Consider the following 57,671-nt stretch of genomic DNA (forward strand, 5'->3'; position numbering starts at 1 on the left):
AACCAGCCCTAGCGCCGCCAGCAGTAAAAGGACCCGAGCTAAATAACGTGACACGTGGGATGGAAACGGAAGGGTTACTAGGTGCCGACCAAGCCAGAACCGGTTGCGAAGGTAGTTTTCACCCCTGAATATTGCGGATTGCCAGCAATAGCGCCGTACTTGCGCGCCCGCTGCCCGCCGCCACTCGGGCAGCAACAGTTGTACTACCTCACTTTTCGTCTTAACATATGCGCATTGTGCTGCAACGCGTCAGGCACGCTAAAGTAACCGTGGAGGGCCGCATAACCGGGCAAATTGGGCCGGGGCTGCTGGTGCTGGCTGGGTTCGCCCCCGATGATGATGCTCGCGCCCTTGACTGGATGGCCCGCAAGCTGGTACAACTGCGAATTTTCTCCGACGAGGAAGGCAAAATGAACCGCTCCGTGCAAGATATTGGCGGTGAGGTGCTGGTAGTAAGCCAGTTTACGCTGCTGGCCGATGCCCGCAAAGGCAACCGCCCCAGTTACATTGGTGCCGCGCCGCCACCCGTGGCTATTCCGCTGTACGAACAGTTTGTGGGCGTTGTGGCTGCATTACTGGGCCGCCCCGTGGCAACCGGCGAGTTTGGGGCCGATATGCAGGTAGAGCTCCTAAACGACGGTCCCGTCACGATTGTGCTCGACTCGCCGGAGTAAGCCGCCGCACCCTGTTTTGGTAGTATCCATTTTCCTGCTTTCTACTAGCCCATGACAATCGAAGAAGCCCAGCAAACCGTCGACCAGTGGATTCAGACCACCGGCGTGCGCTATTTTAATGAACTCACCAACATGGCCATGCTTACGGAAGAGGTAGGCGAGGTGGCCCGCATCATTGCCCGCCAGTATGGGGAGCAGTCGTTTAAGGAGTCAGACAAAGACAAAGTGCTGGCCGACGAACTGGCTGATGTGCTGTTTGTGGTGATTTGCCTGGCTAACCAAACCGGCGTAAACCTCACCGATGCCCTACAGCGCAACCTCGAAAAGAAAACCCAGCGCGACGCTACCAGGCATCAGCAAAACGAAAAGCTGCGCTAACTGTGTGCCACGCACTACGCAAAACCGCGCCGGCAGCTGTAACTACCGGCGCGGTTTTGCAGTTTAAATGATACGCAGGCCTAGCCCTGAAAATCGAACGGATGTGCTATTTGCTGCATATCCAGGCCATGTTTTTGCGCGGTTTCCATTAGCAATTGATGTTGCCAGGGCTTCAGGGTTTGATCGGTGCCCTGTTCAATGATATCGGCAATAAGCCGGTTGCTAAGCACTAGGTTAGCCATAATAGGGCTATGATCTTCGGCCAAGTGCGTTTTCAAGGTCATCAGCAGGGCTTCGCGAGCATCGGCCTGGGCGGCTTTGGCCCCGGTCAGGCGGCGGCGAAACGGAAAACGGCGCTGCTCACTAGGCAGCGGCTGCTCCGGCTCCCGGTCGTCGTTCCCGATGCTAATGAGCCGCTCGGCAAATGGGCTGCGCTTCAGTTCTGGGTGCAGGCCCGGCGCATTGCGCAAGTGCCCGGTGCTTTGCAGGGGCAGGCGGGTAAGCTCGGCTAGCCGGTCGTTGCTGGCCACCATATACGAGGGGCGGTCGATGTGGCGGGCCACCTCATCGCGCAGCAGGAACAGGTCGCGGAAAACAGGCATTTCCTGGGGCTGAATGCGGTATTTGCCGGCCAGCCGCAGGTATGGACGCTCGTCGCGGGTGTAGCGAACCTCTTCCAGGGCCTTGTTTTCCTGCTCGGCCCACGCTGTGCGGCCCAGAGCCTCTAGCTTGGCCGTCAGGCGGTCAGCTAGCTCAAACAAGTACAGCACATCATTGGCCGCGTAGTGCTTCTGCGCATCGGTAAGAGGACGCTTCAGCCAGTTCGACTTCTGCTCACCCTTATCTACTTCTAAGCCAAGCTCTTGCTGGATCAAACGGCCGAGCGAGATGTTATTGTCAGCTTCCGCTAAAAGTGTATATTGTACACTGGTGTCGTTGATGGTACGCACGTGCACGCCGTAGAGCTCATCCAGCAGCAGAATATCGGATTTGCAGCTGTGAAATACCTTCTCTACAGCGGGGTCGCGCAGTACGGCCCACAATGGCTCCAGTTCCTGTGCTGGGTTGGTAAGCGGCAGCGGATCAATGAGGTAGACGGTTTGTCCGTCGAAAATCTGAATCAGCGCCAGGTTCCGACCGTAGCGGTGGCGCATGTCGTCGAATTCCAGGTCTACGGCCAGCCGGGTGCAGTGGTGCAAAGCCTGCGCCGCCTGCAGTACAGCGGGGCCGTCAGTGATATAAAGAATATCAGCCATTAAGTAACAGTTGTTCGAGAAAGAAGGGGTAGCGTCTCGTTCAGGGCAGGACACTGCAGTGCGGGTAAAGGTAGGCAGTACGGGGGTGCTAAACCACACGTCAGAGTATCCCCTTATAAAAAGCAGCGGAAGTACAAGTTTTATGTTGTTTATTACCACCGCTGTTTCGGGTATCCGTCTACCGGCATAGCACAGGCTGCGCAAATACAACAAAAGACAGTGCAACGCTTTTGATTTGGTTTGACGGATAACGGTTTAGCTTTTTTTCACTCTAATCGGCCTCAAGGAGGGTCAGGTTGTATGAAGCATAATTACTTAGTTCCTCTGGCATGTGGGATGCTCTTCGCAGCATCAGCCACTGCCCAAACGCGCGCTGTAAGCGGCCGCGTTACCGATGCCAGCGGCTCCGGCTTACCCGGAGTTACGGTGCTGGAGCAAGGCACCTCCAACGGCACCAGCACCTCCGCCGACGGTAGCTTCACGCTAACTGTGCAGCCAGGTGCGACACTGGTCATGAGCTCAATTGGGTTTGGAACTCAAAACGTGGTAGTAGGCGACCGTACTACACTGGCCGTAACCCTGAAAAGCAGCGCTACAGAGCTGGGCGAAGCGGTAGTAGTAGGTTACGGTACGCAGGCCAAAGCCGACGTAACGGGCTCTATCACGCAGCTCACCGGAAAAGACGTGGCCAATACTCCAGTGCCTAGCTTCGAGCAGGCTATTCAGGGTAAAGCGGCCGGGGTATTCGTTGAAAATACCAGTGGTAAGCTGGGCCAGGGCATTAAAGTCCGGGTGCGGGGTGCTACCTCCGTAAGCGGTGGCAACCAGCCGCTGTATGTGGTAGATGGCGTGCCCGTTATTTCGGAAAGCCAGTCAGGCATTAGCGCCGAAACCAACCCAATTGCCGATATCAACCCCAACGATATTGAGTCTATCAGCATCCTGAAAGATGCGTCGGCGTCGGCCATTTATGGTTCGCGGGCTTCCAACGGGGTAGTGCTCATTACTACCAAGCGCGGCCGCGAAGGAGCTACCCGATTTAACCTGAGCTACCAGACCGGTACCAGCAGCCCTACCCGCAAGCGCGACTTCCTCGATGCTACGCAATACGTAGCCCTAGCCCGTGAGGCCGCTGCAAACGTTGGCCTTGAGGCGTTCACTGAAACTCGCTTGCAGCGCTATGCAGCCGGTTCTACCAATGTAAACGCTTACAGCACCGACTGGCAGGAAGAAGTATTCCAGGATGCGCCTTTCCACCAGGTTGATTTAAGCGCCAGCGGAGGCTCCGATAAAACCAAGTTTTTTGTTTCGGGCGGCTACAGCGACCAGAAAGGTATTCTGGTAGGTAACCAGTTCAAGCGCATTACTACTAGGGCCAACCTCGACCACAAGGCCTCTGACTTTGTAAATCTGGGCTTGAACTTCTCGCTGAGCCGCACGGAAAACCAGCGCCTAGCCGCCGACAATGCCTTCTCCAATCCGATGCAGATTGTGGCCTTGTCGCCGATTACGCCGCTGATTGACCCTAGGACCAACCTTATCAGCGGGGCCCTCGATAACAACACCGGCTTGCCCAACACCAACTATCCGGTGTACTACAACCCGTTGCTCAATACCATTGGGGCATCGTACCTGGCTACCGTGTACCGAAACCTCGGTAATATTTACGGGCAGCTAAACTTCACCAAGAACCTGTCCTTCCGCTCAGAACTGGGGGTTGACTTGCTGAATCAGGAGGAGGACTCCTACTACGGCCGCCTGACGGCACGCAACACGTCGTTTGCCGACAACGGCAACGGCCAGAACCGCACGGTTACGAATGGGCGCTTTATCAGCAACAACTTTGCTACGTATCGCCCCGTGTTCGGGGAGCTGCATTCCCTGGATCTGGTGGGCGGCTTTTCGTTTGAGAAGCGGCGTGTGAAGTCGAACAGCGTTACCGGTCAGCAGTTTCCCAGCGACGCCTACCGCCAGATTACAAGTGCCGCCCTTATCAGCGAGGGCTCCTCTACGCAAACGGAAAGCTCGCTGGTATCTTGGTTCGGGCGGGCTAACTACGCGTTCAGCAACCGCTACCTCGTGAACGTAAGCTTCCGCGCCGACGGCTCGTCGCGTTTCGGGGCTAACAACCAGTTTGGCTTTTTCCCGGCTGCGTCCGTGGGCTGGATTATCACGGAGGAAGATTTCCTGAAGGATAACGCCTTCATCAGCCAACTGAAGCCACGGGTAAGCTATGGCGTTACCGGCAACCAGTCGTTCCCCGACTTTCCGTGGCAGGCCTTGTACTCCGATGCTGGCTATGGCGGCGTACCGGGGCAGGCGCCCATCCAGATTGCCAACCCAGACCTAAAGTGGGAGTCAACCAGCCAACTTGATGTGGGCTTGGACTTTGGATTCTTCGATAATCGCCTGACCGGTGAGATAGATGTTTACCAAAAGAAAACCTCTGACTTAGCACTGAATGTGAACGTGCCCGGCATTACTGGCTTTGCCCAGCAGTTCCGTAACGTAGGTGATCTGGAGAACAAAGGCTTGGAAGTGGTGCTGAACACGCGCAACCTCGAAACCACCAACTTCACCTGGACCACTAGCTTTAACGCCGCCGCAAACCGTAACAAAATCACTAACCTGCAAGGCCAAATTATTGAGGGCGGCTACCTTAACCGCGCCCAGGAAGGCCAGCCGCTGGGCGTATTTTTTGGGGTAGAGTATGCCGGTGTTGATCCTCAGAACGGCGACGCGCTGTACTACCTCAACACCACCAACTCCGATGGCTCGTTGAACCGCGGAACAACCAATGACTACAATGCGGCGCAGCGAACCATCATTGGCAACCCCAACCCCGACTGGATTGGGGGGGTAACTAACACGTTCTCATTCAAAAATCTGATCGATCTCTCCTTCACGTTCCAGGGTGTATTCGGCAATCAGGTGTATGATGGCGGCGGTAAGTTTATGTCGGTTGGTTTCAACAACGGCTTTGATAACCAAACATCTGACCAATTGCGCCGCTGGCAGAAGCCCGGCGACATTACTGATGTACCCCAGGCGCGCCTGTTTGGCGGGAATGGTATCGGTGAGTCGTCTCGTTTCCTGTATGACGCTTCCTATGTTCGGTTACGCACCGTTACAATGGGCCTGAATCTGCCCAAAGGCCTAGCCTCCCGGGCCAAGCTTAACTCCGCCCGCATCTTCTTCTCAGGAGTTAACCTGCTCACCTTCACAGACTACAAGGGCTGGGACCCTGAGGTAAACACCGACTATCTGGCCGGTAATATTTCGCAGGGTAATGACTTCTACTCAGCGCCACAGGCTCGTACGTACACCTTTGGCCTCAATCTGGGTTTCTAAACTCTTGCAGACTCAACGTCATATGAAATATCTAATTCGTACTCTGACGGCCGCTGCCTTGCTAGGCATAGCGCCGCTCACTAGCTGCAATGATCAGCTGGATATTGATCCTCGCAACACCGTATTAACTGGTAATGCTCTCCAGACCTCTGCCGATGTTGAGGCCGCTATGGTAGGTGTGTATGATGCTCTCGGCAGCCAAACCCTCTATGGCGGGCAGTTGCAGTTTATGGGGGAGATGCTGGCTGATGATGGCGATATAGCTTTTGTAGGTACTTACAATGAACCAAACGAAGCCTATAGAAAAGCTATTCTGAGGAATAACGCGTTTGTATCGCAATCCTGGCTGGCTGGCTACCGCACCATCAATACCGCTAACAGCGTGTTGGCTGCCATTGAGAAGGTAAGCGAAGCCAAGCGCGGCCGCATCCAGGGCGAAGCGCTGTTTGTGCGTGGCCTGGTTTATTTTGATTTGGTGCGCTACTACGCCAAGGCTTGGAATGACGGCAACCCCCAAACAAATCCTGGGGTGCCGCTGGTGCTCACGCCTACTTCCACTCTCGACGCCAGCGCCCAGATAGCCCGTAACTCAGTGGCAGAAGTGTATGCGCAGGTGCTGAAGGATCTGGAGCAGGCGCGTACTTTACTACCTAACAGCAACGGTGTGTTTGCTTCCAAAAATGCTGCTTCGGCCATTCTGTCAAGGGTGTACTTGCAGCAAGGACGCTACGCTGATGCGGCCACAGCGGCCACGGAAGTTATTGCTTCCGGCCGGTATCGTCTGGATGAGTCGGTGGAAGCCGTGTTCACCAATACCAGCGCTTCGCCGGAAATCATCTTTGCCTTGCAGGTATCAAACCAGGATGGTAGCAATGATCTGAATACGTATTTCTCAGAGCAAAGCCGCGCCGACGTGGAGGTACAGGACCAGCACCTCGACCGCTACGATGCCAACGATACGCGCCTGGACCTATTCGGGAGTTCCGGTGGCACCAACTACCTGCTCAAGTATGACGATCCGTATGCTAACGTCGTTCTGATTCGACTGGCAGAAATGTACCTGACCCGCGCTGAGGCAAGATTCCGAACGGGCGATGCGCCGGGCGCACTTGCCGACCTCAACCTGATCAGAACCCGTTCGGGCTTGGCTCCTCTAACGGCGGCTCAGCTCACGCTGCCAGCTATTCTAGCAGAGCGTCGGCTGGAACTCGCCTTTGAAGGCTTCCGCCTACATGATGCGAAGCGCAACCAGGAGGCCGTAATTAATACAGCTCCTAACGTGGACGTAAATCTGGCCTGGAACTCTCCGCGCCTGATATTCCCGATTCCGCAGCGCGAAATTGACGTGAACCCTAAACTGGTTCAAAACGAAGGCTACTAACTTCAAGTGCGAAGAATACCTAGTAAAACAGAAGAGCCCCTGCGCACTGCGCAGGGGCTCTTCTGTTTTACTAGGTATTGAAAGCGGTTAAACCTTCGGGGAAGGCTAGTCTTCGTCGTCTTCCTCGGTTAGGTGGCTGAAGTCGAGGTTAGGGGCGAGCTTGAGGGCTTCCCGGATGACGTCATCCATCAGGGGCTGCGAGTCAGCATCGAGGGCGCGCTCGAAGAGGTTGAGGAGCAGCTCGCCTTCCTCGTTCACGTAGAGGTTAGTATAGAGCTTCTCGAAGACGTTGGCTTCCTTGGTAATGGTGGCATCAATGGCACTTACAGAGGGCGCACGCAGGGCTCGGTGCAGCACATCCAGCACCCGGCGGCTTTCTTCTAAGTCGCCGAGGTCAGAAAGCAGCTTCATAAGGGCCAGCGCCACCCCCAGGCGCACGCGCTCAAAGCGGTAGGCTATGTCCTGCGGGGCCGCTTGCTCAAACGTACGATACGCCGCCAGCGTGGTGGGGTGGAGGTATTGAGCCGCATCGGCTTCATTGGCAAACGCTACCTGAAGCAGCCGCTGGTAGGGAGAAACAAGCATAGAAGGCAGAAAAAATAGGTCGGCTTAAACCGGAGCCTACAAAATATAGTTGGGCTTGTATGTAACCCGATGCTGCAAAGGTACGATTGTGTATTTTGACGGGGACGCAAGTCCCCTGCCGCATTGGCTACGTATACTGGCTCTCTCTCACTTCCAACTTCCCTACACACCCATGACGCACAAAGAAAAATGGTTGGCATTTGCTCCCGCCGGACTGGTAGTAGTTGGGCTGGGCACTTGCTTGGTTCAATGGGCCTCCGATAAAAAGCGCAATGGACACTCAACCTCCGAATGGGTATCAGCCGGTACGGCAGCACTGGTAGTGCTCAATGCGGGCTTAAGCCTGTTTGGGCGCGGCGTGGCAGAAAGTGTATTGTATCAGCTTAAGGAAAAACCCGACGAAATGGACTACGACAACATTGGCCGGCTGTAAGTAAGAAGAGAGGCTGAACTGCACGGTTCAGCCTCTCTTTTTGCCTAGAGAACCTTCACGGTAAGCTGCGAAGGATGCTGAGGAGAGTGATATAGCCGGTGCGTGGCCGCCTGGAAATCCTTTTCGTCGGCCTCAAAAATGTTGGGTACGAACGTTTGCGGGTTGCGGTCCACGAGCGGAAACCAGCTACTTTGCACCTGCACCATGAGGCGGTGCCCTTTCCGGAACGTGTGGCACAGGTCCTGTACCGTGAATGGTACGGCCGTTACCTGATCTGGCACAAAGGCCTCGGGCTTCGAGAAGCTGTTGCGGAAGCGGCCGCGCATTACCTCTGAGCGCACCATTTGCTGGTAACCGCCCAACTTCACCGCCGGGTTGGTGCGCGGATTGTTGGGCGTATCGTCAGGATACACGTCAATGATTTTCACTACCCAGTCGGCATCGGTGCCGGTAGTAGCCACTTGCAACAGGGCCTGAATGGGACCGGCCAGCGTCAGGTCTTCGGTGAGTACCTCCGTCTGGTAGGTCAGTACATCGGGGCGGCGGCTGGCAAAGCGCTGGTCGTCGGTCATATACTCGCGGGTCATGCCGGTGGCGGTGGCTTCGGTAAACGGTACGGGGTGTGCTGGGTCGCTGAGGTACTGATCATAGGCCGGCCCATCCGTGGGCTTCTCAAACCCGATTTTGCCGTTGGTCTGGAAGTAGAGCGTGCGGTCCTGGGCTTGCTTGGGCGGCCAGGCATCGAAAGTACGCCAGCGGTTGGTGCCACTTTCAAACACCGTTGCCTCGGGCGTTGCGGCGGGCTTACCTTCCTTCAGATACGATCGGAAAAACGGCGCTTCAATTTCCTTTTGATAGTAGAGCGAAGGCGATTCGCCGTAGGCCACGTTGCCTACCATTTCGCCGGTTCCGCGGGCCCAACCGCCGTGCACCCAGGGGCCCATCACGAGGCCGTTGCGCATGCCGGGGTTTTGTTTTTCGATGCTGGCATAGGTATTCAGGGCGCCAAACAGGTTCTCGGCATCGTTGAAGCCCCCAACGGTGAGCACGGCGGTGCCTTTGTTTAATTTTCTGAGGTGCGGACGCAGGTTGCGGGCCTGCCAGAACTCGTCGTAGTTGGGGTGGCGGGCCATTTCGTTCCAGAAGGCCACCTTGCCTTGGTAATATTTGGCATCAGCATTTTTCAGGGGTCCCATCTTCAGGAAGAAGTCGTAGCCATCGGGTGTGCCGTGCTTGAAGCTAGGGTTGCCCGTGGGCGTGGGCTGGGGCCGCGCCAGACCAAAGGAGGCCAGGAAGTTGAACGCGTGAGGCAGGAAGAACGCCCCGTTATGATGAAAATCGTCCCAGAACCAGTCGGCAATTGGCGCCTGTGGCGAAGAAGCCTTCAGCGCCGGATGACGACTCAGCAACCCCGTAGTTGTGTAATAGCCGGGGTAGCTGATGCCCCACTGGCCTACGCGGCCGTTGTTTTTGGGTCCTTTTTTCAGGAGCCACTCAATGGTATCGTAGGTGTCAGTGCCTTCGTCGATGTCGTTCTTGCCTTGGTGGGTGTCCTTTTCCGGGCGCACATCCACAAACTCACCCTCCGACATATAGCGCCCGCGCACATCCTGGTACGCAAAAATGTAGCCCTCATGCATCATGAGGCTACTAGGCCCCAGGTTGAGCTTATGCTTGCCTGGGCCGTACGGGCCCACCGAGTAGGGAGTTCGGTTCAGCAGAATGGGGTAGCGGGTTTTGTCGGCATCCTTGGGCGCATACACAATGGTGTAGAGCTTTACGCCGTCGCGCATCGGAATCTGGTATTCCGTTTTGGTGTAGTGCTGCTGAATGTAGGCTGTATCGGCCAGCACAATAGCGAGCTGGGCTTTCTCCGCTTCAGAAGCCAACGGATAAGAAGTCGGAGTTTGGGCCTGCGCCGCCGTGAGGCTAGTCAGCAGCAGTGCCGCCAGGGCAGCAACGTAGGGAAAGGGTTTGGGCATAGGAGAGGGGTAGGGGAAGGATGCTTCTAATGTAGCTTATATTCAGTAACCTATATGCCCGCAGTGCTACTAGGCCCGGAAGTGGCGCAAAGTGCTCAGCAGAGGCTCCGGATGTAGAGTAGCAGAAGGTTTTGCTGTTTTATAGCGGTCCAATGGTTCTTTCTGCTTTCTTTGGTCTTCACTTGTTCTCTGCGGGCCAACGCCTGCGCAACCTGCCTTTCCGTGCTATACTCTCGTCTCCGGGCTGTCTTCCTACTGCTGTTGCTAGTGTGGGCGCCCCGTGTTTTTGCCCAGGCCCCGGCCACCACGGCGGCCGGTCCGTTGCTTACGCCCCGCCAGTTTTTAGGCTATGAGCTGGGCACCCGCTTCACGCCCCATGCCGAGTTGCTTCGCTACGTGGAGCACGTAGTGCAGCACAGCCCCGGCCGCATGCAGCTCCAGCGCTACGGCAAAACCTACGAAAACCGCCCCCTGGAACTGGTGTACGTGGCCTCAGCGGATAACTTCACCCGCCTGGATGGCATTCGCCGCAACAACCTACGCCTAGCCGGGCTGGAAACAGGAGCCGTGCAACGCCAGCAGCCCGCCGTGGTATGGCTGAGCTATAATGTGCACGGTAACGAGGCCGTGTCGTCGGAGGCCGTGATGCAGGTGCTCTATGATTTGGCTAACCCCCAGAACGAGCAAATGCAGACGTGGCTCCAGAACCTAGTGGTAATTGTGGACCCCTGCGTGAACCCCGATGGGCGCGACCGGTATGCCCAGTGGTACAACCGCGTGGCCAGCCAGCAGTCCAACGCCTCGCCTCTAAGCTGGGAGCACCACGAGCCCTGGCCCGGTGGCCGCTACAACCACTACTATTTCGATCTGAACCGCGACTGGGCTTGGCAAACGCAGAAAGAAAGCCGCCAGCGCATTGAGGTGTACAACCAGTGGCTACCGCAGGTACACGCCGATTTTCATGAAATGGGGCCCAATAATCCTTACTACTTCTCGCCGGCGGCCAAACCCTTCCACGCCGACCTCACGGAGTGGCAGCGCAAATTCCAGAACATCATTGGCGACTACAACCGTAAGGTGTTCGACAAAAACAACTGGCTCTACTTCACCCGCGAAACCTACGACCTGTTTGCTCCTTTTTACGGCGACACGTGGCCTTCTTTCAACGGGGCCATTGGCATGACTTACGAGCAAGGTGGCGGCGGACCAGCGGGCATCAGCTACGTGAAAACCGACGGCGATACGCTCACGCTCACGCAGCGCATTGAGCACCATCATGCCACCAGCTTGGCTACAATTCAGGCTGCCGCCGACCGCCACGATGAGCTAATTCGAGAGTTCCAGAAGTTCTATACCGATGCCCGCACCAAGCCCCGCGGCGAGTACAAATCGTACGTGCTGGCTGGCTCCTCCGATCCCGGTCAGATGCTGGCACTTACCGAGTACCTCGACCGCCAACAGATCAGCTACGGGTATGCCACTAAGCGCAGCAAGCTGAAGGGCTATAACTACGCGTCGGGCAAAACCGAGAATGTACAGGTAGAGCCGCGCGACGTGGTAATCAGTATGTTTCAGCCGAAATCTACCCTAGTAAAAGTGCTGTTCGAGCCCCAGTCTCAGCTAGAAGACTCGCTCACCTATGACCTTACGGCCTGGTCGTTGCCGTACGCCTTCGGGCTGCAGGGCTATGCCTTACGCAACCAGCTGGCCGTGACTACGGCCGCGCCGCCCGTCGCTACGGTAGTAGGTAAGAATAACCAACCGGTAACCAACCAGACACAGGTAGCCGCCGACCGGCCCTATGCTTACCTGGCGCGCTGGAATAGCCTGCAGGATATACGTTTTCTGAGCCGACTGCTCCAGCAGGGCGTGAAGCTGCGGGTGGCAGCCGAGCCCTTCGAAACGGAAGGCCAGAAGTATGAACGTGGTACGCTCATCATTCCGCGTACCGGCAACGAGCGTCTGGGCGCCCGCTTCGATCAGCTGGTGCAGGCCCAGGCCGATTCGTCGGGGGTGCGGGTGCGTGCCGTGCAGTCGGGCCTCTCTACTACCGGCGGCGACTTGGGCTCCAGCTCCGTTCGGCCTCTGAAACAGGTGAATGTGGCCATTTTGGCCGGCCCCGGGGTCGATGCCACCGCATTTGGCGAGGTCTGGCACTTCTTCGAGCAACAAGTAGGTTACCCCGTTTCCATTCTTGGTACTGACTACTTTAATACGGTGCCGCTCAGCAAGTTCGATGTACTGATTCTGCCCGATGGGAATTACGACAATGTGCTTTCGGAGCGCGGACTGGAAAACGTGAAAACGTGGGTGCGCGGTGGTGGCCGGCTGATTGCGCTGGAAGGAGCCTCGCGGTTCCTGGCCGGTAAAAAGGACTTCCTGCTCAAAACTAAACCTTCCGACTCGACGGCCACCTCCAAAAAGGCCAACCCCTACGCCGCCCTGCGCCGCTACGCCGATGCCGAGCGCGAACAGATTGGCGAACGGGTGCAGGGCAGCGTGTACCGCGTGCAGCTCGACAATACGCATCCACTAGCCTTCGGCTATGGCTCAACCTACTTTGCTTTGCTCCGCGATACGCCAAACTACCAGTTTCTACCCCAGGGCGGCTGGAATGTAGGCGTTCTGAAGAAAAACAGCTACGCTTCCGGTTTCACGGGGCGCAAGGCGCAGCGGGCGCTTACCGATAGTTTCGTACTCGGAACGCAGAGCCTGGGCCGGGGGCAGGTGGTATACCTCGGCGATAATCCGCTGTTCAGGGCGTTCTGGCAGGGCGGAAAGCTACTGTTTGGCAATGCCGTGTTCATGGTTGGGCAATAGACTGACCCTAGGACATAAAAAAAGCCCCGCTGACTTAGTCAGCGGGGCTTTTTTTATGAAGAGCAATAGATTAATCTACTACGTCCTCGGTCTTGTTTTTTACGGCTTTAGCACCCTTTTTCACGGCGTGGCCGGTCTTTCTGGCGCCTTTCTTCACTACCGTGCCGGTTTTGCGAGCACCACGGCCTACTGCGCTGCCCGTTTTCTTGCCAGCATCTTTTACGTCTTCTTTGGTGTTGTAAGCCTTCTGGCCAGCTTCCGTACGGCCGGTGCGGGCTTCTACTTTCGTGGTACCATTGTCGCGGGTAGTAATGGTGGTTTTAGCACCAGTAGTAGAGTCCCGGACGGTAGTTTTTTCGCCCTGGGCGAAAGCAGCCGTCGACAGAGCAACAGCTGCGGTAAGCATCAATATCTTTTTCATGTGGAGAGTCAGATTTAGTAAAGAATCTGAGCCTTATACGGAGTAGCGAAATTAGGGATAACAATGCAGGGGAAAATTGCCAACGCCCAAACCGTAAACCACTGATCAGAGGCTAGTAAACTTCCTCGAAAAAGTGTCTGTGTGAAGATAGAGAAGCCCTTCAAGCGGGTTGCTGCTCGGCACTAGGGTAGCAGCAACGATGAATCGCCGTAGCTCAGGAAGCGGTAGTTATTGGCCAGCGCATGGTCATACACGCGGCGCCAGTCGGGCCCAATAAGCGCGGCTACCAGCAGCAGCAAGGTGCTTTCAGGCTGATGAAAATTGGTAATCAGCCCGCTGATTAGCCGGAAGCGGTAGCCTGGCGCAATCAGCAGTTGCGTGGTCGCGTGTAATGAATCGGCTCCGCTAGCTTCCAGGTGCTGCAAAAGTGCCGTCAGGGCTGCTGCTGCCGGCACATCAGGCTGCTCTTCGTAGGGTTGCCACTGGGTTACGTGCCACTGGGGGCTAGTGGCGGGCTGCTGCACCAGCCGGGCGCCCAGCCAATACAGACTTTCCAGAGTACGCAGGCTGGTAGTGCCAACCGGAATGATGGGCTGGGGCAGATGCGCCAGCAAAGTGCGCAGCGTGGCTGCCGTAATGCTGATTGGCTCGCCGTGCATAGGGTGGCCATCCATGCGCTCGGCCTTTACGGGCTGAAAAGTGCCCGCACCCACGTGCAGTGTTACCCGCGCCGATGGAATCTGGCGGGCACTAAGCTCTGATAGCACGGCATCAGAAAAGTGCAGACCGGCAGTGGGCGCTGCTACAGCGCCTTCGTGAGCCGCATACACCGTTTGGTACCGGATGGCATCCACATCAGTATCGGCGCGGTTGAGGTAGGGCGGCAGTGGCAGATGCCCGGCGCCGCGCAGTACTTCGGCAAACGGTAGGGTACTAGGTTCCCAACTGAACTGAACCAGCGCGTAGCCTTCGCCTTGCTCTACCCGCTCCGCTGATAATGTGGCAGGCTGTCCTAGGGCTTCAAACTCCAGCGTAACCGGGCCTTCTTTCCAGCGCCGGCCATTGCCCACCAAACACTTCCATACGCAACTGCCCGTTTGCTGCATGGCCGGTTCAATGGCGCGGTGTGGCGCCACAGGTTCCAGACAAAACAACTCTACCATTCCCCCCGTAGGCCGCCGCGCAAACAGGCGTGCACGCACCACTTTGGTATCGTTAAAGACCAGTAGGCTACTAGGGGGCAGCAGGCCGGGCAACTCCTGAAAGTGCCGGTCCGTTAGCTCGCCGCTGCGGTACACCAGCAGCTTGGAGCTGTCCCGGTCGGGAAGGGGCTCCGGGGCGATGCGCTCGGCCGGCAGTTGATACGTGAAATCGTGAATGGAAAGCTGGCGCGGATCAGGGGTAAAAGCAGACATAGCCGCAAAGGTAGCGCGCCAAGCAACGTTGTGCCGACTAAAATACGCCAGCTACTAGCGCTGAAAAAACAGCAGATGCTGTTGGGGCAGCGTCTCCACTGAGTCGGTGAGGCGCAACCCCACGGCGGCCATTTCGCGGCGGGCTTGTGCAATGCTCATCTTATGAATACGCTTAATGGGCACCTTGGGGTCTTCGGCCCGATATTCTACTAGGGCAACCCGGCCCGTAGGGGTAAGCGAGTTGCGAATTTCCCGCATCATTTCCCGCGGGTGATCAAACTCATGATACGCATCTACCAGCAACACCAGGTCAACGCCATTGGCTGGCAGGTTGGGGCTTTGGGTGGTACCGCGCACGGGCACCACATTATTGGCCTTCAGCTTCTCTTTGGTTTCGCGGAGGGCCGTGAGCATTTCAGTTTGAATATCAACGGCCAGTACCCGGCCCTGCGGCACCAAGGGGCTGATGCGGAATGTAAAGAACCCCGTGCCCGCGCCAATATCGGCCACTACATCCGTTGGTTTCAGCTTCAGTTCGCGCAGCAAAATATCGGTGCCTTCTTCCTGCTGCCGGTCAGAGCGCTCCAGCCAGCTTGAGCCCTCATGGCCCATTACGTGTGCTATCTGGCGGCCCAGGTAGTACTTGCTGATGCCATTTGGGTCCTGCGGCGCCCGCTTCTCATAGCCGCTGGTATCGGGCTGCGCGGAGCGGCGGGTTTCGGCCAGCTGAACAGTGGTGCTTTCGGTGAGAGGCTGCGTGCAGGCCAAAGGCCAGAGCAGGAAACTGGCCGCACTAAGCCGCCGCAAGTATTTTGGGAGAAGGGACATGTGCACAGGTACAAATAAACAGCGAACCACTAACATCCATAGTGGCTTAACCGTTCAGCTGAACTATTCGGGCTTTAAAAATGCCGCCGACATAGTCATGAAAGTCAGCGCGCTACGTGCTTGATTTAACCTAAGGAAAATAGAATAAATTATGTTTTCTATTTCTGTTTTATAATTTGGCCCGTATAAACCCCGATTTCAAACTATTCACCCTAATTCCTTTCGCTCATGAAGCACCTATCCGGACTCTTGAACAAGCTGACGGCCGTAGCCGCTGTAGCCGTAGCCCTGACCAGCTGCAACCGCGCCGAGTATGCTATGTTGCCCAAAACTTCATCGGCCTACCATGGTACCCAGCGGGGTGTTATTGTGAAGCCAGCGCCAGCTACGGCTGTCGTTACCCCCGAGGTAGCAGCTCCTGCCGTTGCAGAGGTTGAAGCGCCCGTTGTGGCTACGCTAACTGCACCAGTTGCCGCTGAGAAGCCTGTAGTAGCCTCAGCTCCGGCAGCCGCGCCCAAAGTGGCCGCTCCGGTAGAAGCAGCGCGCCCCGAGGCTAAGAAAGCATTCAGCGGCGTGAAGCTGAACGCAGTGCAGAAAGCTGCGCTTGCCAAAATTGATAAGAAAGCCGACAAGATTGCCGCCAAGCTGACCAAAAAGGACACGGCTTCGGCTAACGCCATCAGCAGCAACTTGAAGCTTGGTATTATTCTGGTGCTTATCGGCGCCCTGATTACCATTCTGCCCGGCGGCATTTTTGACCTCCTCGGTAGCATCGTGGCTATCATTGGTATCGTGTTCATCATTCTGGCCCTACTGGACATGGCGTAAGCCATCCATCAACTCAGTTTATAAAAAGCCCCGGCTACTCTGGTAGTCGGGGCTTTTTTGTTCGGCATATATTGCTGTGCTTAGCGTCCGTTATATCTAATCAAGTTTACAGATTGCCCATAATGTTCAAGTCAGGATTACAATTGTGGATTGGGATAGTACTAGGGCTAACGGGGTGCCAAACCACCCGTGTATCTGCTACTTTACCCGCAGTACGGGAATATGACGAGGTTGTAAGCCGCACTTCCACCTCCAGTTTTGAGGCAACTCAAGCTCGACCACTTGCTACGCTGGTGGCAGCAAATCTTCCGGACCTGGCTTCGACTAGCCCCGATAGAATACTTCGGAGTGGAGAACCGCAAGTGCTTGACGTGGCAAAGTGGCACCCTAGGTCATCGGATGAGCTAAAGGCGCCCGGAGGGAGTGCGTCCTCGCACGTGTCAGCCGTACCTGATACCCTCAAAATGCCCCCAACATTGCCGCAGACAGTGCAGGAGATAAGTCCGAAGCCCGACCGTAATACGACCATTGTAAACCTATTTGGAGCGATTATTACGGCTCTCGGGCTAGGAGCGATTATTACGAATGCTTCTATGACCGCAACCGGATGGGGTGGACTTACGCTGTTGGGAGGTGTTTGGCTTGGTATTATATTGAGTATTGTCGGGATAGCTCTACTGTTCTTTCAGGGCAAGAATGGGCGGTGGCGGCGCTTACGTGAGGCGCGAAAACGAACGTAATCGTAGAGTATTCACGATTGTTGGGCCGGCTTGAGGCAACCTGAGAGCCTAGTAACTTTCAAGCAGACATCGAGTTTTACTGTGCCTGCTGCGGAAAATAAATTCGTACTCCTTACATCGGGTCTACATCGGCGGCGATGCGCACCTGCTTAAACTCTTTCTGGTCGCGGACGATGTCGATGGCAGCTTGAATATCGGCTTTGGCAGCGCGCAGCACGGTGTGTTCGCGGCTGAGCTTGATGGTAATTTCCTGCAGATAGAAATTCCGAATACGGAAGATATACGGCGCCTCGGGGCCAAGTACTGCCTCGCGCCCTAGGCGGTCAACCAGCTCCTGTGTGAGCAAAATGGCAGCCCGCTCACCAGCGGTAACATCCATGTGCTTTACCGTAAGCCGGATGATACGCATGAAGGGCGGGTAGCCATGCTCGCGCCGTTGCAGGATTTCGTACTCATAAAACTCCAGGTAGTCGTTGCGGATAACCTTGTCAAAGATTACCTGTTCCGGGTCGCCGGTCTGGATGATAACGCGGCCTTTTTTGCCTTTCCGGCCCGCGCGCCCGCTCACCTGCACAAACATCTGGAACGCCCGCTCATGCGCCCGGAAATCGGGGTAGTGAATGATACTGTCGGCGTTGATGATGCCTACCAGGCTCACATTGGCAAAGTCGAGGCCCTTGGTTACCATTTGGGTACCTACCAACACGTTAGTCGTCTGCTTCTCGAAGTCGGAAATGATCTGCTGATACGAGTTTTTAGCCCGGGTTGTGTCGAGGTCCATGCGCTGCACGTTGGCCTGGGGCAGCATCACCTTCAAGTCGTCTTCCAGCTTTTCGGTGCCGAAACCCACCGTCTTAACGTTGCGCGAGCCGCAGGCGGGGCATTGCACGGGCATCCGCTCGTGGTAGCCGCAGTAATGGCAGCGCAGCTCGTGGGCATGCTTGTGGTAGCTTAGGCTCACGGCGCAGCTCTTGCACTTGGGTATCCAGCCGCAGTCGAGGCAATTAATGAACGGAGCGTAGCCACGACGATTCTGAAACAGGATAACCTGCTCCTTCATGGCTAGCTTCGTCTCCATTTCCGTCATCAACTCCGGCGTGAAATGGTTGTGCATGGTTTTCTGCTCCCGGCTTTTGCGGGTATCCACCAGCACAATTTCCGGCAGGCCAGCTTCGCCAAAGCGCTTGGTCAGAGATACTAAGCCATAACGGCCGGCGCGGGCCTGGTAATATGTCTCAACGGCCGGCGTAGCTGAGCCCAGCAGCGTTTTAGAGCCCTGGAAGTTGGCCATCATTAGGGCTACCTCGCGGGCATTGTAGCGCGGCGCCGGGTCGTACTGCTTGTAGCTCGACTCGTGCTCTTCGTCGACGATAGTGAGGGCTAGGTTGTCGAAGGGCAGGAAGATGGACGAGCGCACGCCAATCACTACCTGAAAACGACCCGAGAGCACACCGTTCCAGACTTCTACCCGCTCGTTATCGGAAAACTTGGAATGGTACACGCCCAGGCGCGAGCCGAATACCCGCATCAGGCGCGTTACAATTTGGGCCGTAAGGGCAATTTCGGGTAGCAGGTACAGCACCTGTCCGCCACCGTCCAGGGCCTGCTTAATCAGCTCAATATAGATTTCGGTTTTGCCAGCGCCCGTCACGCCGTGCAGCAGCACAATGTCTTTCTCCTGAAACTGCCGCATGATGTCGTCGCGGGCTTCCTGCTGGGCTTCACTCAGTGTGAAGTGCATCTTGGCCTCGGCGTCGTCTTCATCCAGCGGAAAGCGCGACACAATGGTATCGAATTGCTCGAGCACGCCGTTTTTAATGAGCGTGTTCACGGCGGAAGGGGAAAGGTGCGGTGCGCTGGTAAGGGCGGCTTTCTCCAGGCCCTTGTGGTTGGCATGCTCACTCTGGTACACCGGCACCCGCTGCAGGTAGCGCATAAGCACATCCAGCTGCTTGGAGCGCGAAGCCAGTTGCGTAAATAGCTGCTCCAGCGCTGCTTCGGCTACGTAATGGTGGGCTAGGCGCACCTTCTTCACCACTTTGGGCGAGTACTTATCCTGCAGGTGCTCAAAAAGGAACACCACGTCCTTCTGCATCAAAGACTTGATGTACTTATGGAACGACGCAATGCCAAGCAGTTCGCCTACCTCCGTAAAGGTCATGGACTTGCCTTCCTCACCAGTGCTCAGCGCATCTACTACCTTCTGTTCCTGCTCAGATAGGGGGTAGGGATTGGTTTCAGGCTCGAAGGCGGGATGCAACTGCACGCGGCTTTCGGAGCTGAGTTTGAGCGCTGAGGGTAAGGCCGCATTGATGACTTCGCCGAGGGTGCAGAGGTAGTAATCGGCCATCCAGCGAAACAGCTTCAGCTGGGGCTGTGTCACGACGGGGGCGTCGTCGATAAACTCGAGGATGTATTTGGCCTGATATAGCGCCGGGGGCGTTTCGTGCACGGCCGCCACAATGCAGCTCAGCGTTTTCTTGGCCCCGAACTGCACAATCACGCGGCCGCCTACCACTACCTGGTCGTTCAGCTCGAACGGAACGCGGTAGGTGTATAGCTTAGGCAGCGGAAGCGGCAGAATCACATCGGCAAACAGCGTAACGCGGTCGGCAGCGGGTTCTGGCTGGGGCTGAACAAAATCAAACGTGAGGCTCAAAGGAAATCAGACTGGAAGCGGACAGTAAAGATAGCACCGCGGCGCCCGGAACCCGCACTATAACTGGCGCAACGCCTCGGCTACCGAGTGCACCGGCTGCTGGCAGGCACGGTTAAAGCAGACATAGAGGGTCGTCTGTTTGTTCCGGGCTTCGCGGCCTTGCAGTAAGGGTAATGTGCTGGTTTCCGTAGTTCCGGCTAGCACAACACTAGGCAAGTAGTGGCGGCTCAGCTGTTTGCGAAATTCTTCGGCTTCCGGACCCACAATGGCAATTTCAGCGGTGGGCCGCAACTGAGTGGCGTACAGCCGAGCCCAGTTGCTGAGGCTTTGCGGCTCGTTTGCCACTAGGTCCTGAACTTGCTGAAGCATAGCGGCGGCTAGGTCCGTGTACTGCTGGTTTCCGAGGTGCAGGCCTAGGCGGTGCAGGTTGTGCGCCATCACGGAGTTGGAGGCGGGAATAACGTTGTCGAACAGCTCCTTCTTGCGGGCTATAAGTGGCGCGCTTTGTTTATCAGTGAAGAAAAACAGCTGCTCACTAGGGTCGAAGAAGTGCCCAACCGCATACGCCGTCAGCCGGTCGGCTTCTTGTAGCCACTCTTCGGCGAAGGTGGCCTCATAGAGGCTGATGTATGCCTGAATCACTAGGGCATAATCTTCGAGAAAGCCGGCAATGGTAGCCCGACCGTTTTTGTAGTTGCGACATAGTCCTTCCGCAGAAGTTAGCTTATCGCGCAGAAAATGGGCGTTCTGTAGCGCCAGCGCCAGGAATTCGGGTTCGACGAAGGCACGGTACGCATCGAGAAGCCCTTGTAAGGTTAAGCCATTCCAACCGGTCAGGATCTTATCGTCGAGACCAGGGTGAGGGCGGGCTTCGCGGGCCGCCAAGAGTTGCTGTTGCCAGTTGCCCACCAGTTCCTCTACCAAAGCCGGCGCTAGGTTGTGTTCCTGCGCAAACTCCTCATCAAACATCCGGCGGTGCAAGATATTCACGCCGTGCTCCCAGTTGCCAATTGCCGTGCAGTTGTAGTACGCCGACGCTAGGGCTTCTTCCTGCCCCAAGACCTCGCGCAGCTCCGCCATCGTCCAGACGTAAAACCTGCCCTCCACGCCTTCGCTATCGGCGTCCAACGACGAATAGAAGCCGCCTTCCGGACTCAGCAGCTCGCGCTGTAGAAACGCAACGGTGTCATACACTACCCGCCGATACAGCTCCACCCCCGTTACCTGGTAGGCTTCGGCGTAGAGGCTCAGGAGCTGGCCATTATCATATAGCATTTTCTCGAAGTGCGGTACTAACCACTTTGCATCCACGGAGTACCTAGCAAAGCCGCCACCTATTTGATCATAAAGGCCGCCCCAGGCCATTTCCCGTAGCGTCAGGTGTAGTTGCTCCAGCATGTTGGGGCTGCCTGTAAGGGCGTGCGTGTGCAGCAAAAAGCGCCAAACACTAGGCATCGGAAACTTGGGAGCCGTACTCAGGCCACCCTGCTGCCGGTCAAACTTCGCGGCCAGGTTATACACGAGCAGCTTGAATTGCTGATCAGAGAGGGTCTCGGCAGTGCTCAATGGGCGGTATCTTTCCAGTTCACTAGCCTGCAACACCTGCCTAAACTGCTCCGCAGAGGCATTCAGCTCCGCCCGGTGCTCACCCGCATAGCCTTGCCCAATGCTGGTCAGCAGCTGCAGCCAGTTGCGCGGTGGGAAATACGTGCCGCCGTAGAACGGCTTGGCCTCCGAAGTGAGAAACACATTCAGGGGCCAGCCACCCTGCAGCCCCATGGCATGCAACGCCTCCATATACACCTGGTCCACATCGGGCCGCTCCTCTCGGTCTACCTTGATGCAGATAAAGTGCTGGTTCATGACGGCCGCCACCTGCGGATTCTCGAACGATTCGCGCTCCATCACATGGCACCAATGGCACGCTGCATAGCCGATACTCACCAGAATAGGCTTTTGCTCGTCGCGTGCCTGTTGCAGCGCCTCCTCGCCCCACGGGTACCACTCAACGGGGTTGTGGGCGTGCTGAAGCAGATACGGACTTGACTCCTGTGCTAAACGGTTGGTATGCGTCGGCATGGCAGATAAAGTTAGGATAGCGAATCAGGTAACTATCGGAATTTAGGTTCAGAGCAGGAGTAAGGCTAGGCCACTGTAGAACAGAAAACCCGGCCGAAGAGCCGGGTTTTCTTAATTACGTTGTTTCCGGGGCGGGTGTGTCAGCCCCTGGTTTACGCCGTGGCGGGCGGGGCTTGCGCTTGGGCGCTGCACTCGGTGCGGCGGCTTCTGCTGGCACAGGGGCTTCCGTTATAGCCGGAGCGGGTGCCAAGGCTTCAGTGGCCGCTTTCGGGCGGCGTGGTGGCCGTTTGCGAGCTGGTTTAGCCGTAACCGAAGGTGCTTCAGCGGCTGGTGCAGGTGCTGCTTCAGGCGTAACCGGTGGCTTGGCGGCCGGGCGCTTGCGGCTGCGTGCCGGTGCTTTTGCCGGTTTTGGTGCTGCTTCGGGGGTAGCGGTTACAGCTTCGGGAGTAGCTAGTACGGGGGCCGCGGGTGAGGGTGTGGGCTCGGGTACAGCTTCATGCGGCGTTGTTGTATCTGGTGCTTCAATTGGAGTAGCCCGCGGCGCCCGTGGCTTTGCTGGCGGACGCTTTCGGCTGCGGGTATTAGGGCTACTAGGCTCCGGGGCAGCGGCAACTGGCGCTGTTTCCAATGATGGGGCTTCTGCCTCGGAAGGGGTAGATACCACAACCACATCTGGCGTTATGCTGGCAGCAGGAGCAAGGGGTTGCTCATCTGCTTGGTCCTCAGTAGGAGCAGAAGCATATAAGGCAGGTCGTTCGGTACGTCCGCCAGAATGGGCAGGGCGTGGGGACCGCCGGTTGTTCCGCTCCCGCCGTGGCTGGTTACTAGCGGGTACCTCGGGAGCAGGCGCTGCCTCCTCCGCAGCAGGCGTAGGCCCTTGCTCGTCAGTAGTTGGCTGTATAGATGGTGCAACCTCAGCAGGAGAGCGTCGGCCGCGCCGCAACTCATCTTCCGTGATGTAAATAACCTCGTCAGCCGAAGTAGTTTCTTCAGCCTCATCCTGGATGTTGTCCGGCTGAGTGCTTAGGTCAGAAACAAATGCGGGCATGCTGGCCGTAACGGGCTGGTTTTGGGCCGCATCGACACCTAGCTCGGCCGCCAGACGGGCGTGCTTGCGCTTGGTCCGTTTGGCCCCACCGCGGGAACGGCGCTTTTTCTTCCGAACAGGTTCTTCCCCTTCAACAGTGACGTCATCAGAGTCAGTCACTGCGTCCGTTTCTACTTCCTCTTCGTCGGCTGCACCAGCTGTGTAGGCGTGCTCATACGCTAATTCCGATGAAACCTCATCTGCATCTTCGTTCTCCTGCTCCTCGTCATCCGTCTCCAGCAGTATACCGGCGCCGGCGCCATCCAGAGAGGCTTCCTGGCGGCTGCTTACGCTTGCTTCTACCACGCTGGATACACCAACATCAATGCGCTCCTCGTCATCGTCGTACTCTTCCTCTTCCGGCACCACCGGAGCAGGAGGGAGGGGCAAGCCGGCTAATTCACGCTCCAGATGCAGCGTTTCCATCCTAACATCTGCTAGGCCGCTAACTTTATGCAACCGCTCCAGTGTGCTTTCCAAGAACTGCCGATGTTCAGGAGATGCTGCATACAGCGGCCGATGCCCCAGCGCCTGCCGGATGCCTTCCCACTCTTTCTTAAAGCGCCCAAAAGCGGTATCAAAGAAAGTACGGGTAAACCGCTCCCAAATATAGTTTTCTGCCACTTCCGACGGATGCAGCATATCCGAAGCATAGAACCGATAGTCGCGCAGATCATCTACCAGCAGTTCGTAGGCTGGGAAATACGACACATCAGGCAGTAATTCGCTTAGGTAATGACAAGCAACCCGCAGCATTGCTTTGCTGGCTGAGTTCAGCACCAGCGTTTCCTTTACATGGCGCACAGGGCTAACCGTCAGAACAAAGCGTAAGCGCGGATTGATGCGGCGCAGATACGCGTGTGTTTCTGCTACAGCCGCAATAATCTCGTCCGCCGTGAGCAGTTCCTTCTCAAACTTCTCAGCAGGTACTTTGTGGCAGTTATTTACGATTTCGTCGGTTTCCCGCAGTCGGTACGCGTAAGCTGTACCCAGCGTCAGAACTACTAGGTCAGCAGTAGCCAGAAACACTCCGGTTTCGCGCGTTAGGGCCTGAATGTGCTGGAGCAATTCTACCGGCGAGCTGGCGCCCACCTCGGCATGCAAGTCATAGCTTTGCCAGCGGCCCCGAGCCTCTACTAGGTGCTGCTGCCAGTCCATATCTTCACCCGCCGCGGCACGAAGCAGCTTGCAGGCTGAAATAGGATTAAATACGGTGCCAAACGGATTAGCCATCGTCGCGACTTTAAAGTCACCGAGACGAGAGCCGATAGAGTCCGAAAAGCAGGAGCCTATCGTCAGCACCCGCGCTGAAAGCGGCAGCTGTTGCGGATGGGGCGTGAGCGGGAGTTCAGTTCGAAACATTTCTTATAATACGGCCTTTTTGGGGCCAACGGATAGGCAACCTACTCAACATCCCTCGTTCGGCCAAAATCCTGACCTAGGCGCTGCTTAAGCAAGGCGAGGGAGAGCCAGCGCAGAAAGGGTAGTGCTAACGGAAACTGAAGGACTTCGGGCGCCCGTAAAAGCCCGCTAGCAGGTAGTAAGAAGTAAAAAAGCGCCCGGTTGCATGGGCAACCGGGCGCTCTATACTAGGCATGCAGCCCAACCAGTAGCTTATTCAGCCACTACATTGAAGCGTACTTTGTGCTTCACCTCGCGGTGCAGATCAACCGTAGCGGTGTACTCACCAACTGCGCTCGGATCAGTGTCAAACGACAGACGCTTGCGGTCTACGTCAACACCTTTCGCTTTCAGCGCGTCAGCCAATTGCAGCGTGGTTACACGACCGAAAATGCGGCCGCTTTCACCCACTTTAGCAGCAATGTCAAGTACTACGTTACCGATTTTGTCAGCGATGCTCTGAGCATCAGCTTTCACCTTCTCGGCTTTATGAGCAGCCTGACGGATGTTTTCGGTTACGATCTTCTTGTTGCTTTTGTCGGCCAATACTGCCAGACCCTGCGGGAGCAGGTAGTTACGGCCGTAGCCTGGCTTTACCACGACGATGTCGTTCTTGTAGCCAAGGCCTTTAACGTCGTCTTTCAGAATTAATTCCATGTCTTTCTTTAGTATTGAGTAGTGAGTAGTAAGTATTGAGTAAGAACCGAGTGAAATAAATTCACAGCTGTCTCACTACTCAATACCAACTATTCAATACTAATTTTCTATTTCAAAGAGTCAGTTACGTAGGGCATCAGAGCCAAGTGACGTGCTTTCGCAACGGCTTGGGCTACTTTGCGCTGAAACTTCAGGCTAGTACCGGTGATGCGACGGGGCAGGATGCGGCCCTGCTCGTTCACAAACTTCAACAGGAAGTTCGGGTCTTTGTAGTCTACGTACTTAATGCCGTTCTTCTGGAAGCGGCAGTATTTCTTGCGCGTATCCTGCTTGTGGATTTTTTCGTTGGCGAGGCTCATCTTCTTGACTACTGGGCTACAGCTTCCGATTGTTTAACTTTCTGCTGGTTCATTTCGCCTTTACGACGACGCGTGCCATAAGCTACAGCATGCTTGTCCAATACAGTGGTGAGGAAACGGATAACCCGCTCGTCACGACGGAACGCAAGCTCCAGCGTGTCTACGACGTTACCTTCGCCGGTGAACTCCACAAGGAAGTAATACCCGGTGTTTTTTTTCTGAATCGGATACGCCAATTTCTTGAGGCCCCAGGATTCAGTGTTGATGATGTCGGCGCTATTTTCCTTAAGCACCTGAGAGAACTTCTCGACCGTCTCTTGCACTTGGCCCTCGTTTAGAACGGGGGTCAGAATGAAGACCGTCTCGTAATTTCTTACTGCCATTACGACGGGGTGAATGATGTGTGAAAAACTAAATGAGGGGCAAAGATAGCAGTATTTATGGCAAGAGCTACCTCTTGTATGTACTTTAATTACTATAAAGTGGCAGGCTAATAATTTGAGTGTCAATTCCCAAACCTTCTCTACTAATAGGAGTTAGCAAACTAAGGGGGATAAGACGGTGAGCACCGCACTCAGCGCGCTAAAGCACTGACAAGTGTACTAGCAGGAATAAGTGTAGTTGAGTTGTGGTTCTTAGAATGATTCTAAGCTAGCTAGCAAGGGCGAAAATTAGCCAAGGCTGGTTTGTTCTCTGGGTTTCCCGACCTACATTTGTGGCCTTGAAGCACCCCCGAGTTTCTTTTTTCCAGTCAAACTGTGCTATGAATAGCATCCGACTTCGTCCCCTTTCCCGTCTCTTTCTCGCTCTGTTTCTGACCGTTGCTTCCCTGGGTGATACCCTTGGGCAGGCAGTTGGTTCAGCTCCAGCTGTGAGCAAAGAAGGCGTGGCCCCCGGCGCTACTGATGGCGCAACTCCTGCTACGGCAACCGCTCCGGCGGCCGGTGGCGGCGATGCAGCGGCTATTGCCGCCGGCGATGCCCTATTTAAAGGCAATTGCGCTCAGTGCCATGCTGTCAACGATGTGATAGTAGGTCCGGCTTTAGCTGGTATCACCAAGCGCCGCCCCATGTCCTGGATTATTCCATGGATCAAGAATTCCAGCAAAATGGTTGCCGCTGGCGACGAGTATGCTGTGAAGATCTACAATCAGTATCAGAAACAGCAGATGCCAAGCTTCCAGCTGTCTGATCAGGAAATCACATCTATTGTAGCATGGGTAACTTCGCAAGAAGGTAATGCTAGCCCAGCTAACGGCAATGCGGCCGGAACTGGCATTAAGCCAGCCGATGGCAGCGAAACACCTGGCGTTGCTGGTGCTGAAGCAGGCGATGGTAAGTACATGAACGTGCTGCTTATCGTGCTGGTAGTAGTACTGATTGTGCTAGTAGTGACGCTGGTTATCATTGCCAACATCATGAAGGATGTCCTTCGCGGCCGCAAAGACCTTGATGGTCGCGACCGGGAAGTATTAGAGCAGCGCTTCGATTTCTCTAAAATCTACAAGTCGACGGCTGTTCGCGCGATCGTGGGGGTAGTATTTGTGCTAGCTGTATTGTATGAGACAATCCAAGGTGCAATGGGTGTTGGTCTGACCCAAGGGTATCAGCCTACCCAGCCCATCGCTTTCTCACACAAGCTGCACGCTGGCGAGCATCAGATCAACTGCGCCTACTGCCATACCTCGGTGTACAAGAGCAAGTCGGCTAACATCCCCTCGGCTAACATCTGTATGAACTGCCACTCGCAGATCAAAACGGAGTCCCCTGAAATCAAGAAAATCTACCGTGCTATCGAGCGCAAGCAGCCAATTCAGTGGGTGCGTATCCACAATCTGCCTGACTTGTCGTACTTCAACCACTCGCAGCACACCCAAGTAGGTGGCCTCGAGTGCCAGACGTGCCACGGCCCGATCCAGAATATGGAGGTAGTATATCAGTACTCGCCGCTCACAATGGGCTGGTGCATCAACTGTCACCGCGAAACTCCTCTCAATACGAAGGGTAACGCGTACTACGACAACCTGGTGAAGCTCCACGACAAAGACAATAACGCTGCACCATTCACGGTGTCGTCGAATGGTGGTACGGAGTGCTCGAAGTGCCACTACTAAACTGATAGACGCTCAGAAATCTCAGGCCGTGGTCATCTTGTCACGGCCTGAGGTCTCTAGGTTCAGATCAACCTTTAAAACAGCCTACTTGGAGACTTTAAGGACACATACCCCCAAGTCCCTAAGCCAACAAGACCCTAAGTCCCAAAAACACGATGCAAGAGTCGCCTAAGTACTGGAAGGGAATTGAGGAATTAGAGAACTCACCGGAGTTTGTGAAGAATGCACTCACTGAGTTTGCAGACTTCATGCCAGTGAAGGACTCGCATGGCAGTTCCGATAGCACGGTTGCGCCGCGTCGCGACTTCCTCAAGCTGATGGGCTTCGGCCTTGCTGCTGCAACCCTCGCCAGCTGCGAAACCCCTATTAGAAAAGCAATTCCCTACCTCAATAAGCCTGAAGAGGTTGATCCGGGTATTGCCAATTTTTACGCTTCTAGCTTTTTCAATGGCCAGGACTACAATAGTATCCTGGTAAAGACTCGCGAGGGTCGTCCAATTAAGCTTGAGGGTAACCCTGAGTCGCCTGTTACGCGTGGTGGTTTGTCGGCCCGGGCGCAAGCTTCGGTGTTGAGCCTCTATGATGGCGGCCGTCTGCAGCACTTTGCTAAGAAAGGCGCTAAGATTGATAAGGATCAGCTGGACCAAGAGGTTCGCAATGCCCTTGCTGGTGCTGGTCGTATTGCCATCGTATCACCTACGATCATCAGCCCTTCTACTAAGAAGGTAATTGCTGAGTTTGCTGGGCGCTTTGCTGGTACTGAGCACGTAATGTATGATGTGAACTCAGTATCTGGTTTGCTCCGTGCAAACGGTGGCGTTCTACCTTCTTACGACTTCAGCAAAGCGAACATTATTGTGAGCTTTGCCGCTGATTTCCTCGGAACGTGGATTTCACCGGTAGAGCATGCTGCTCAGTACGTAGCCAACCGCAAGGTTTCGAGCGAAAAGCGTGCTATGTCGCGTCACTATCAGTTTGAGTCTAACTTCTCCCTGACTGGTGCTAACGCTGACATTCGGGTGCCATTGAAGCCCTCCGAAATGGGAGAGGCAGTTCTGGCCCTGTATAATGAAGTAGTTGGTGGTGGTAGCGCGTCAAGCTACAAGAATGCTCGCTTGTCTAAGGCAGCCGCTGATTTGAAAAGCGCAGGAGCTGCTGGCTTGGTAGTTTCCGGTTCAAATGATCCGGCTGTTCAGGCACTGGTAGCTGCCATCAACCAACGGTTAGGTTCTACAGCAGTTGATGTTGCCAATCCATCTTTGGTGCGGCAAGGCGATGATGCTCGCATGAACCGCCTAGTGAGTGACATTATCAGTGGTCAGGTAGGTGCTGTAATATTCTACCATGCTAACCCTGTTTTTGATCACCCTAAAGGTGCCGAGCTAGCTGCGGCCTTGAAAGGTGGCAAGGTAAAAACCACTATTTCGCTGAATGATCGTCTCGACGAGACCGGCGAATTGTGCACGTACGCCGTGCCTGACCATAACTTCCTTGAGTCTTGGAATGATTATGAGCCTAAGCGTGGCTTCTTGAGCCTTGCTCAACCTGTAATCACTCCATTGTTCGCCACTCGTCAGGCTCAGGATTCTCTGCTGGCCTGGGCAGGAAACCCTACTACCTATTACAACTATCTGCGCACGCAGTGGAAAGCAGTACTAGGTGGTGATTTTAACAAAGCTTGGGACAAGGCAGTACACGATGGTGTTACTACGGGTACTGCTTCGCCGGCTACGGTGGCTCAGACGGGCGCTGCACTTGACGTTAACAATGCCATTGCGGCCATTAAGTCGGCCCCAAAGCCATCAGGCGTAGAGTTGGTCATCTACGAAAAAGTAGGCATCGGCAACGGAGCCAACATTTTCGCTAACAACCCTTGGCTACACGAACTGCCAGACCCAGTATCTAAAGCAACTTGGGGCAACTACGTAGCCGTGCCACGCAGCATGGCAGTAGAGCAAAAGTGGGAGCAGGGAGACGTTGTCAAGGTAACTGCTAACGGTAAATCCGTTGAACTGCCAGTCCTGATTCAACCAGGTCAGGCTGCTGGTACTATTGGTATCGCTCTTGGCTATGGTCGTACAAAGGCTGGCCGTGTTGGAAACGAAGTAGGTGCCAATGTGTTACCGCTGGCTCAGATGCGTAACGACGCGCTGGTATATACCAACGCAGTACAGATCACAAGCACTGACGCGAAGTCTCCAATTGCTCAGACCCAGACGCACCACACCATTATGGACCGCAAGTCGGTGGTGCAGGAGTCTACGCTGGCTCAGTATATCAAGAACCCGAAGGAGGTAACGGAATACGAGAAGATTTCTACGCCGGAAGGACTGGAAAAACCTAATAAGGTATCTCTGTGGCAGGATTACGAGTATAAGAATCACCACTGGGGTATGGCCATTGACCTCAACTCGTGCATCGGCTGCGGCTCATGCGTGATTGGGTGTCAGGTAGAAAACAATATTGCAGTAGTAGGAAAGCAGGAGGTACTGAACCGTCGGGAAATGCACTGGATGCGTATTGACCGGTACTATGGTTCAGATCACCACAAGGACGAGTTTGAAGAAGCTGGCAAACTTAGCACATATGCAGCTATGGAAGACCCTTCGGAGAACCCGCAGGTGATTTTCCAGCCAATGATGTGCCAGCACTGCAACCACGCTCCTTGCGAAACGGTATGCCCCGTATTGGCTACCACACACAGCTCGGAAGGTCTCAACCAGATGACCTACAACCGTTGCGTTGGTACCCGCTATTGCGCAAACAACTGCCCATATAAAGTGCGCCGCTTCAACTGGTTCTCTTACTACTCTAACGAGAAATTTGAGAATGTAAACGGTCACATGTTCACGGACCTCGGCCGCATGGTGCTTAACCCTGACGTTACGGTACGGGCCCGTGGTGTGATGGAGAAGTGCTCACTCTGTGTGCAGCGTATTCAGCTCGGTAAGCTGGAAGCTAAAAAGCAGAAGCGTCGTCCGAAAGATGGCGAAGTTGTTTCAGCCTGCGCCCAGTCCTGTCCAACCCAAGCCATCGTGTTTGGCGACATGCGTGATCCTAGCTCTCGCATTTCGCAGATCCTGCGTCGCGAAGACGGAGAGCGTGCCTTCCACGTGCTGGATTCGATCAACGTACAGCCGAACATTACTTATCTGACGAAAATCCGCAACTCGGAAGCGTCGGAGTTCAACGCCTAGCAACAGAGCTAAGGGGAAGGGCAGGAGTGCCCACCGCATTATTGCCCTTCCCCGATTCACTCCTTTAAGTTCATAAACTATGCAGCACGTATCGCCTGTACGGGAGCCGCTCGTTACCGGGGGGAAAACGTACCACGACGTCACCCAGGACGTGTGTCGCCAGGTAGAAGCCGCGCCGAACATTCGGTGGATGGCCGCCCTGAGCGTCGCCCTTGTTCTTCTCGGCGTTTTCTTTTACTCAGTATACCGTACCCTATGGTATGGTATTGGGGAGTGGGGTCTGAATAAAACAGTAGGCTGGGCCTGGGACATTACCAACTTCGTATGGTGGGTAGGTATCGGTCACGCTGGTACTCTTATTTCAGCAGTGCTTCTGCTGTTTCGTCAGAAGTGGCGGACCTCTATCAACCGCGCTGCAGAGGCAATGACCATCTTTGCTGTAATCTGCGCCGCTATGTTCCCGGTGTTGCACATGGGTCGTCCATGGCTGGCATATTGGGTATTCCCTCTACAGAACACCTTTGGTTCGCTATGGGTAAACTTCAACTCTCCTCTGTTGTGGGATGTGTTTGCCATCTCGACTTACTTTTCTGTGTCGCTGGTATTCTGGTATACTGGTCTTGTTCCTGATTTTGCTACCATCCGTGACCGCGCCAAAGGTCCAATTGCTAAAGTGGCTTACTCGCTACTTAGCTTCGGATGGAAAGGTTCGGCCAAGCATTGGTCGCGCTATGAGACGGTTTCTCTGATTCTAGCTGGTGTATCTACGCCCCTAGTACTTTCGGTACATACCATTGTATCGATGGACTTTGCTACTTCGGTAGTTCCAGGTTGGCACACTACCATCTTCCCTCCTTATTTCGTTGCTGGTGCGATCTTCTCCGGCTTCGCAATGGTACTTACCCTGATGCTTATCACACGGGTGGTATTCAAGTTAGAAGACTACATCACCATTGAGCACATTGCCCTCATGAACAAAATCATGATGGTTACCGGCTCTATTGTAGGTGTTGCTTATATCACAGAGTTCTTTATTGCATGGTACTCTCAGGTTGAGTTCGAGCAGTACGCTTTCATCAACCGTGCTACTGGTCCTTACTGGTGGGCATACTGGTCGATGATGACCTGCAACGTAATCACGCCACAGCTGGTATGGATTCGTCGGGTGCGTTACAGCATTCCGCTTACGTTCATCCTCTCGATCATTGTAAACATCGGTATGTGGTTTGAGCGTTTCGTAATTATCGTAACTTCATTGCACCGCGACTACCTGCCTTCTAGCTGGGTAATGTTCTCGCCTACCATTATCGATATCGGTATTTATGTAGGTACCATTGGTCTGTTCTTCACTCTATTCTTGTTGTTTGCCAAGTTCTTCCCAGTGATCAACATGGCAGAAGTGAAGTCAGTACTGAAATACACGGTAGATAATGGCCCTACTTATACTGGCCATGATCCTCACCACGCTCCTCAGCCTGCTACCACCCACGGAGTTCCAGCCTCGGCCTCTGTAAACTACGATAAGCATGACTAAGCGCTTCGCCCTCGGCATCTTCGACGACGAAGACGTGCTGCTGCACGCCGTTGAAAACGTCCGCGAAGCGGGCGTTAAGATCTACGAAGTATTCACGCCGTTCCCAATCCACGGTATCGACGATGCCCTAGGTATCGAACGGTCGCGCCTCCCGATTGCAGCGTTTTTCTTTGGCCTTACTGGCCTAAGCTTCGCGCTCTGGATGCAGATCTATATGCTGGGTTTTGACTGGCCGATGATTATTGGTGGTAAGCCACACATTGCTTTACCTGCATTCATCCCGGTTGCGTTCGAGCTAACAGTGCTCTTCTGCTGCCATGGTATGGTCATCACATTCTATACCATCAGTAAGCTCTATCCTCGCTGGAAAACACCAGTTCTTGATGTACGCTCCACAGACGACAAGTTTGTGATGGCCATTGAGGTAAACGAAAGCACCGACATGACCAAGCTTACTCAGTTGCTGCGTAACAATGGCGCTTCGGAGGTGAACCAAAAAGAAATGTCTAAGTTCTAATGACGCACTCGCTGAAAATAACTCTGCAAGCGTCGGCGGTTCTGCTGGCATCGGTGTTCACCACCGCCTGCAACCGAGCCGATGACCCTGGTTTGGAGTATGCTCCTGAGATGTACCACTCCATCCCATATGAGCCGCTAAAGCAGGAAAGCTCTAATAAGGTGAACCCAATGGGTTTGAACATGCGTGTTCCAGCTATTGGAACCGTGCCCAGAGGCAAGGCTAACTACTTTACGCACATTGGTAAGGATGATATCGCTACGGCCGAAACCAGCCTGCGTAATCCTTACACGTACACTAAAGCAGCACTTGAAGAAGGCAAGACGCTTTATGCACGTAACTGCCAGCATTGCCACGGTGAAGCTGGTGCCGGTGATGGTCCGGTAGGTGCTAAGTTCAAAGGTGTTCCTAATTACTCTGTTGGGGCATACAAGACCATGAACGATGGCCATATATACCATGTGATTCAGTGGGGCAAGGGCCGCATGATGCCACATGGTTCGCAGGTTAATCCCGAAGAGCGGTGGAAGATTGCTATGTATGTGCGCATGCTTCAGCAAGGTAAGGGCCCTGATGGAATGACTGATTTTCTGAAGGCTAGCGGCGCATCAAATGCCGTAGTTGCAGACTCATCTCAGACTACAGACACCCAGAACCAGAAACCAGTACGCGAGGCGCAAGCTGACAAAGCATCTGAAACTCCTGGTCAAGGTGACAAGGCTCGTAACGGCACGGCAATTTAATCTGCTCCTATGGCAACTCTGACGCATCAAGAAAGCGTTACGGCTGAATACCTGGAGGTTTCGCCGAACGCTAGAAAAAAATTCATTACCATCATCGTTGCTGGTGTTGTAGTGCTAGCCATTGGTCTGCTTATGGCAGCATTTGGTGTCGGTGCTGAGCACCACGAAGGTGCAGCCGCAGCTCATGGCACTGGCCATGGTGCCGGAGCTGCTGAAGGGCATCACGGAAGTCCTACCTGGCTGAAGCGACTGATTGTAAGCCTATGGCATAATAACGTCTTCTTTACCGGAGTGTCTGCTATTGGTACTGTTTTCATGGCTATCCAATATGTAGCATATGCTGGCTGGTCAGTTCTGATCAAGCGTATTAATGAGGCACTAAGTGCTTGGTTAATTCCCGGTTTGGTAATCATGGTAGCAGTTTTCCTGGTAAGCTTGATCAATAATGATCTTTTTCACTGGACTCTGCCAGGTATCATGGAAAAAGGCAATGCCAATTATGATGCTATCATAGCTGGTAAATCAGGCTTCCTGAACATTCCCTTCTACCTGATTCGGATGGTTCTGTTCTTGGGTTTGTGGGCGTTCTTCACCAAGCGACTTCGTGATCTATCATTGGCCGAAGACCTGAACGGTGGCACGGAGTACTTCCATAAAAGCATCAACGTTTCGGCAATGTTCTTGGTAGTTTATGCCGTTACATCATCGATTGCTGCATGGGACTGGGTAATGTCAGTCGATACGCACTGGTTCTCTACCATGTTTGGATGGTATGTATTTGCCTCGTGGTGGGTATCAGGTATTGCTGCTGTGACCTTGTGTACTATCCTTTTGAAACAGGCTGGCTACCTTCCCTTTGTAAAAGAAGGTCACTTGCATGACTTGGGTAAGTTCATGTTCGGTTTCAGTATCTTCTGGACTTATGTATGGTTCTCGCAGTTCATGCTGATCTGGTATGCCAACCTACCAGAAGAGTCGGTTTACTTTAACCAGCGTCTAGGAGGCTTCGGTGGACGCTATACTTGGCTGTTCTTTGGCAACCTGTTAATCAACTTTGTATTCCCCTTCTTGGTGTTGATGACACGTGATGCTAAGCGTCAAATGATCATGATGAAAATCGTGAGCATTGCCATCTTGGTTGGCCACTGGTCAGACTTCTATCTAATGCTGATGCCCGGAACAATGAAGGCCGACAACGGGTTTATAATTGAAATCGGGACTGCGCTTATTTTCTTGGGAGCGTTCCTGATTTTGATGACCAAGCGTTTGTCGCAAGCCTCTTTGGTTCCGGTTCACCATCCGTTCTTAGACGAGAGCGTTCACCACACTACCTAAATTTTAGTAGCTAGAAGTCAGAAGCCACTACGTAAGAACTCTTACTACGCTTCTGGCTTCTGGCTTCTAGCATCTAACTTCCTCTACAGTATGACTGCTCTTGGTATTCTTCTGGTGCTGGCGTTGCTACTGGTCGTATTCGGCCTGTTGTTCCGCCTCCAGATTCTGACCTCTATCTTCTCGGGTAGCTCTTCCCGAGAAGTAGGCATCAGCAACCGTGTCAACGCCATCTTGTTCGTAATATTTCTAGTTGTTGGCGGCGCTGCTTTTGCATGGTCGTTCATGGACAACTATGATAAGATGAACCCACCCATTGCTTCGGTTCATGGCCATGCCACTGAGCGGATGTTCTGGACCACCATGATTATCCTGGGTATTGTATTTACTCTGACTCAGGTGCTGCTATTTGTGTATTCTTACAAGTATCAGCATAAAGAGGGCCGTCGGGCATTCTTTTTTCCTCACAACAACAAAATTGAAGTTATCTGGACTTTGATTCCTGCCATTGTAATGGCTGGACTTGTGTTTGCTGGTTGGAAAGAGTGGTCTCGAATCACGGGCCCTGCCCCTAAAGACGCTATTGTGGTGGAAGTAATGGGCAAGCAGTTCAATTGGCTTGTGCGCTACCCCGGTCGTGACCAGAAACTAGGGTTGGTTAACTACCGCCTCATTGATGCTACGAATGAATTTGGCTTCGACCTGAGTGACCAGAATGGCATTGATGATTTTGTGGCTCCGGAGATACACGTACCCAAAGGGCACCCCGTGTTACTGAAGATCCGTTCGCGTGATGTATTGCACGCAGTATATATGCCTCATTTCCGTGTGCAGATGTACGCAGTGCCGGGCATGCCTACCAAGTTTTGGTTTACTCCTACCAAGACTACCGACGAAATGCGTGCTCAGACAGGTAATCCTAAATTTACCTATGAGCTAGCCTGTAACCAAATTTGCGGCCGTGGTCACTTCGCAATGAAGCTGAACATTGTGGTGGATGAACCAGATGACTATGTAGCTTGGTTTGGTCAGCAAAAGTCTTTCTCTGAGCAAAACCCAGAAGTATTAGCTTCTTTCAAACAGAAGTCGGAGAAACTGGTTGAGAATGGAGCTGCTGCCGTAGTTCCTACTGCCGCAAAGGCTTCGCTCTAATCTAATTTAATTGCACGCTTCTACTATGGCTGCTAATTTTTCCAATCAAGCGCAAGTGCAAGGTGGTATCGGGGCAACCGAGCCCGGTATTTCGCACGATGAGCACGCGCATCACGACGAGCACCACGAGCAGAGCTTTCTGCAGAAGTACGTCTTCAGCACTGACCACAAAGTAATTGCCAAGCAGTTCCTGATTACAGGCATTATCTGGGCAATCATTGGTGGTACGCTGTCGAGCCTATTTCGTTTGCAGCTGGGCTGGCCCGAATCTACTTTCGAGTGGTTGTCGCCTTTCCTAGGTAAGTGGATTGAAGCTGGTAAGCTTAATCCCGAGTTCTACCTAGCATTGGTTACGATGCACGGCACCATCATGGTGTTCTTCGTACTGACGGCTGGTTTGTCCGGAACGTTTTCCAACTTCCTGATCCCTCTACAGATTGGTGCCCGTGATATGGCATCAGGCTTCATGAACATGCTCTCTTACTGGTTCTTCTTTGCCTCCAGTGTTGTCATGTTTATCTCTCTGTTCATTGAAACCGGCCCTGCTTCTGCTGGCTGGACAATTTATCCTCCGCTGAGCGCCTTGCCTCAGGCTATTCCCGGTTCGGGAGCTGGTCAGACGTTGTGGCTAGTATCAATGGCACTGTTCATTGTTTCGCAGCTGCTGGGTGGTGTTAATTACATCACGACGGTTATTAACCTTCGTACCCAGGGCATGAGCATGAGCAAACTGCCGCTTACCATCTGGTCGTTTTTCCTGACTGCTATCCTGGGCTTGTTGTCGTTCCCGGTACTTTTCTCAGCTGCACTGCTGCTGATATTTGACCGTTCATTCGGCACCTCCTTCTTCCTATCCGATATCTACATTGCAGGTCAGGCCTTGCCAAACACAGGTGGTTCGCCGATCTTGTTCCAGCACTTGTTCTGGTTCCTAGGTCACCCTGAAGTGTACATCGTTATCATGCCTGCAATGGGTATGGTATCTGAGATTCTAGCCACTAATGCTCGTAAGCCTATTTTTGGCTACCGTGCTATGATTGGCTCACTCCTCGGTATTTCGCTGCTTTCCTTCATTGTATGGGCTCACCACATGTTCGTAACGGGTATGAATCCGTTCTTGGGCTCGGTGTTTATGTTCCTAACATTGATTATTGCAGTGCCTTCGGCTGTGAAGACCTTCAACTGGCTTGCTACACTGTGGCGTGGTAACATCCGCTTCACGTCGGCTATGTTGTTCTCGATCGGTTTTGTGTCTTTGTTCATTGCTGGTGGTCTTACTGGTATTGTACTAGGTAACGCAGCACTGGATATCCAAATGCACAACACTTATTTCGTGGTAGCTCACTTCCACTTGGTAATGGGCTCTTCGGCTTTCTTCGGTCTATTTGCTGGTGTTTACCACTGGTTCCCGAAGATGTTCGGCCGTATGCTGGACGAGAAGCTGGGTTACATTCACTTCTGGCTGACTTTCTTAGGTGTATATCTGGTGTTCCTGCCAATGCACTATGTAGGTATTGCCGGTTTCCCCCGTCGCTACTACGCTTGGACTGGCTTTGATACATTCAGCCAATTTGCTGATCTGAACAAATTCATTTCAGCTGCGGCAATCATTGCTTTCTTCGCTCAGTTCGTCTTCATTTTCAACTTCTTCTACAGCATTTTCCGCGGCCGTCGTGCTACCGAGAACCCTTGGAACTCGACGACGCTGGAGTGGACTACGCCGGTAGTACCTGGTCACGGCAACTGGCCTGGTGCTATTCCAGCTGTTCACCGCTGGCCTTACGACTACAGCAAGCCCGGTGCAGCTGAGGACTTTATTCCCCAGCACGTACCATACTCGCAAACTCAGGCTTCCAACCTGCCCTATGAGAAAGAGATGGAGTAGTAGCCGCTAGGCTCTTATAATATGAAAAGGGCTGCTGTACTAACGGCGGCCCTTTTTCATTTCCTATACAGAGAAATCCAGCTTCGGCGCAGCCGGCCCGGATTTCTCTTTTCTTTTTAAGCAAACTGCCTCTCAAGTGGTTTGTAATATGATCACCCTTGCATAGTCACATTGAGCATGGTAGTTCCTGCGTTTGTACGTCGCTTTCGGTTTGTTGGAATTTTAACGGTGGTAGCCGTCTATGTATTGATTTTGGTGGGCGGTATTGTACGGAGCTCGGGCTCTGGTATGGGCTGCCCCGACTGGCCCAAATGTTTCGGTACTTGGGTGCCGCCAACTCATATCAGCCAGTTACCAACCAATTACAAGGAAATCTATACTGCTCAACGGGTAGAGAAAAACAAAAAACTAGCTACTAAACTAGAGCAGTTAGGGTTCCATCAAGTGGCAGGAGACATATTTTCGCATCCTACGCAGTACATCGAGACCGATTTCAACCCTGTCAAAACCTGGATTGAGTACATAAACCGGCTAGTAGGAGCACTGATAGGGGTGTTTGTATTTCTCACCCTAGTGTTTTCCTTGCCTTACTGGAAGCTTGACCGAGCAGTCTTCTGGTTGGCATTTGGTTCGTTTATCCTGACGGGAGTACAAGGCTGGCTAGGCTCGTTAGTAGTATCAACCAATCTGTTGCCCATCATGGTCACAATCCATATGGGACTGGCTCTGCTTATTGTGGCCATGCTCTTGTATGCAGTTGATCGATCACAATATGCTAGTAATGAGGTTCAGGAGCGAGTGCACAGTGTGCCTGGACTGACTGCTTGGTTATGGGTGGCTATAGTGCTGACGTTTGGTCAAATCGTACTAGGCACTCAGGTGCGGGAGCAGATTGATTTGGTGGCTTCTGCGGCCAATTACCTTAACCGAGCTGAATGGGTGGAGCAGTTGGGAAGTTCTTTCCGGTTTCATCGTACGTTTTCAGCTTTATTGCTGCTCATTAACGTGTACTTAGCCTATCGGCTATACCAGCTCGCTTCACGGCAGTTACACTACCTAGCAACGGCCATATTAGGCTTAATAGGGGGGGAGATACTGGCTGGCATTGTCCTGGCATACTTTTCATTTCCGGCTGCAGCACAGCCAATTCATCTCACATTGGCTACTATGCTCTTTGGAGCACAGTTTTTAGCATTGGTAGCCTATCAGCGTGCCACGAAGTTGCAGCAGCAGGTGGCTACTACGGCCGTTGTTGCGTAACTTTGCGGCCCCATTTGGCGGACTTTTTCGCCGCGCAACCTGTTTCAGCAGTTGATGACTAAGGCTAGGGCATATTTTCAGTTAATCAAATTCCGGCTGGCGCTTACGGTGGCATTCTCTAGTGCCATCGGCTACCTGCTGGGAGCCCATGAACTGGATTTGTGGCGTGCGGTACTCGTGATGTTAGGCGGATTAGCCGTGACGGGCTCAGCCAATACCATCAATCAGATCTTCGAAATAGATCTGGATAAGTTGATGAAGCGCACCGCAAAGCGCCCTTTGCCACTGGGAATATTGAGCGTGCAAGAGGCATGGGTATTCACGATTATCCTTGGGGGATTAGGCCTTGGCCTGCTGGCATATTATTTTAATCCTCTGGCAGCGGCGCTGTCGCTGGTTTCCTTGATTCTATACGGGTTCGTGTATACCCCGCTCAAAACTATTTCTCCTATATGCGTAGCCGTAGGCGCTATACCGGGGGGGATGCCACCACTCATTGGCTGGGTTGCAGCCACTGGCTTTCTGGGAGCGGAAGGCTGGATCCTGTTCGGAATACAGTTTATGTGGCAGTTTCCACACTTCTGGGCCATTGCTTGGGTATTGGACGACGATTACAAGAAAGCCGGCTTCAAGATGCTGCCTACGCCTGGAAAAAAGGATCTGCGCACTGCTTTCCAGATCATGACCTACACGCTGGTTCTAATTCCGCTGAGCCTGTTGCCGTTCTACTTCGGCATGACGAATACCACGTATCCGATGGTGGCGGCTATTTGCGGAGTCCTATTTCTGATGCAGACCTTTTACCTCATGCGCACTGTCAGTAAAAAGGCCGCTATGAGCATCATGTTTGGTTCTTTTCTGTACCTGCCTATCGTGCAAATAGCTCTGGTGCTGGACAAAATATAAAGTAGACAAGAAGTAAAAAGTAAGCGCAGTTGACCGGGACAAACACCCTAGCAACGATGTTATAAGAGCAGCTTACTTCTTTTTTTCGTATTCCTGATTTTTCAACGATATGCATCCTTCTGAAGCATTGACCTCTAAGCAGCCCGCTACCGGCATTCATCCGTTGCGCTTTGTACTGTGGCTAATGATGGTGAGCATCACCATGATTTTTGCTGCCTACACCAGCGCATACATTGTGCGCCGTGAGGAGGGCAACTGGCTGGAGTTTGATTTGCCCTCCGGCTTCTTGATTACCACCCTACTGATTATCGCCAGCTCGGCCACTGTGCAGTGGACGTGGTTTGCGGCCCGCAAAGATGAACTTACGCAAGTGCGGTTGGGCCTTATCCTGACCCTAGTGCTGGGATTAGCCTTTTTGGTTGGCCAGTACCTAATGTGGGGGCAATTGGTAGACAATCGTATCTTTTTTGGTGGAACAGATGCCAACCCTTCTGGCTCATTTCTGTATGTATTAACTGGTGTTCACGGATTTCACCTGATTACGGGATTAATCTTTCTGCTGGTAGTTTTGCGTAAAAGCTTTAACTATCAGGTGCATTCCCGTCAGATGCTCTCTGTTGGCAACGTTACTATCTACTGGCACTTCCTAGGCGCGCTTTGGTTGTACCTGTATTTGTTCCTACTTTTGAACCATTGATTTTTGTCAACCCCCGCACGCTATGTCCACCATTTCCACGACGCAGGTAATTTCTGATTCCGCCCTGGATAAGCCGCGCACCGGCACCTGGGACGGCGGGAACGAGCCATTTAAAGCGAGCTACGGCAAGCTAATGATGTGGTTCTTCCTGTTGTCGGACGCCTTCACGTTCGCCGCCTTCCTGACTACTTACGGTCTGATCCGTCACCGCCACGAAGTTTACGGCGGCACTGCAGAGACTTTCAAGTTCTCAACCGAGTACTGGCCAATTCCGGAAAAGGTATTTGATGCCTTCCCTGGCCTGCACGGCACCCACTTGCCGCTAGGTTTTGTGGCGCTGATGACGATGATTCTCATCTTCAGCTCCGTGACAATGGTATTGGCCGTAGAAGCAGGTCACCGCTTCGACAAGAAGGACGTGCAGAAATGGCTGCTCTGGACTATCTTATTTGGTGCTACTTTCCTTAGCTGCCAGGCTTGGGAGTGGGGCCACTTCATTACGGGTACTGAAGAAGGTACTCTGATGAACGATGGTACCGTATTTCACGGTGCTAATCTGGCCATGAACCAATATGGGCCAGTGCTCTTCGCTGACCTGTTTTTCTTCATCACTGGTTTCCACGGTACCCACGTATTCTCGGGTGTTTGCCTGCTGGTTTGGGCTTTTATAGCCACTACCAATGGTACGTTTGAGAAGCGCGGACACTATGAAATGGTGGAAAAGATTGGCCTATACTGGCACTTTGTAGATTTGGTGTGGGTATTCGTCTTCACCTTCTTCTACCTCGTTTAATTGAAATCTTGAGTGATTAAAAGTTGAAATCTGGTTGGCATAGGTTGTTAGCCAGATTTCAGCTCTTATCCATTCGCCACTCAGCATTTATACTAATGGCCCAGCACGCAACTCCCCATAACGGTCCAGCCGGCGAGATTCCAAAGCCCAATACTGCTTGGATCTGGAAAACCTTCTGGATTATATCGGCCATCACGGCCCTGGAATTCGTTATTGCCTACGTTATGCCGGCAAGCACCATGCGTAATTCCATCTTCATCATCCTGACCATCTTCAAGGCCTTTTTCATTGTGGCCGAGTTCATGCACTTGAAGCATGAAACCAAAGGCCTGATCTGGACCATCTTGATTCCGATGGCACTGCTGATTTGGTTGCTGGTAGCCTTGATTACTGAAGGCTCTTACATCGGCGAAGCAGTTCAGAACCTGCTCCGCTAATCGTATGCGGCCCCAACAAATTTTGGTGTTGGGCCTCATCCTGCTGGTTCCGGTTCTGGCTTTTCTGTTCTTGAAAAGCTTCGGCACAAACCGTTACGCGCTGCCAACTTTCCTGCCCGACCGAGTGGACTCCACCCAGGTTGACGGAAAGTGGCAGCGCGATACTGTTTTCCACCAAATTGGAGACTTTCGGTTTTCGTCGCAGCTAGGAAGGGAAGTGTCAGGAACCGAACTGCGAGATAAAGGCCTGTATGTAGCCAGCTTCTTCTACACGGCGTGCCCTGGCGGCTGCCAGCGAATGAATGGCCAGCTAGTGCGAGTACAAGAGAAATTCAGGCAAGATGCGCGGGTGCGGCTGGCCTCTTTCACTATTGACCCTGCCCAAGACTCGGTGGCTGTATTGGCGCGCTATGCAGAGCAATACGGCGCAATTGCCGGCAAATGGTTTTTCCTGACCGGAGACAAATCGGCACTTTCCCGGTTAGCTAGTGAGGAGTTTAGAGTTTCCCTGCCTGCTGGTGCCAATTCAGCCCTAGGGCACAACCAGGAAGTTTTCCTGGTTGACCGCAACGGACACGTACGGGGCCGTTACGATGGCACTAAAGAGCGGGACATGAACCGCCTCATCACCGAAATTGAAGTGTTGCTTTACACCTATGAACACCCCTGATTCAGCTGCTAATCCGGCCGGCTTCACTAAATACAAAATCATAATGGCAGCGTTGGCTGCTATTATCCCCATTGCTGTTGCCATCCTGTATTTCTTTCCGGGCGTGTTCGTCATTCCGGGGGTTGATGTCAGGATGCTACCTGCTGTGAATGCGGTGTTAAACTCTTTGACGGCCGTATTCTTGGTAATCGGATATTATTTTATCCGGCGTAAAAATGTGGCGCGGCATCGGGCGATGATGGGGCTTGCGTTCTTGCTGGGGTCCTTGTTTTTGGTTTCGTACGTGGCGTATCACTCTCAGGTGCCTAGTACCAAATTTGGGGGAGAAGGCCTGATTAAGGGCGTTTACTACTTCATCCTGATTACCCATATTCTGCTGGCTGCTATTACTGTGGGCCTAGTGTTGTTTACCCTATACTACGCCCTTACGGAGCAGTTTCAGAAACACCGGCGCATTGCTCGCTGGACGTACCCCGTGTGGTTGTACGTTTCGGTGACGGGAGTAATTGTGTATTTCATGATTGCCCCGTACTATACGTAAACCCAGAGGGCGCTAAGCGAACTTCCGTGACGCATACGGTCGTTATCCTTTCAACTAAATCAGACGACATCATGAAGAAGATACTGTGTAGTGGAATGCTGGCGCTGTTGCTAGGTGTGCTGCTAAGTGCATTGCCCCTGAGTGTGCAGGCGCAATGCACTATGTGTAAAACTCAGGTGGAAGCCTCGCGCCAGGAAAAGGATGGGTACGATACGACTGGTCTTAATAAAGGCATTTTGTATCTGATGACGATTCCTTACGTACTCATCGGAACGGTAGGGTACTTTTGGTACCGTCATAGTCAGCAAAAGAAAAAAGCGTCACATGGCTAATAACAGCTCCGCCCTGTTGGGTATTTTGCAACAGCGCTGCCCGCGCTGCCATCAGGGTCCGCTGTTCACGCACTCGGCTGCTAACCTGGCGCACTTCACCGAAATGCCTGCGGCTTGTCCGGTTTGTGGGCAGGTGTACGAGCCGGAGCCCGGATTCTACTGGGGAGCTATGTACATCAGCTTTGCCTTTTCTACCGGTATCATGCTGGTTGTGGGTTTTGCGGTGTACTACCTGCTCGGCGACCCGGATACGTGGGTCTATATATCGGCCGTGGCAGTGGTGTCTTTGCTGCTCACGCCGCTAAGCTTACGGTACTCCCGCACCCTGATGCTGTACCTGTTTGGTGGGGTTCGGTATGATGAGCGCTATAGTGCGCCGCGCCCGTAAGTATCACTCGCTTTACCATAGCTAGGAAATGCCGCCTTCGGGCGGCATTTTTGTTTGGTATCAAGCTTGTACTATCCTTTTCTCACCTTCCGCTCGCCCCATTGAAATTATTGCGTCGTCCTCCGGTTCTGTTGCTGCTCCTGGCACTGCTTTGCTTCGCCGGGGCGTATATCAGCAACCGGTACAGCCAGAATCCGGAGCTAGTGCTGAAGGCCTCGGCCACGCGTCTGCAGGAATTGCTGATGGAGGCCGAACTGACGGGGGAGCGGGAATCGACGGAGGTACTGCAGCGCCTGGCTACCGGGCAAGTGAGTTTTCAGAGCCTGAGCAGCCATACGTCGTACCCGACCTTTGTTTTTAAAGGTGAGCAGATCATCTACTGGTCAGACCATAGCGTGCGGCCCGACTCGGAGCAAGCACTACAGCGCTACCACGAGCGGCTAGTGGAAACGCGCTTCGGCAAGTTTCTGGTGCTGCGCCATACAGAAGGCGCATACATCGTGCTGACTTATATCCCGCTGGAAATAAGCTACGGCATTAGCAACCGCTACCTCCGCGACGGGAACGGGCAAGGGATTTTCCAGGGGCAAAATGTGCGTCTGATTATCGAGAAAAAGAATTCTAACCGGCCACGACTGGTATCCAACGAAGGCAACTACCTTTTTTCTATTGAAAGCCTGCAGGCTGACCCTATCACGGGTAAATACCTGCCGCTGGTATTGCTGCTGCTAGGCTTCGGGTTCTACTTGGCGGGCTGGGGGGTGGTGGCACGCCAGCGGTTTAGCCAAGGCGAGGTGCTAGTAGGCGCGCTGGCGGTGGTACTGCCGCTAACGGCTTTTCGTGCCGTGCTGCTATACTTTGGATTGCCGTTTTCCTTTATCGAGCTGCGGCTTTTTGATCCTAGGGTGTATGCCGCCTCCTGGTTGTCGCCTTCCCTCGGCGACTTGCTGCTGAATGCCATTCTGCTGGTGATAATGGCGTACTATCTCCGGCTGCTGTTTCGGCGCTACGGCCTGCTGCGCATCACGCAGCAGTTGCGGCGGCTGCCGCAGCGCTTTGTAGCAGGGTCAGTAATTGTGCTGTGCTTTTATGGCTTGCTGGAGCTCCTATTCGATTTCTATACAAGTACGTTCAGCAACTCACAGCTTATTCTGGACATCACGCAGGATATCCAGGTCAGTACATTTAAGGTGCTGCTCTTGCTGGCTATTGTATTGCACACGGGCGCGTACCTGGTTGCGTTTTACCTGTTATCAAGGGTGTTCATCAGCATTGTGCGCCCTTCCAGCCGTAATGCGGCCCTGTTGCTGCTGCTTGGCACGGCCGTAGGCTTTTTGTCGGCGGGCTTGGTATGGGGACTGGTGCACTGCACGCTGCTAGGTATTGCGCTGCTGTTTTTCCTGGTATTGCGCTTTACGGGGCTGCGGTCGGCCGGCGTGGTGCTTTCGTACCAGATCTACCTGTTTATCTTTCTGATGCTGGGAGTTAGCTCAGCAGTAGGAGCACTAGCCCTGTATGAGCACTTTAACCGTCAACTGCAGCTGAACAAACAGGATCTAGCTAGCAATCTGCTGGAGGATAATGATTTGAAGGGAGAATACTTACTAGTGGAACGCGGACAGGAAATGGCCACTGACCCCGTGCTCCGGACGATGCTGGCCAGCCCGTTCGTTAACCAAGACCTGATTCGGCAAAAGGTCGTTAAGTATTACCTGCGCGACTATTTTGATAAGTATGAAGTGCGGGTCATCCTGTTTAACCCGGCGGGCCGTGGGGTAGGAGTGGGCGGCAGCTTGGAGCAAACCCGCGAGTTCCTGCTGCAAAACGCTACCCCTACTGACCACCCCAACATCTACCTCATTCGGGGCGGAAATTCCTTTAGCTCGCGGCGCTACGTGGCTTTTGTAGCCGTGCCTACTCCTGAGCTGGACCCTGAAACCGGCTCCGAAGCAAGCACCATTGTACTGGAGCTGAAGCTCAAGAAGCTCACCAATAACAGCGTGGTGCCAGAGCTGCTAGTTGATCAGAAGTACTTCCGGCCCAAGCTAGGGACGGAGCTCAGCTACGCCGGTTATGAAAATGGGCAGCTAGTGTACAGTGAAGGCGACTTTGACTACGTGAATCGGTTGCCAGCTAGCTTGTTCCGCGATTCGCGGTTTTATACCACTGGCGTGGCTCTGAACGGCTTTCACCAGCTAGCCATTCGGGGCGCAGGGCAGCCGGAGCGAGTAGTGGTGGTAACTACATCTACGTACTCCTTCTCCGACTGGCTCTCCAACTTTTCGTTTCTCTTTCTGCTGCACAGCTTCTGCTGCCTGCTGCTGATGGGCGTGTTTCTGCTGGTGCGCGGGCAATATCGAGAGCTGCTGCACACAAACTTCAGTACTAAAATTCAGCTCTTTATCAACTTTGGTATTCTGGTGCCACTTATCGTGGTGAGCATTGCCATTGCCAGCCAGGTTACCAACTCCTACAAGCGCGACCTGTTGCGCACGTACCAACGCCGGGGGCAGGCAGTGCAGGAAAGCTTGCTGAAGAACAGCAACCTGCTGACGGATTCCTCTAACCGGGCCGATCTGGTTGATTTGGCCGAAAACGTATCAGCCCTAACCGAAACCGACCTGAACCTGTACGATGCCCGCGGAGAGCTGTTGGTGAGCAGCCAGCCGCTAATTTTTGAGGCCAGCCTGCTGAGCACGCTCATGAACCCGCAGGCGGTGTCGGCGCTGACGGAGGAAGGGCAGCCGCGAATACTCCTCACGGAACAAGCCGGTACACTCTCGTTTAATGCCTTGTACTTGCCGCTGCGCGCTACCCTAGTGCAACAGGGGCGGCCGGGTCCGGTGCTGGGCTACGTTGGCATTCCCTTCTTCGACTCCGAAAAAGACCTCGATAACAAGCTTACAGAGTTGATTTCAACGATTCTGAACATCTTCACCGTGATGTTCATCCTGTTTCTGGTGCTAGCCTTCCTGGCCTCCCGCATCCTGACGGAACCACTGAAACTCATCACGGAGAAGCTAAAGCAGACGACCCTGACCGGCCAGAACGAGATGCTGGCCTATGAATCGGAGGATGAGATTGGCTTGCTTGTGCGCGAGTACAACCAGATGCTGTTGAAGCTGGAAGAAAGCAAAGAGGAGTTGGCCATTCAGGAAAAGGAAGCCGCCTGGCGCGAAATGGCCCGGCAGGTAGCTCATGAAATCAAGAATCCGCTCACGCCCATGAAGCTGAGCCTGCAGTTTCTGCAGCGCGCCATCCAGGACCAGCGGCCCAATTTGGATGAGTTGATCAACAAAGTGTCGCAGACGCTTATTACCCAAATTGACGTGCTGACGGATATTGCTACCTCCTTCAGCAATTTCACCAACCTGCCCGCCATGCGCCCCGAGCGGCTGGATGTGGCCCCCATTCTGAAGCGTTGTGTAGGGCTGCACCAAGGAAATGTGGGCGGAGGCAGCATCCGGCTGGTGGTACCCAACGATGCAGAACTGGGCCGCTACATGGTGTATGCCGATGAAAGTTTGCTAGTGCGCACCTTTAACAACCTACTCATCAATGCACTGCAAGCCATTCCGATCGGTCGTGAGCCAGAGGTGGAGGTACGCTTAGAGCCACAGGATTCAGGTAAGGTGCGGATTTGTATTCAGGACAATGGAACGGGTATTCCGGCAGACACGCGCGATAAAGTGTTCGTGCCTAACTTCACGACCAAGGAGAAAGGCTCAGGCATCGGTCTGGCCGTGGCTCGACGGGGTATTGAAAGTGCTGGCGGTAGCATCTGGTTTGAGACCGAAGAAGGGGTAGGGACTCTGTTCTGCATCGAGCTTCCTTTGGCCGGATAAGCTTGTGCGCCGCTTCCCATCATGAGGTGCTAGATAGCAGCTAGGCATGATGTGAAAGCAAACCGGCAAGCAAAATCACGGCACGAATCAGGCGGCTTGTAGCGTTATGGTAGCCACGAATTTCGGGCTTCGTATTTTTACTGAATGACCAGCAGCTTTACGCCTTACTTTCTGCGCTTTGGAGGGCTGCTGGTGCTACTGTTATGGGCTGCGGTAGGGCAGGGGCAGGTTCGATCGGATGCACCCCCTAGTACCCGGCGCTGCACATGGGTGCGCCTCACGCCTGGTCACGACACCACGGATTTCGCCCTTAAGGATACGCTAACAATTGTACCAGCCTCGGTAAGCGTGGAGGGCCGGTCAGTGGGTTACGATCGGCAACGTGACCTTTACCGGTTCATACGCCCTAGTACACGCTTTCCGAGCCCAGATCCGGGGCAGCCGGATTTGGTGCTGCCGGGTGGGGCTGACTCTATTTTAGTCTGCTACCGCGTACTGCCGTTGCAACTCTCGGCGGAGCGCTATCTGCGGCCCCGTCGCCTGATGGACAGTGTAGAATTCTGGCGGCGACCGACATTTGGCACCGAGGATTTCGCCGTGAAAGAGCAGATTCTGAGCACGCCGGGCATCAACAAAACGGGTAACCTCTCGCGGGGCGTTTCCTTCGGCAACGCACAAAACGTGTTCGTAAACTCCTCGCTGAACCTACAGCTGGAAGGTCAGTTAACTGATCAGATCAATTTAACGGCTGCCATTTCGGACCAGAATGTGCCGTTTCAGCCCGAAGGCAACACGCAACAGCTGCAGGAATTCGACCGGATTTATATTACCCTCACGCATCCGCGCTGGAACCTCACCGCCGGCGACGTAGTGCTGCGCAACAAGCCCGACTACTTTCTGCGGTTCTATAAAAACATCCAGGGGGCAGCAGTAGAAACGAATTTCGGGCAGCTGCCAGTTGGTGGGTTTGGAGGGGGTAGCGGGCCCGGCGTTAGTAATCCGCAGCTGTTTCAGTACCCCAATGCGACGGGCACCAGCACGGGCACTTTCATAACCGTGCCTCCCACGGTGCCCCCACCCGCCGGCACAGGCGCGGTGCAAAATACTACCCCTGCTGGCAGCACCAACCCCAACGGTATCAGTCCGAACGGCGTGGGACCCAACGGCGTCAGCCAAACAGTAACTACTAGCCCTGCCAGCGCGGCAAAGTCCAGTGGCCCGCAGCGGTTCTCTACTACTTCAGTGGCGGCGGGAGTAGCCAAGGGAAAATTTGCCAGCATCGATATTCAACCGCTGGAAAACGTGCAGGGGCCGTACCGTCTGCGCGGGCCGAACGGGGAGCAGTTCATCATTGTACTAGCCAACTCCGAGCGGGTGTACCTGGATGGGCGATTGATGGTGCGCGGCTTTGATTTTGATTACGTCATCGACTACAACCAGGCCGAGCTGACGTTTTCGCCTAGGCACCTGATTACCTCCAACTCGCGCATCAAGGTTGATTTTGAGTATTCTGACTTCAACTATGCCCGCTCCCTGCTGCAGGCCAGCCACTACCAGCAGCTAGGCCGCCTGCAGGTGCACGCCAACTTCTACCGCGAGTCCGATAACCCCGATAACTCACCCAACCTGACCCTCGATGACTCCGCCCGGGCTGTGCTTCGCCGCATCGGTGATAACGTGAGTCGGGCCGTTACCTCAGGCGTAGACTCCGTGGCCTATGACCGCCAGCAGGTGCAGTACCGCCGCGAAGTACAGCTCGACCCCGTTACGCAACTACCGGTACCCGTATTTGTGTATCCGCCCACCGATACTACTCGGGGCGTGTATAACGTGCGCTTTACCAGCGTGGGCGCGGGCCAGGGCAGCTATCAACTCAGCACCGATGACCCGGGCGCCAATGGGCGGGTCTACAAATTTGTTGGGCAAAACCGCGGCGACTATTCTCCCATCCGGATTTTGCCCACGCCCCTGCAAAAGCAGCTCATGACAGTGGGCACTAGCTACCGACTTGATTCGACTGCCACGGTGTTCGTGGACCTAGCCGCTTCCAACCTGGATCTGAACCGCTTTTCGCCTGAATCGGCTGAGGGGCGGGCTATGCGGATCGGGTATGTGGTGCAAGACCGTCCGGTAAATCTGCCGGGCCTGAAGGGCTATAAGCTACGCAGTGCCCTCGATTACGAATACACTAGCCGCCGTTTCGCACCCATTGACCGCTACCGCGACATTGAGTTCGACCGCAACTGGAGCACGTCGAACACGCTCATCACCAACAACCAGCAGCCGCGCGAAGAGAATATTCTGAATGCGGCAGTGGGCGTGGTGAAAGATGCCGACAATGCCATCGGCTACCGCCTAAGCCGGCGCTACCGGGCCGGCGAGGTAAGCGGAGTGCAGCATTGGGTAGATGTGGCCCAGCAGGTAGGCGCCGTGCAGATGCGCGGTAACCTATTTGTGCTGACTTCTGAAGCCGGGCGGCGCCAGTCGCGGTGGGCGCGGGGCGAGGCGACAGCGCGCTACGTGGGCGCTCCCGTAATTCCGGGCTACGCCTACCGCTTCGATAAAAACCGGGTGGCGCTACCCTCCGGCGACTCGCTAACCTCCGCGAATTACTATGATGAACACGCCGTGTTTGTGCAAAGCCAGGACTCGGCCCGTACTCGCTTCCGCCTCGACTACAGCTACCGCCGCGACCAAACCGTAGCGCCCGACCAAACAAACCTGCGGGAGCGTGGCCGCGCCCAAACCTGGCAGGGCACCCTAGCCTCCCGCATCAGCCAAACCCAGGACTTGGCCATTCTGGCTACCTACCGCGACCTGGCTGCGCTGGACTCGGCGCGGCAACGCACGGTGCTGGGCAAGCTCGACTGGAACGCCAGCTTCCTTCAAAATACGCTTCGCTCGGAGCTGAGCTATGCCATAGCCACCGGGCGGGAGCTGAAGCGCGACTACACCTTTCTGGCGGTGCCCAATGGCCAAGGTACCCACTACTTTCAGGACCTGAACAACGACGGACGGCAGGAGAAGAACGAGTTTTTTGAGGCCCAAACGTCCGATGCGCAGTATCGGACCCACATCAAGGTGTTCCTGCCTACTGATGACTATATCCCGGCTTTCACCAACCGCTTCAGCTACCGCCTAACCACCACCGCCCCGCGTGGGTGGCGCGAGTTGCCGGGCGTGCGCGGTTTCATAGGGCGATTTTCCACCCTGAGCACCGTTACGCTAGACCGCAAAACCACCGACAATACGCTTTCATCACGCCTGAACCCATTTGCTTTTCAAACCGCTGATTCCCTGCTCCTGAGCCTGAACAAGCTGCTGCGCAATACTCTGTATTTCAATCGGTCGAACCCAATTTTTGGAGCCGAGTTTACCGTGCAGCAAACCCAGCAAAAAGTGCTGCTCACGCAGGGCTCCGATACGCGTAACCTGGCCAGCCAGAGCCTGCTGCTACGCCGGACGCTGGCGCAGTCGTTTACGGGCCGGTTTATCACTACCCGCAGCATCCGCGAAAACCTCTCGAACTACTTAGAGAATCGCAATTTTCGGGTGCTACAATACGAGCTGGCTCCGGAAATTAGCTATCAGCCTACCAGTGTGCTGCGCCTTACGGGCATGTACCTGCACACCTCTAAGCAAAATACCGCCGGCCCCGACGAGAATACCAGTGGTACCTTTAATGAGCTAGGGCTGGAGACTCGGGTAAGCCAGGTGGGCAAGCGCACCCTTTCGGCCACTACGCGCTATGTGCGCGTTGGCTTCGAGGGCGACCAGGGTTCCTTGGTGGGGCTGGAAATCCTGAATGCGCTGCGCCCAGGCAGCAACTTCACCTGGAACCTGAACCTAGAGCAGCGCCTCAGCAACGGCCTTAACATTACGCTAGCCTACGATGGGCGCAAACCCAACGGGCTGAGCTCCGTGCATACCGGCCGCATGCAGGTATCGGTGCTGTTTTAGCCTGTAGTAGAGAGTAGATCTGTACTACCTTCGTCGTTCCTGAAAACCGATAGAATAACGAGGTATGAATATGCTTAGCGGTAAATCATCGGTGCCAACGTATCCGTTCGAGCCGGAATCCGCCACCGGGAGCAAGTTGTTTTCAATAGTACCTCTGGCGGGTGGGCTGCCGTACGAAGCTGATGTGCTGCTACCCCACCGAAAGGCGTACTACCTGCTGGTGTTTGTGCGGCACGCCCCCGGCCGGCACTGGGTAGATGCAGTACCTTACGTGCGCAAAAGCAATGCCCTGTACTTCACTGACCCCAGCCAGGTATTGGTAAAGGAGGAGCCCGTGCCCGCTTGGGTTACGCGCCTGACGTTTACGCCCGAGTTCCTGGCTCTGCCGCACAACGCGGTTCTGCGGGAGTTGCCGCTGGTCCAGAACCCGTACAATGGGCACGAACTGGTGCTAACCGAGGCCGATCAGGAGTTCGTGGACGACTTGCTGACAAAGCTTGAGGCCGAATACCAGCGCCCCAGTGAGTGGCAGCTTCGCATGCTCAGCGCCTACTTAACCGTACTACTCACCCACCTGAGCCGGCGGTACACCGAGCAATTTGCGGGCGAAGAGCGAGCTGCCGACCGCCACGTGCTGAAAACCTATCTGGCCAGCATTGAGGAACACTTTCGGGAAGTGCACGAGGTAGGCGCCTACGCCGCGCTACTGCACTTATCGGCGGGGCACCTGAGCGAGGTAGTGAAAGCACAAAGCGGTAAGCCTGCCATCAAGCATGTGCACGAGCGACTGGTGCTGGAAGCCAAGCGCCTGCTGTTTTACACGCCGCAGTCGCTCAAGGAAATTGCCTTCGACCTGGGTTTTTCGGAGGCTTCTTACTTCAATCGCTTCTTCAAGCGGGAAACTGGCCTAACGCCGGCCGAGTTTCGCGCCACCATCCGCGAAATGTACCAGTAATACCGCGGAATGGGTCCCGTGGGCGCCACATGGGCCCGCTAGTTTTGTGCCGTTCATCATTTGTAACTCCTTCATCATGAAGACAGCACTCATTACGGGCGCCAACAAAAGCATTGGGTACGAAGCCGCCCGGCAACTCATCCAGCAGGGCTACTACGTATATGTAGGTAGCCGCAACCTAGCCAACGGGCAGCAGGCTGTTGCCCAACTTAATGCCGAAGGGCTTACCCACGCGGAGCCCATCCAGCTGGATGTTACGGACCGCACCTCCATTGCTGCCGCCCGCCAGGCAATAGGCCAAAAAACAGCGGTACTAGATGTGCTTATCAACAACGCAGGCATACTAGGGGGCATGTCCCAGCCAGCCCTGATTACTAGCATCGATATAATCCGGGAGGTGTTCGATACCAACGTGTTCGGGGTAATTGAGGTGACGCAGGCCTTCATCGACTTGCTGCAGCAGTCGTCCGCGCCCCGCATTGTGAACGTTACCTCGGGCCTGGGTTCTCTCACCTTACACAACGATCCTTCCTGGAAATACTACGCCGTGAAAGGAGCCGCCTACCAGCCTTCTAAGGCAGCCTTGAATGCGTATACCATTATGCTGGCCTACGAGCTACGCGACACGCCCTTCAAAGTGAATGCCGTAGACCCGGGCTACACCGCTACTGACTTTAATCACCACCATGGGCCCGGTAGCGTAGCCGATGCGGCCGCTCGCCTGGTGAAGGCCGCCACCCTCGGCCCAGATGGTCCTACCAGTCAGTTTTTCAGCGACGACAACGCCCCGGAAACCGGTATTAGCCCTTGGTAAGTAGAAAGCTCAGCCACAAGAGGCCGGCCGAGAATTCCTGCCTATTGGCGGAATAACCAGCCGGTCTCTTGTGGCTATATTTCAACCTGGCCTTTCTACTTGGCTTCTACCAACCGCCGCACCGCCGGCACTACTGCCAGCTCGGTTTGCCCGGCCGGTGCTTTTGCGGCATCCAGTTGCTTGAGGGCGTTGGCTTGCCAAGTAGGGCTAGGGGCCTGGTTTTTTTCCAGCATGGCAAGCCGCTCAATCCCGAGGGCTGCAATGGTTTTTAGGTTAGTAGAGTGTGGTGCGTATTCTTTCAGGCTGGCACTTTGCTGCAAGAGCGGCTGAAGGAGGGCGTCGTTGTTTTGCCACCGGCGCAACTCTGTGTTAAGATAGCTAAGCAATACCCGGCTCGGAGTGCCTTTAAACCGGTCGGTGGCGGGAGCATTGCGCAAGTATTCTAGCAGTCCATCCACAGCCACGCTAAACTCACGCGCTTCTTCCGACTCAGCGGGTGCCGCATCAACCAAGCGGTTGAGGGGGGTAGCGGTAGTGTACTTGAAGCCCTGGAAATGGCGCTTATATTCCTTCACCGGCTCTAGCACGCGCGCCAGCGTACGCAGCGGTAACACCGCAGCAGGTTGGCCGGCAAGAGCGGTCAGAAGTTTCTCGGGGGCTTGGCGGTGTTGCAGACCTAGTGTTTCCAGCTGTTTGCTCACGAGGGCTAGGCGCCGATACATATCGGGTACGTCGCGCACGGTTTGGGCGCTCCAGAGGCGCTCGGCCACGGCGGCAGCCCGTGGCCAAATGCGGGAATCAACCATGACAGAATCCGCAAACTCGCTCCACATGGTGGCCTCTCCGCCCAAAATTAGCTTTTGCTGCTCTGGGGTTAGGGGCGCATCCTGGGGTAGTGGATCGGGGGCGTAATGAGAAGCCGCGGTTAAGTTCAGGTCGATGTAATAGCCGTTGGAGAGCAGCGCGGGATGGCCCAGTTTGGCCGCTTCGTACAGGCCCTTCTTGCCCCGCCAGCTCTGGATAACGGCATCTTTCGGCAAATCCGGACCTAGTATTTCGTCCCAGCCAATCATCGTTTTCTGGTAGCGAACCAGCATGTCCAGCACCCGGCGGTTAAAATAGGTTTGCAGCGCGTGCTTATCAGGTTGGCCTTTGTCAGTTACAAAGCCTTTCTCTTTCATGAAAGCCGCAATGCGTGGGTTTCGCTTCCACTGCCGCCCATCGTTTTCGTCGCCCCCAATGTGAAAGTACGGGTCCGGAAACAGGCGCGTCATCTCGCCCAGCAAGGAATCAATTAAGGTGTAGGTAGTTTCCTTGGTGGGGTCCATAGCGATGTTGAGTACGCCCCATTTGTGCGCTACGCCATACACTGAGTCGTTGGAGGCTAGGCGGGGGTATGCAGCTAACCAGGCAGTGGCGTGACCCGGCATATCGAACTCCGGAACTACGCGAATGCCGCGCCGGCTTGCGTACCGAATCACATCACGCACTTGGGCCTGGGTGTAGAACTGACCTTCGCCGCCTACAGTATGCAGGCGCGGAAACAGTTTGGTTTCAACCCGAAAGCCCTGGTCATCGGAGAGGTGCCAGTGCAACACGTTGAACTTAGTGGCCCACATGCCATCCAGATTGCGCTTGATAACTGACACGGGCATGAAGTGGCGGGCCGGGTCCAGGAGCAGCCCGCGCCACGGAAACCGCGGCGAGTCCAGCACATCCACTTCGGGCAACCACACAGCTTTTTTCTCCGCCGTTGCTAGCTGCCGCAGCGTAGCCAACCCGCGCAAAATCCCGAGGTGCGTATTGGCGTTCAAGGCCACGCCCATGGGCGTTACGCGGAGCGTGTACGATTCGTCTTCGCCTAGCTTAAGCACATTACCCGGCCGGCCGTATTGGAGTACCAAGCTGGCGGTAGGCAGCGGCGAAATCCGGCGCCGTGAAGCCGTAGGGGCCGGACGGCCAGGGAGCAACGTCGGCAAAACAAGTCGTTCGACGGCCTCCGCCACGGCCGAGTCAGCTGAGAGAGACGCAGCGCTTTGCGTGGGCGTAAACACCTGCCACGACACGTCCGGCTTCACGGTAAACCGCCCTTGGCCCCAGTTGGCTTGGGTAGGTACGGGTAGTAAGGTGCGGGTATCGAGAGTAGGAGCCGCAAACGGGCTGAACAGGTTAAACAGGAATAGCAGCAGCAAGGAATGCATCGGCGGATGGGGCTAGGGAGCGGAACTAGGAACGAAGCAAGCCCCGCGCCAGATGCAGTTTATAGCTAAAATCTGAAAGAAAAAGGCTTTTCTAGGGAGGATAAAATGCTAAACTGCCAAGCAATGCTGCGGCTAGATCAGTCCCCGGGCCTTGAACTCAAGGTACTTGTTGATGGTGCTGACCGTCAGGTTTTGCGGAGCCGTCAGCAGCGAATGAATGCCGTAGCGGTTCAGCTCGCGTACAATCTGCCGCTTTTCCTGTGCGAATTTCTCGGCCACGGTTTGGTTGTACACATCCTGCACGGAGGCGGTTGGGCCTTCGAGGTAGGCTAGTAGCTCAGTATTTTCAAAGAATACGACCAGCAGCAAATGGTCTTTGGCCATGCGGCGCAGGTAGGGAAGCTGCCGCTGCATGCCATAGAGCGTCTCGAAATTGGTGAACAGGATCAGCAGGCTGCGTTGGCGGATATGCTTCCGGACGGAGATGTAGAGCCGCTCGTAGTCGGTTTCGAGGTACTTGGTTTTCTGGCGGTAGAGCACTTCCAGCAGCTTGCGCAGGTGCCCGCTACGGCGCTCGGCCGGCACCATGGCGCCGGGCTGGTGCGAAAACGTAAGAAGCCCAGCCTTATCATGCTTGAGCAGCGCAATATTACTGACTACTAGGGTCGCGTTGATGGCATAGTCGAGCAGACTCATGCCTTCGAAGGGCATCCGCATTACCCGGCCTTTATCAATCAGGCAGTACACCTGTTGGGCGCGCTCATCCTGATAGTGGTTGACCACTAAGGAGTCAGCCGCCTCGGGCGAAGTAGCGCGGCGGGCAGTGGCTTTCCAGTTGATGGCGCGCGGGTCGTCGCCCGCCACGTAGGGGCGTATTTGCTCAAACTCCATGCTCTGGCCCACGCGTCGGATGCGCTTCACGCCCACTTCCGTCAGGCGGTTATGAATAGCCAGCAACTCGTACTGGCGCATTTGCAGAAACGACGGATATACTGGCACCACGCGCTGCTCATCAAATCGGAAACGGCGCCTAACCAGTCCGAGCGGCGAGGCAGCGTACACATTCACGGCGCCAAACTCATACTCGCCGCGCTTGGTGGGCCGCAGCTGATAGCGAATTACACTGGTTTCAGCAGGTTTGATGCGCGTTTGGAACAGGACGTCGCGGCGCTGAAACTGATGCGGAATTTCATCAATGGTTTCGGTGCTGATAGGGAAAGGATAGCGGTTTTCGAGGTACAGCGCAATGTCATTATCGGAGCCGTTCGCCAGCTTATCACCCAATACGCGCCGTCCAAATACGCCACCCGTGCCGCGGGCAGCCCCATATAGCAGGGCGGTATCCAAAAGCACCAGTACCACGAGCACCGCAAGCGCCAATTGCACCGGAACCAGCCAGCCTGGCAGGAAAAAAGCCACCACCAACCCCACCACCAGGGCAGCAACAGTAAGGAAGAAGCGGCGCGTAAGAAAGAAGGACATTACAACGAGCTAAAAGGCAATAATCAAAAGCACTGCTGCTACGAACAGCATGTGGTTGGCTGTTTGCTAATAGGCCAAGATTAGCGCGGTACCTCTATCTGCTGCAAAATCTGCTTTACTACGTCATCGGGGGTAGCGCCTTCCATTTCGCGTTCAGGTGTGAGCTGAATCCGGTGGCGCAGCACCATGGGCATTAGGTATTGAATATCCTCGGGAGTCACAAAGTCGCGGCCGCGGAGGGCTGCCAGGGCTTTGGAACCGTTGAGCAAGGCCAGAGACGCCCGGGGCGAGGCCCCCAGGTAAAGGCCTTTATGAGCACGCGTCTGGCCTACCAAGCGGGCAATGTATTCCAGCAGTTTGGGCTCTACGTGCTGGCGGCGCACCTGCTCGCGCAGCACCTGCAAATCTTCTGACGATACCACAGCGCGTACTGCTTCCAGAGGCGTGCTACCGAGGCTAGTATGATGTCCCTGCAAAATGGCTATTTCTTCCTCTACGCTGGGGTAGCCAACGCTTAGCTTGAACAGAAACCGGTCGAGCTGAGCCTCGGGCAGGCGGTAGGTACCTTCCTGCTCAATTGGGT

General features: G+C 54.6%; 44 protein-coding genes (2 of these 44 running past the window's edge). 28 read left to right on the forward strand and 16 right to left on the reverse strand.

Going from position 1 to position 57,671, the window contains the following annotated elements; all coding sequences use genetic code 11:
- Nucleotides 1-54 carry the 5' end (the start) of a hypothetical protein gene (locus tag ACYVHC_RS12990; protein WP_460614152.1) on the reverse strand. Its footprint begins 1,416 nt before the window's first position, so 54 of the gene's 1,470 nt are visible here — the first part of the coding sequence; it begins with the start codon at nt 52-54; the stop codon falls past the left edge of the window.
- Nucleotides 55-227: 173 nt separating this feature from the next.
- Here ACYVHC_RS12990 and dtd point away from each other — a divergent pair, with 173 nt between their 5' ends.
- Together dtd and ACYVHC_RS13000 are read left to right on the forward strand one after the other, a co-directional pair.
- Entirely contained in the window at nt 228-674 is a 447-nt protein-coding gene (gene dtd / locus ACYVHC_RS12995) for a D-aminoacyl-tRNA deacylase (RefSeq protein ID WP_460614153.1), read from the forward strand.
- Between the two features lie 51 nt (nt 675-725).
- Nucleotides 726-1,052: a nucleotide pyrophosphohydrolase gene (locus ACYVHC_RS13000; protein ID WP_460614154.1), complete on the forward strand. Its 327-nt coding sequence runs from the start codon at nt 726-728 to the stop codon at nt 1,050-1,052.
- Nucleotides 1,053-1,132: 80 nt separating this feature from the next.
- Here ACYVHC_RS13000 and ACYVHC_RS13005 read toward each other — a convergent pair whose 3' ends face one another.
- Nucleotides 1,133-2,308, reverse strand: coding sequence for a ribonuclease D (locus ACYVHC_RS13005; RefSeq protein ID WP_460614155.1), 1,176 nt, complete (start codon nt 2,306-2,308; stop codon nt 1,133-1,135).
- Nucleotides 2,309-2,644: 336 nt separating this feature from the next.
- Here ACYVHC_RS13005 and ACYVHC_RS13010 point away from each other — a divergent pair, with 336 nt between their 5' ends.
- The gene (locus ACYVHC_RS13010; protein ID WP_460614156.1) at nt 2,645-5,659 is read left to right on the forward strand and encodes a SusC/RagA family TonB-linked outer membrane protein; all 3,015 of its coding nucleotides are present in this window, start codon (nt 2,645-2,647) and stop codon (nt 5,657-5,659) included.
- A 22-nt stretch (nt 5,660-5,681) separates the two neighbouring features.
- Nucleotides 5,682-7,040 carry a RagB/SusD family nutrient uptake outer membrane protein gene (locus ACYVHC_RS13015; protein ID WP_460614157.1) on the forward strand — a complete coding sequence of 453 codons (1,359 nt, stop codon included), beginning with the start codon at nt 5,682-5,684 and terminating at the stop codon, nt 7,038-7,040.
- 105 nt (nt 7,041-7,145) lie between these two features.
- Here ACYVHC_RS13015 and ACYVHC_RS13020 read toward each other — a convergent pair whose 3' ends face one another.
- Nucleotides 7,146-7,625 (reverse strand): hypothetical protein, encoded by a 480-nt coding sequence (locus ACYVHC_RS13020; protein WP_460614158.1) that lies wholly within the window; start codon nt 7,623-7,625, stop codon nt 7,146-7,148.
- Nucleotides 7,626-7,797: 172 nt separating this feature from the next.
- Here ACYVHC_RS13020 and ACYVHC_RS13025 point away from each other — a divergent pair, with 172 nt between their 5' ends.
- Nucleotides 7,798-8,058 carry a hypothetical protein gene (locus tag ACYVHC_RS13025; protein WP_460614159.1) on the forward strand — a complete coding sequence of 87 codons (261 nt, stop codon included), beginning with the start codon at nt 7,798-7,800 and terminating at the stop codon, nt 8,056-8,058.
- A gap of 44 nt (nt 8,059-8,102) precedes the next feature.
- Here the strand turns inward: ACYVHC_RS13025 and ACYVHC_RS13030 are convergent, their stop codons facing one another.
- A complete protein-coding gene (locus ACYVHC_RS13030; protein WP_460614160.1) occupies nt 8,103-10,040 on the reverse strand; it encodes a CocE/NonD family hydrolase in 1,938 nt (645 codons plus the stop codon).
- Between the two features lie 222 nt (nt 10,041-10,262).
- Between ACYVHC_RS13030 and ACYVHC_RS13035 the strand changes: the two genes are divergently transcribed.
- Nucleotides 10,263-12,860 carry a M14 family metallopeptidase gene (locus ACYVHC_RS13035; RefSeq protein ID WP_460614161.1) on the forward strand — a complete coding sequence of 866 codons (2,598 nt, stop codon included), beginning with the start codon at nt 10,263-10,265 and terminating at the stop codon, nt 12,858-12,860.
- A gap of 70 nt (nt 12,861-12,930) precedes the next feature.
- Here ACYVHC_RS13035 and ACYVHC_RS13040 read toward each other — a convergent pair whose 3' ends face one another.
- The 3 genes from ACYVHC_RS13040 to ACYVHC_RS13050 all read right to left on the reverse strand — a co-directional run bounded on the left by ACYVHC_RS13040 (nt 12,931) and on the right by ACYVHC_RS13050 (nt 15,524).
- A complete protein-coding gene (locus tag ACYVHC_RS13040; RefSeq protein ID WP_460614162.1) occupies nt 12,931-13,281 on the reverse strand; it encodes a hypothetical protein in 351 nt (116 codons plus the stop codon).
- 182 nt (nt 13,282-13,463) lie between these two features.
- Nucleotides 13,464-14,696 (reverse strand): S-adenosylmethionine:tRNA ribosyltransferase-isomerase, encoded by a 1,233-nt coding sequence (locus ACYVHC_RS13045; protein WP_460614163.1) that lies wholly within the window; start codon nt 14,694-14,696, stop codon nt 13,464-13,466.
- 54 nt (nt 14,697-14,750) lie between these two features.
- Nucleotides 14,751-15,524, reverse strand: a complete 774-nt coding sequence (locus ACYVHC_RS13050; RefSeq protein WP_460614164.1) for a class I SAM-dependent methyltransferase — start codon at nt 15,522-15,524, stop codon at nt 14,751-14,753.
- Nucleotides 15,525-15,752: 228 nt separating this feature from the next.
- Here ACYVHC_RS13050 and ACYVHC_RS13055 point away from each other — a divergent pair, with 228 nt between their 5' ends.
- Complete coding sequence (locus ACYVHC_RS13055; RefSeq protein ID WP_460614165.1) at nt 15,753-16,352, forward strand: hypothetical protein; 600 nt, start codon at nt 15,753-15,755, stop codon at nt 16,350-16,352.
- Between the two features lie 852 nt (nt 16,353-17,204).
- Here the strand turns inward: ACYVHC_RS13055 and priA are convergent.
- The 6 genes from priA to rpsF form a co-directional block, all read right to left on the reverse strand.
- On the reverse strand, nt 17,205-19,751 hold the full coding sequence (priA, locus tag ACYVHC_RS13060) for a primosomal protein N' (RefSeq protein ID WP_460614166.1): 2,547 nt from the start codon (nt 19,749-19,751) through the stop codon (nt 17,205-17,207).
- 57 nt (nt 19,752-19,808) lie between these two features.
- A complete protein-coding gene (locus tag ACYVHC_RS13065; RefSeq protein ID WP_460614167.1) occupies nt 19,809-21,830 on the reverse strand; it encodes a thioredoxin domain-containing protein in 2,022 nt (673 codons plus the stop codon).
- Nucleotides 21,831-21,945: 115 nt separating this feature from the next.
- Nucleotides 21,946-24,279 (reverse strand): GSCFA domain-containing protein, encoded by a 2,334-nt coding sequence (locus ACYVHC_RS13070; protein ID WP_460614168.1) that lies wholly within the window; start codon nt 24,277-24,279, stop codon nt 21,946-21,948.
- Between the two features lie 252 nt (nt 24,280-24,531).
- A complete protein-coding gene (gene rplI / locus ACYVHC_RS13075) occupies nt 24,532-24,975 on the reverse strand; it encodes a bL9 family ribosomal protein (RefSeq protein ID WP_460614169.1) in 444 nt (147 codons plus the stop codon).
- A gap of 107 nt (nt 24,976-25,082) precedes the next feature.
- A complete protein-coding gene (gene rpsR / locus ACYVHC_RS13080) occupies nt 25,083-25,334 on the reverse strand; it encodes a 30S ribosomal protein S18 (protein ID WP_044002832.1) in 252 nt (83 codons plus the stop codon).
- A gap of 8 nt (nt 25,335-25,342) precedes the next feature.
- Entirely contained in the window at nt 25,343-25,717 is a 375-nt protein-coding gene (gene rpsF, locus ACYVHC_RS13085) for a 30S ribosomal protein S6 (protein ID WP_460614171.1), read from the reverse strand.
- Between the two features lie 380 nt (nt 25,718-26,097).
- Between rpsF and ACYVHC_RS13090 the strand changes: the two genes are divergently transcribed.
- The 21 genes from ACYVHC_RS13090 (at nt 26,098) to ACYVHC_RS13190 (ending at nt 53,405) form a co-directional block, all read left to right on the forward strand.
- Complete coding sequence (locus tag ACYVHC_RS13090; protein WP_460614172.1) at nt 26,098-27,447, forward strand: cytochrome c3 family protein; 1,350 nt, start codon at nt 26,098-26,100, stop codon at nt 27,445-27,447.
- Nucleotides 27,448-27,602: 155 nt separating this feature from the next.
- Complete coding sequence (locus ACYVHC_RS13095) at nt 27,603-30,644, forward strand: Fe-S-cluster-containing hydrogenase (RefSeq protein ID WP_460614173.1); 3,042 nt, start codon at nt 27,603-27,605, stop codon at nt 30,642-30,644.
- Between the two features lie 79 nt (nt 30,645-30,723).
- Nucleotides 30,724-32,178, forward strand: a complete 1,455-nt coding sequence (nrfD, locus tag ACYVHC_RS13100; RefSeq protein ID WP_460614174.1) for an NrfD/PsrC family molybdoenzyme membrane anchor subunit — start codon at nt 30,724-30,726, stop codon at nt 32,176-32,178.
- On the forward strand, nt 32,171-32,695 hold the full coding sequence (locus ACYVHC_RS13105; protein ID WP_460614175.1) for a DUF3341 domain-containing protein: 525 nt from the start codon (nt 32,171-32,173) through the stop codon (nt 32,693-32,695). Before nrfD ends, ACYVHC_RS13105 begins: the two co-directional genes overlap by 8 nt.
- A complete protein-coding gene (locus ACYVHC_RS13110) occupies nt 32,695-33,438 on the forward strand; it encodes a c-type cytochrome (protein ID WP_460614176.1) in 744 nt (247 codons plus the stop codon). The genes ACYVHC_RS13105 and ACYVHC_RS13110 overlap by 1 nt, the downstream gene beginning before the upstream one ends.
- A gap of 9 nt (nt 33,439-33,447) precedes the next feature.
- Nucleotides 33,448-34,773 (forward strand): quinol:cytochrome C oxidoreductase, encoded by a 1,326-nt coding sequence (locus tag ACYVHC_RS13115; protein ID WP_460614177.1) that lies wholly within the window; start codon nt 33,448-33,450, stop codon nt 34,771-34,773.
- A 90-nt stretch (nt 34,774-34,863) separates the two neighbouring features.
- Nucleotides 34,864-35,922 carry a cytochrome c oxidase subunit II gene (locus ACYVHC_RS13120; protein WP_460614178.1) on the forward strand — a complete coding sequence of 353 codons (1,059 nt, stop codon included), beginning with the start codon at nt 34,864-34,866 and terminating at the stop codon, nt 35,920-35,922.
- A 25-nt stretch (nt 35,923-35,947) separates the two neighbouring features.
- Complete coding sequence (locus ACYVHC_RS13125) at nt 35,948-37,807, forward strand: cytochrome c oxidase subunit I (RefSeq protein WP_460614179.1); 1,860 nt, start codon at nt 35,948-35,950, stop codon at nt 37,805-37,807.
- A gap of 177 nt (nt 37,808-37,984) precedes the next feature.
- A complete protein-coding gene (locus ACYVHC_RS13130; RefSeq protein ID WP_460614180.1) occupies nt 37,985-39,067 on the forward strand; it encodes a COX15/CtaA family protein in 1,083 nt (360 codons plus the stop codon).
- A 54-nt stretch (nt 39,068-39,121) separates the two neighbouring features.
- Complete coding sequence (gene cyoE, locus ACYVHC_RS13135; protein WP_460614181.1) at nt 39,122-39,973, forward strand: protoheme IX farnesyltransferase; 852 nt, start codon at nt 39,122-39,124, stop codon at nt 39,971-39,973.
- 109 nt (nt 39,974-40,082) lie between these two features.
- Complete coding sequence (locus tag ACYVHC_RS13140; protein WP_460614182.1) at nt 40,083-40,670, forward strand: cytochrome c oxidase subunit 3; 588 nt, start codon at nt 40,083-40,085, stop codon at nt 40,668-40,670.
- Nucleotides 40,671-40,692: 22 nt separating this feature from the next.
- A complete protein-coding gene (locus tag ACYVHC_RS13145) occupies nt 40,693-41,463 on the forward strand; it encodes a cytochrome c oxidase subunit 3 family protein (RefSeq protein ID WP_460614183.1) in 771 nt (256 codons plus the stop codon).
- A gap of 95 nt (nt 41,464-41,558) precedes the next feature.
- Nucleotides 41,559-41,900, forward strand: coding sequence for a cytochrome C oxidase subunit IV family protein (locus ACYVHC_RS13150; RefSeq protein WP_460614184.1), 342 nt, complete (start codon nt 41,559-41,561; stop codon nt 41,898-41,900).
- A gap of 4 nt (nt 41,901-41,904) precedes the next feature.
- Nucleotides 41,905-42,570, forward strand: coding sequence for an SCO family protein (locus tag ACYVHC_RS13155; protein WP_460614185.1), 666 nt, complete (start codon nt 41,905-41,907; stop codon nt 42,568-42,570).
- Nucleotides 42,557-43,111, forward strand: a complete 555-nt coding sequence (locus ACYVHC_RS13160; RefSeq protein ID WP_460614186.1) for a DUF420 domain-containing protein — start codon at nt 42,557-42,559, stop codon at nt 43,109-43,111. The genes ACYVHC_RS13155 and ACYVHC_RS13160 overlap by 14 nt, the downstream gene beginning before the upstream one ends.
- Before the next feature lie 71 nt (nt 43,112-43,182).
- Nucleotides 43,183-43,443 (forward strand): hypothetical protein, encoded by a 261-nt coding sequence (locus ACYVHC_RS13165; RefSeq protein WP_460614187.1) that lies wholly within the window; start codon nt 43,183-43,185, stop codon nt 43,441-43,443.
- Nucleotides 43,436-43,831, forward strand: coding sequence for a DUF983 domain-containing protein (locus ACYVHC_RS13170; RefSeq protein ID WP_460614188.1), 396 nt, complete (start codon nt 43,436-43,438; stop codon nt 43,829-43,831). The genes ACYVHC_RS13165 and ACYVHC_RS13170 overlap by 8 nt, the downstream gene beginning before the upstream one ends.
- Nucleotides 43,832-43,932: 101 nt before the next feature.
- Nucleotides 43,933-47,676: a sensor histidine kinase gene (locus ACYVHC_RS13175; protein ID WP_460614189.1), complete on the forward strand. Its 3,744-nt coding sequence runs from the start codon at nt 43,933-43,935 to the stop codon at nt 47,674-47,676.
- 144 nt (nt 47,677-47,820) lie between these two features.
- Nucleotides 47,821-51,636 (forward strand): hypothetical protein, encoded by a 3,816-nt coding sequence (locus ACYVHC_RS13180; protein WP_460614190.1) that lies wholly within the window; start codon nt 47,821-47,823, stop codon nt 51,634-51,636.
- A gap of 64 nt (nt 51,637-51,700) precedes the next feature.
- Complete coding sequence (locus ACYVHC_RS13185; protein WP_460614191.1) at nt 51,701-52,591, forward strand: AraC family transcriptional regulator; 891 nt, start codon at nt 51,701-51,703, stop codon at nt 52,589-52,591.
- 76 nt (nt 52,592-52,667) lie between these two features.
- Nucleotides 52,668-53,405 carry an SDR family oxidoreductase gene (locus tag ACYVHC_RS13190; RefSeq protein ID WP_460614192.1) on the forward strand — a complete coding sequence of 246 codons (738 nt, stop codon included), beginning with the start codon at nt 52,668-52,670 and terminating at the stop codon, nt 53,403-53,405.
- A gap of 95 nt (nt 53,406-53,500) precedes the next feature.
- On the opposite strand, the gene ACYVHC_RS13195 is transcribed toward ACYVHC_RS13190, so the two are convergent.
- The 3 genes from ACYVHC_RS13195 to ACYVHC_RS13205 form a co-directional block, all read right to left on the reverse strand.
- A complete protein-coding gene (locus tag ACYVHC_RS13195; RefSeq protein ID WP_460614193.1) occupies nt 53,501-55,606 on the reverse strand; it encodes a beta-N-acetylhexosaminidase in 2,106 nt (701 codons plus the stop codon).
- A gap of 132 nt (nt 55,607-55,738) precedes the next feature.
- Nucleotides 55,739-57,088, reverse strand: coding sequence for a DUF58 domain-containing protein (locus ACYVHC_RS13200; RefSeq protein ID WP_460614194.1), 1,350 nt, complete (start codon nt 57,086-57,088; stop codon nt 55,739-55,741).
- Between the two features lie 80 nt (nt 57,089-57,168).
- On the reverse strand, nt 57,169-57,671 hold the 3' portion of the coding sequence (locus tag ACYVHC_RS13205; protein ID WP_460614317.1) for an AAA family ATPase. It continues 475 nt past the right edge of the window; only the last 503 of its 978 coding nucleotides appear in the window; the start codon falls outside the window, past its right edge — the gene reads right to left on this strand; it ends in the stop codon at nt 57,169-57,171.

This window comes from Hymenobacter seoulensis (genome assembly GCF_054780535.1).

What these genes read in the sequence shown, in the direction of transcription:
- dtd (WP_460614153.1), top strand. Translation starts at nt 228, where the DNA reads ATGCGCATTGTGCTGCAACGCGTCAGGCACGCTAAAGTAACCGTGGAG.
- ACYVHC_RS13000 (WP_460614154.1), top strand. Translation starts at nt 726, where the DNA reads ATGACAATCGAAGAAGCCCAGCAAACCGTCGACCAGTGGATTCAGACC.
- ACYVHC_RS13005 (WP_460614155.1), bottom strand. Translation starts at nt 2,308, where the DNA reads ATGGCTGATATTCTTTATATCACTGACGGCCCCGCTGTACTGCAGGCG.
- ACYVHC_RS13010 (WP_460614156.1), top strand. Translation starts at nt 2,645, where the DNA reads ATGCTCTTCGCAGCATCAGCCACTGCCCAAACGCGCGCTGTAAGCGGC.
- ACYVHC_RS13015 (WP_460614157.1), top strand. Translation starts at nt 5,682, where the DNA reads ATGAAATATCTAATTCGTACTCTGACGGCCGCTGCCTTGCTAGGCATA.
- ACYVHC_RS13020 (WP_460614158.1), bottom strand. Translation starts at nt 7,625, where the DNA reads ATGCTTGTTTCTCCCTACCAGCGGCTGCTTCAGGTAGCGTTTGCCAAT.
- ACYVHC_RS13025 (WP_460614159.1), top strand. Translation starts at nt 7,798, where the DNA reads ATGACGCACAAAGAAAAATGGTTGGCATTTGCTCCCGCCGGACTGGTA.
- ACYVHC_RS13030 (WP_460614160.1), bottom strand. Translation starts at nt 10,040, where the DNA reads ATGCCCAAACCCTTTCCCTACGTTGCTGCCCTGGCGGCACTGCTGCTG.
- ACYVHC_RS13040 (WP_460614162.1), bottom strand. Translation starts at nt 13,281, where the DNA reads ATGAAAAAGATATTGATGCTTACCGCAGCTGTTGCTCTGTCGACGGCT.
- ACYVHC_RS13045 (WP_460614163.1), bottom strand. Translation starts at nt 14,696, where the DNA reads ATGTCTGCTTTTACCCCTGATCCGCGCCAGCTTTCCATTCACGATTTC.
- ACYVHC_RS13050 (WP_460614164.1), bottom strand. Translation starts at nt 15,524, where the DNA reads ATGTCCCTTCTCCCAAAATACTTGCGGCGGCTTAGTGCGGCCAGTTTC.
- ACYVHC_RS13055 (WP_460614165.1), top strand. Translation starts at nt 15,753, where the DNA reads ATGAAGCACCTATCCGGACTCTTGAACAAGCTGACGGCCGTAGCCGCT.
- ACYVHC_RS13065 (WP_460614167.1), bottom strand. Translation starts at nt 21,830, where the DNA reads ATGCCGACGCATACCAACCGTTTAGCACAGGAGTCAAGTCCGTATCTG.
- ACYVHC_RS13070 (WP_460614168.1), bottom strand. Translation starts at nt 24,279, where the DNA reads ATGTTTCGAACTGAACTCCCGCTCACGCCCCATCCGCAACAGCTGCCG.
- rplI (WP_460614169.1), bottom strand. Translation starts at nt 24,975, where the DNA reads ATGGAATTAATTCTGAAAGACGACGTTAAAGGCCTTGGCTACAAGAAC.
- rpsR (WP_044002832.1), bottom strand. Translation starts at nt 25,334, where the DNA reads ATGAGCCTCGCCAACGAAAAAATCCACAAGCAGGATACGCGCAAGAAA.
- rpsF (WP_460614171.1), bottom strand. Translation starts at nt 25,717, where the DNA reads ATGGCAGTAAGAAATTACGAGACGGTCTTCATTCTGACCCCCGTTCTA.
- ACYVHC_RS13090 (WP_460614172.1), top strand. Translation starts at nt 26,098, where the DNA reads ATGAATAGCATCCGACTTCGTCCCCTTTCCCGTCTCTTTCTCGCTCTG.
- ACYVHC_RS13095 (WP_460614173.1), top strand. Translation starts at nt 27,603, where the DNA reads ATGCAAGAGTCGCCTAAGTACTGGAAGGGAATTGAGGAATTAGAGAAC.
- nrfD (WP_460614174.1), top strand. Translation starts at nt 30,724, where the DNA reads ATGCAGCACGTATCGCCTGTACGGGAGCCGCTCGTTACCGGGGGGAAA.
- ACYVHC_RS13105 (WP_460614175.1), top strand. Translation starts at nt 32,171, where the DNA reads ATGACTAAGCGCTTCGCCCTCGGCATCTTCGACGACGAAGACGTGCTG.
- ACYVHC_RS13110 (WP_460614176.1), top strand. Translation starts at nt 32,695, where the DNA reads ATGACGCACTCGCTGAAAATAACTCTGCAAGCGTCGGCGGTTCTGCTG.
- ACYVHC_RS13115 (WP_460614177.1), top strand. Translation starts at nt 33,448, where the DNA reads ATGGCAACTCTGACGCATCAAGAAAGCGTTACGGCTGAATACCTGGAG.
- ACYVHC_RS13120 (WP_460614178.1), top strand. Translation starts at nt 34,864, where the DNA reads ATGACTGCTCTTGGTATTCTTCTGGTGCTGGCGTTGCTACTGGTCGTA.
- ACYVHC_RS13125 (WP_460614179.1), top strand. Translation starts at nt 35,948, where the DNA reads ATGGCTGCTAATTTTTCCAATCAAGCGCAAGTGCAAGGTGGTATCGGG.
- ACYVHC_RS13130 (WP_460614180.1), top strand. Translation starts at nt 37,985, where the DNA reads ATGGTAGTTCCTGCGTTTGTACGTCGCTTTCGGTTTGTTGGAATTTTA.
- cyoE (WP_460614181.1), top strand. Translation starts at nt 39,122, where the DNA reads ATGACTAAGGCTAGGGCATATTTTCAGTTAATCAAATTCCGGCTGGCG.
- ACYVHC_RS13140 (WP_460614182.1), top strand. Translation starts at nt 40,083, where the DNA reads ATGCATCCTTCTGAAGCATTGACCTCTAAGCAGCCCGCTACCGGCATT.
- ACYVHC_RS13145 (WP_460614183.1), top strand. Translation starts at nt 40,693, where the DNA reads ATGTCCACCATTTCCACGACGCAGGTAATTTCTGATTCCGCCCTGGAT.
- ACYVHC_RS13150 (WP_460614184.1), top strand. Translation starts at nt 41,559, where the DNA reads ATGGCCCAGCACGCAACTCCCCATAACGGTCCAGCCGGCGAGATTCCA.
- ACYVHC_RS13155 (WP_460614185.1), top strand. Translation starts at nt 41,905, where the DNA reads ATGCGGCCCCAACAAATTTTGGTGTTGGGCCTCATCCTGCTGGTTCCG.
- ACYVHC_RS13160 (WP_460614186.1), top strand. Translation starts at nt 42,557, where the DNA reads ATGAACACCCCTGATTCAGCTGCTAATCCGGCCGGCTTCACTAAATAC.
- ACYVHC_RS13165 (WP_460614187.1), top strand. Translation starts at nt 43,183, where the DNA reads ATGAAGAAGATACTGTGTAGTGGAATGCTGGCGCTGTTGCTAGGTGTG.
- ACYVHC_RS13170 (WP_460614188.1), top strand. Translation starts at nt 43,436, where the DNA reads ATGGCTAATAACAGCTCCGCCCTGTTGGGTATTTTGCAACAGCGCTGC.
- ACYVHC_RS13180 (WP_460614190.1), top strand. Translation starts at nt 47,821, where the DNA reads ATGACCAGCAGCTTTACGCCTTACTTTCTGCGCTTTGGAGGGCTGCTG.
- ACYVHC_RS13185 (WP_460614191.1), top strand. Translation starts at nt 51,701, where the DNA reads ATGAATATGCTTAGCGGTAAATCATCGGTGCCAACGTATCCGTTCGAG.
- ACYVHC_RS13190 (WP_460614192.1), top strand. Translation starts at nt 52,668, where the DNA reads ATGAAGACAGCACTCATTACGGGCGCCAACAAAAGCATTGGGTACGAA.
- ACYVHC_RS13195 (WP_460614193.1), bottom strand. Translation starts at nt 55,606, where the DNA reads ATGCATTCCTTGCTGCTGCTATTCCTGTTTAACCTGTTCAGCCCGTTT.
- ACYVHC_RS13200 (WP_460614194.1), bottom strand. Translation starts at nt 57,088, where the DNA reads ATGTCCTTCTTTCTTACGCGCCGCTTCTTCCTTACTGTTGCTGCCCTG.